Origin of the sequence: Arthrobacter ipis, from assembly GCF_014694315.1 — a bacterium.
Lineage (GTDB): Bacteria > Actinomycetota > Actinomycetes > Actinomycetales > Micrococcaceae > Arthrobacter > Arthrobacter ipis.
Genome location: NZ_JAAOXD010000007.1, coordinates 395,047 through 451,475, shown reverse-complemented (window position 1 = coordinate 451,475; position 56,429 = coordinate 395,047). Strand labels below are relative to the sequence as shown.

The 56,429-nt window shown below is 65.0% G+C and carries 54 protein-coding genes and 1 pseudogene (1 of these 55 running past the window's edge); 27 read left to right on the top strand and 28 right to left on the bottom strand.

Annotation, left to right across the window (positions count from 1 at the left end):
• Both G9E11_RS17060 and G9E11_RS17055 read left to right on the top strand, forming a co-directional pair.
• Window positions 1-1,028 carry the final stretch of a PD-(D/E)XK nuclease family protein gene (locus G9E11_RS17060; RefSeq protein ID WP_190607873.1) on the top strand. It extends 1,606 nt beyond the left edge of the window, so only the last 1,028 of its 2,634 coding nucleotides appear in the window; the start codon falls outside the window, past its left edge; it ends in the stop codon at window positions 1,026-1,028.
• The gene (locus G9E11_RS17055) at window positions 1,025-4,216 is read left to right on the top strand and encodes a UvrD-helicase domain-containing protein (RefSeq protein WP_190607871.1); all 3,192 of its coding nucleotides are present in this window, start codon (window positions 1,025-1,027) and stop codon (window positions 4,214-4,216) included. Before G9E11_RS17060 ends, G9E11_RS17055 begins: the two co-directional genes overlap by 4 nt.
• Before the next feature lie 209 nt (window positions 4,217-4,425).
• Here G9E11_RS17055 and G9E11_RS17050 read toward each other — a convergent pair whose 3' ends face one another.
• The gene (locus G9E11_RS17050) at window positions 4,426-4,893 is read right to left on the bottom strand and encodes a hypothetical protein (protein ID WP_190607869.1); all 468 of its coding nucleotides are present in this window, start codon (window positions 4,891-4,893) and stop codon (window positions 4,426-4,428) included.
• A 1,060-nt stretch (window positions 4,894-5,953) separates the two neighbouring features.
• Window positions 5,954-6,250: a hypothetical protein gene (locus G9E11_RS17045; protein WP_203219258.1), complete on the bottom strand. Its 297-nt coding sequence runs from the start codon at window positions 6,248-6,250 to the stop codon at window positions 5,954-5,956.
• Window positions 6,251-6,312: 62 nt separating this feature from the next.
• Here G9E11_RS17045 and G9E11_RS21245 point away from each other — a divergent pair, with 62 nt between their 5' ends.
• Window positions 6,313-6,750, top strand: coding sequence for an NAD(P)-binding domain-containing protein (locus G9E11_RS21245; RefSeq protein ID WP_311764399.1), 438 nt, complete (start codon window positions 6,313-6,315; stop codon window positions 6,748-6,750).
• A gap of 87 nt (window positions 6,751-6,837) precedes the next feature.
• Window positions 6,838-7,302, top strand: a complete 465-nt coding sequence (locus G9E11_RS21240; protein ID WP_246469002.1) for an NAD(P)/FAD-dependent oxidoreductase — start codon at window positions 6,838-6,840, stop codon at window positions 7,300-7,302.
• A 3-nt stretch (window positions 7,303-7,305) separates the two neighbouring features.
• On the opposite strand, the gene G9E11_RS17035 is transcribed toward G9E11_RS21240, so the two are convergent.
• The 5 genes from G9E11_RS17035 to G9E11_RS17015 form a co-directional block, all read right to left on the bottom strand.
• Entirely contained in the window at window positions 7,306-7,686 is a 381-nt protein-coding gene (locus G9E11_RS17035) for a VOC family protein (protein ID WP_190607867.1), read from the bottom strand.
• 52 nt (window positions 7,687-7,738) lie between these two features.
• Complete coding sequence (locus G9E11_RS17030) at window positions 7,739-8,059, bottom strand: GYD domain-containing protein (RefSeq protein WP_190607864.1); 321 nt, start codon at window positions 8,057-8,059, stop codon at window positions 7,739-7,741.
• Between the two features lie 223 nt (window positions 8,060-8,282).
• Window positions 8,283-9,797 (bottom strand): MFS transporter, encoded by a 1,515-nt coding sequence (locus tag G9E11_RS17025; protein ID WP_190607862.1) that lies wholly within the window; start codon window positions 9,795-9,797, stop codon window positions 8,283-8,285.
• Window positions 9,798-10,336: 539 nt separating this feature from the next.
• On the bottom strand, window positions 10,337-11,224 hold the full coding sequence (locus tag G9E11_RS17020; protein ID WP_190607860.1) for a hypothetical protein: 888 nt from the start codon (window positions 11,222-11,224) through the stop codon (window positions 10,337-10,339).
• Window positions 11,225-11,435: 211 nt separating this feature from the next.
• Window positions 11,436-12,266, bottom strand: a complete 831-nt coding sequence (locus G9E11_RS17015) for a protein NO VEIN domain-containing protein (RefSeq protein WP_246469001.1) — start codon at window positions 12,264-12,266, stop codon at window positions 11,436-11,438.
• A gap of 253 nt (window positions 12,267-12,519) precedes the next feature.
• Here G9E11_RS17015 and G9E11_RS17010 point away from each other — a divergent pair, with 253 nt between their 5' ends.
• Complete coding sequence (locus G9E11_RS17010) at window positions 12,520-12,843, top strand: hypothetical protein (protein WP_190607855.1); 324 nt, start codon at window positions 12,520-12,522, stop codon at window positions 12,841-12,843.
• Between the two features lie 43 nt (window positions 12,844-12,886).
• Here the strand turns inward: G9E11_RS17010 and G9E11_RS17005 are convergent, their stop codons facing one another.
• The 3 genes from G9E11_RS17005 to G9E11_RS16995 all read right to left on the bottom strand — a co-directional run bounded on the left by G9E11_RS17005 (window position 12,887) and on the right by G9E11_RS16995 (window position 16,265).
• Window positions 12,887-14,275 carry an MFS transporter gene (locus tag G9E11_RS17005; RefSeq protein WP_190607852.1) on the bottom strand — a complete coding sequence of 463 codons (1,389 nt, stop codon included), beginning with the start codon at window positions 14,273-14,275 and terminating at the stop codon, window positions 12,887-12,889.
• Between the two features lie 87 nt (window positions 14,276-14,362).
• Entirely contained in the window at window positions 14,363-14,728 is a 366-nt protein-coding gene (locus G9E11_RS17000; protein ID WP_190607850.1) for a hypothetical protein, read from the bottom strand.
• Between the two features lie 874 nt (window positions 14,729-15,602).
• On the bottom strand, window positions 15,603-16,265 hold the full coding sequence (locus G9E11_RS16995; protein ID WP_190607847.1) for a DUF4352 domain-containing protein: 663 nt from the start codon (window positions 16,263-16,265) through the stop codon (window positions 15,603-15,605).
• Window positions 16,266-17,085: 820 nt separating this feature from the next.
• On the opposite strand from G9E11_RS16995, the gene G9E11_RS16990 reads away from it, so the two are divergent.
• Window positions 17,086-17,310 carry a hypothetical protein gene (locus G9E11_RS16990; protein ID WP_190607845.1) on the top strand — a complete coding sequence of 75 codons (225 nt, stop codon included), beginning with the start codon at window positions 17,086-17,088 and terminating at the stop codon, window positions 17,308-17,310.
• A gap of 58 nt (window positions 17,311-17,368) precedes the next feature.
• On the opposite strand, the gene G9E11_RS16985 is transcribed toward G9E11_RS16990, so the two are convergent.
• Window positions 17,369-17,761: a hypothetical protein gene (locus G9E11_RS16985; RefSeq protein ID WP_190607842.1), complete on the bottom strand. Its 393-nt coding sequence runs from the start codon at window positions 17,759-17,761 to the stop codon at window positions 17,369-17,371.
• Between the two features lie 109 nt (window positions 17,762-17,870).
• Here G9E11_RS16985 and G9E11_RS16980 point away from each other — a divergent pair, with 109 nt between their 5' ends.
• Window positions 17,871-18,686 (top strand): slipin family protein, encoded by an 816-nt coding sequence (locus G9E11_RS16980; RefSeq protein WP_190607840.1) that lies wholly within the window; start codon window positions 17,871-17,873, stop codon window positions 18,684-18,686.
• Between the two features lie 12 nt (window positions 18,687-18,698).
• Here G9E11_RS16980 and G9E11_RS16975 read toward each other — a convergent pair whose 3' ends face one another.
• The 3 genes from G9E11_RS16975 to G9E11_RS16965 are packed head-to-tail and all read right to left on the bottom strand — an operon-like array spanning window position 18,699 to window position 21,774.
• Window positions 18,699-19,481, bottom strand: a complete 783-nt coding sequence (locus tag G9E11_RS16975) for a carbon-nitrogen hydrolase family protein (RefSeq protein ID WP_190607837.1) — start codon at window positions 19,479-19,481, stop codon at window positions 18,699-18,701.
• 54 nt (window positions 19,482-19,535) lie between these two features.
• Window positions 19,536-20,891, bottom strand: coding sequence for an APC family permease (locus G9E11_RS16970; RefSeq protein ID WP_190607836.1), 1,356 nt, complete (start codon window positions 20,889-20,891; stop codon window positions 19,536-19,538).
• Between the two features lie 4 nt (window positions 20,892-20,895).
• On the bottom strand, window positions 20,896-21,774 hold the full coding sequence (locus G9E11_RS16965) for a carbon-nitrogen hydrolase family protein (protein WP_190607833.1): 879 nt from the start codon (window positions 21,772-21,774) through the stop codon (window positions 20,896-20,898).
• Between the two features lie 96 nt (window positions 21,775-21,870).
• On the opposite strand from G9E11_RS16965, the gene G9E11_RS16960 reads away from it, so the two are divergent.
• Together G9E11_RS16960 and G9E11_RS16955 are read left to right on the top strand one after the other, a co-directional pair.
• A complete protein-coding gene (locus G9E11_RS16960) occupies window positions 21,871-22,668 on the top strand; it encodes a FadR/GntR family transcriptional regulator (RefSeq protein WP_190607831.1) in 798 nt (265 codons plus the stop codon).
• A gap of 164 nt (window positions 22,669-22,832) precedes the next feature.
• The gene (locus G9E11_RS16955) at window positions 22,833-23,306 is read left to right on the top strand and encodes a DUF4383 domain-containing protein (RefSeq protein ID WP_190607829.1); all 474 of its coding nucleotides are present in this window, start codon (window positions 22,833-22,835) and stop codon (window positions 23,304-23,306) included.
• A gap of 112 nt (window positions 23,307-23,418) precedes the next feature.
• Here G9E11_RS16955 and G9E11_RS16950 read toward each other — a convergent pair whose 3' ends face one another.
• On the bottom strand, window positions 23,419-23,739 hold the full coding sequence (locus tag G9E11_RS16950; protein WP_190607827.1) for a GYD domain-containing protein: 321 nt from the start codon (window positions 23,737-23,739) through the stop codon (window positions 23,419-23,421).
• 369 nt (window positions 23,740-24,108) lie between these two features.
• On the opposite strand from G9E11_RS16950, the gene G9E11_RS16945 reads away from it, so the two are divergent.
• Window positions 24,109-25,356, top strand: a complete 1,248-nt coding sequence (locus tag G9E11_RS16945; protein ID WP_190607825.1) for a S8 family serine peptidase — start codon at window positions 24,109-24,111, stop codon at window positions 25,354-25,356.
• A gap of 124 nt (window positions 25,357-25,480) precedes the next feature.
• On the top strand, window positions 25,481-26,563 hold the full coding sequence (locus tag G9E11_RS16940; protein ID WP_190607823.1) for a hypothetical protein: 1,083 nt from the start codon (window positions 25,481-25,483) through the stop codon (window positions 26,561-26,563).
• A 57-nt stretch (window positions 26,564-26,620) separates the two neighbouring features.
• Here G9E11_RS16940 and G9E11_RS16935 read toward each other — a convergent pair whose 3' ends face one another.
• Window positions 26,621-27,307 (bottom strand): GntR family transcriptional regulator, encoded by a 687-nt coding sequence (locus G9E11_RS16935; protein ID WP_190607821.1) that lies wholly within the window; start codon window positions 27,305-27,307, stop codon window positions 26,621-26,623.
• 147 nt (window positions 27,308-27,454) lie between these two features.
• On the opposite strand from G9E11_RS16935, the gene G9E11_RS16930 reads away from it, so the two are divergent.
• On the top strand, window positions 27,455-29,209 hold the full coding sequence (locus tag G9E11_RS16930) for an L-lactate permease (RefSeq protein WP_190607819.1): 1,755 nt from the start codon (window positions 27,455-27,457) through the stop codon (window positions 29,207-29,209).
• Window positions 29,209-32,076: an FAD-binding and (Fe-S)-binding domain-containing protein gene (locus G9E11_RS16925; protein ID WP_190607817.1), complete on the top strand. Its 2,868-nt coding sequence runs from the start codon at window positions 29,209-29,211 to the stop codon at window positions 32,074-32,076. The genes G9E11_RS16930 and G9E11_RS16925 overlap by 1 nt, the downstream gene beginning before the upstream one ends.
• Before the next feature lie 57 nt (window positions 32,077-32,133).
• On the opposite strand, the gene G9E11_RS16920 is transcribed toward G9E11_RS16925, so the two are convergent.
• The 3 genes from G9E11_RS16920 to G9E11_RS21235 form a co-directional block, all read right to left on the bottom strand.
• Complete coding sequence (locus G9E11_RS16920; RefSeq protein ID WP_311764398.1) at window positions 32,134-32,922, bottom strand: DUF2182 domain-containing protein; 789 nt, start codon at window positions 32,920-32,922, stop codon at window positions 32,134-32,136.
• Window positions 32,923-32,989: 67 nt separating this feature from the next.
• The gene (locus tag G9E11_RS16915; protein WP_246469031.1) at window positions 32,990-33,595 is read right to left on the bottom strand and encodes a DUF1326 domain-containing protein; all 606 of its coding nucleotides are present in this window, start codon (window positions 33,593-33,595) and stop codon (window positions 32,990-32,992) included.
• Between the two features lie 299 nt (window positions 33,596-33,894).
• Entirely contained in the window at window positions 33,895-34,032 is a 138-nt protein-coding gene (locus G9E11_RS21235; protein WP_246469000.1) for a hypothetical protein, read from the bottom strand.
• Between G9E11_RS21235 and G9E11_RS16910 the strand changes: the two genes are divergently transcribed.
• Window positions 34,031-34,705, top strand: coding sequence for a potassium channel family protein (locus G9E11_RS16910; RefSeq protein WP_246468999.1), 675 nt, complete (start codon window positions 34,031-34,033; stop codon window positions 34,703-34,705). The two genes, G9E11_RS21235 and G9E11_RS16910, sit on opposite strands and share 2 nt — an antisense overlap.
• Before the next feature lie 133 nt (window positions 34,706-34,838).
• Here G9E11_RS16910 and mmuM read toward each other — a convergent pair whose 3' ends face one another.
• On the bottom strand, window positions 34,839-35,798 hold the full coding sequence (mmuM, locus tag G9E11_RS16905; protein ID WP_190607811.1) for a homocysteine S-methyltransferase: 960 nt from the start codon (window positions 35,796-35,798) through the stop codon (window positions 34,839-34,841).
• 170 nt (window positions 35,799-35,968) lie between these two features.
• Here mmuM and G9E11_RS16900 point away from each other — a divergent pair, with 170 nt between their 5' ends.
• From G9E11_RS16900 to G9E11_RS16890, 3 genes are read left to right on the top strand one after another with little or no spacing between them, the layout of a single operon-like run.
• Entirely contained in the window at window positions 35,969-36,418 is a 450-nt protein-coding gene (locus G9E11_RS16900; RefSeq protein ID WP_190607809.1) for a hypothetical protein, read from the top strand.
• Entirely contained in the window at window positions 36,415-37,170 is a 756-nt protein-coding gene (locus tag G9E11_RS16895) for a cyclase family protein (RefSeq protein WP_190607806.1), read from the top strand. Before G9E11_RS16900 ends, G9E11_RS16895 begins: the two co-directional genes overlap by 4 nt.
• Before the next feature lie 32 nt (window positions 37,171-37,202).
• Complete coding sequence (locus G9E11_RS16890) at window positions 37,203-37,979, top strand: IclR family transcriptional regulator (protein ID WP_190607804.1); 777 nt, start codon at window positions 37,203-37,205, stop codon at window positions 37,977-37,979.
• Here G9E11_RS16890 and G9E11_RS16885 read toward each other — a convergent pair.
• Window positions 37,976-38,776 (bottom strand): IclR family transcriptional regulator, encoded by an 801-nt coding sequence (locus tag G9E11_RS16885; RefSeq protein WP_190607801.1) that lies wholly within the window; start codon window positions 38,774-38,776, stop codon window positions 37,976-37,978. The genes G9E11_RS16890 and G9E11_RS16885 overlap by 4 nt on opposite strands.
• A gap of 123 nt (window positions 38,777-38,899) precedes the next feature.
• Entirely contained in the window at window positions 38,900-40,339 is a 1,440-nt protein-coding gene (locus G9E11_RS16880; RefSeq protein ID WP_190607799.1) for an amino acid permease, read from the bottom strand.
• Between the two features lie 298 nt (window positions 40,340-40,637).
• Between G9E11_RS16880 and G9E11_RS16875 the strand changes: the two genes are divergently transcribed.
• Together G9E11_RS16875 and G9E11_RS16870 are read left to right on the top strand one after the other, a co-directional pair.
• Window positions 40,638-41,690: a homoserine dehydrogenase gene (locus tag G9E11_RS16875; RefSeq protein WP_190607797.1), complete on the top strand. Its 1,053-nt coding sequence runs from the start codon at window positions 40,638-40,640 to the stop codon at window positions 41,688-41,690.
• Window positions 41,683-43,095: an aldehyde dehydrogenase family protein gene (locus G9E11_RS16870; protein ID WP_190607794.1), complete on the top strand. Its 1,413-nt coding sequence runs from the start codon at window positions 41,683-41,685 to the stop codon at window positions 43,093-43,095. The genes G9E11_RS16875 and G9E11_RS16870 overlap by 8 nt, the downstream gene beginning before the upstream one ends.
• A gap of 41 nt (window positions 43,096-43,136) precedes the next feature.
• Here the strand turns inward: G9E11_RS16870 and G9E11_RS16865 are convergent, their stop codons facing one another.
• Window positions 43,137-43,604 carry an Lrp/AsnC family transcriptional regulator gene (locus tag G9E11_RS16865; RefSeq protein WP_190607792.1) on the bottom strand — a complete coding sequence of 156 codons (468 nt, stop codon included), beginning with the start codon at window positions 43,602-43,604 and terminating at the stop codon, window positions 43,137-43,139.
• A 67-nt stretch (window positions 43,605-43,671) separates the two neighbouring features.
• Here G9E11_RS16865 and G9E11_RS16860 point away from each other — a divergent pair, with 67 nt between their 5' ends.
• From G9E11_RS16860 to G9E11_RS16850, 3 genes are all read left to right on the top strand, one after another.
• The gene (locus G9E11_RS16860) at window positions 43,672-44,427 is read left to right on the top strand and encodes an HAD hydrolase-like protein (protein ID WP_190607790.1); all 756 of its coding nucleotides are present in this window, start codon (window positions 43,672-43,674) and stop codon (window positions 44,425-44,427) included.
• 160 nt (window positions 44,428-44,587) lie between these two features.
• Entirely contained in the window at window positions 44,588-44,740 is a 153-nt protein-coding gene (locus tag G9E11_RS16855; RefSeq protein ID WP_190607788.1) for a hypothetical protein, read from the top strand.
• Window positions 44,741-44,870: 130 nt separating this feature from the next.
• Window positions 44,871-45,815 (top strand): SAM-dependent methyltransferase, encoded by a 945-nt coding sequence (locus G9E11_RS16850; RefSeq protein ID WP_190607785.1) that lies wholly within the window; start codon window positions 44,871-44,873, stop codon window positions 45,813-45,815.
• 91 nt (window positions 45,816-45,906) lie between these two features.
• Here G9E11_RS16850 and G9E11_RS16845 read toward each other — a convergent pair whose 3' ends face one another.
• Window positions 45,907-47,184, bottom strand: a complete 1,278-nt coding sequence (locus tag G9E11_RS16845) for an aspartate aminotransferase family protein (protein ID WP_190607783.1) — start codon at window positions 47,182-47,184, stop codon at window positions 45,907-45,909.
• A gap of 230 nt (window positions 47,185-47,414) precedes the next feature.
• On the opposite strand from G9E11_RS16845, the gene G9E11_RS16840 reads away from it, so the two are divergent.
• Window positions 47,415-47,927, top strand: coding sequence for a DUF3830 family protein (locus tag G9E11_RS16840; protein WP_190607779.1), 513 nt, complete (start codon window positions 47,415-47,417; stop codon window positions 47,925-47,927).
• 192 nt (window positions 47,928-48,119) lie between these two features.
• On the opposite strand, the gene G9E11_RS16835 is transcribed toward G9E11_RS16840, so the two are convergent.
• The 4 genes from G9E11_RS16835 to G9E11_RS16820 form a co-directional block, all read right to left on the bottom strand.
• The gene (locus G9E11_RS16835) at window positions 48,120-49,346 is read right to left on the bottom strand and encodes a M20 family metallopeptidase (protein WP_190607777.1); all 1,227 of its coding nucleotides are present in this window, start codon (window positions 49,344-49,346) and stop codon (window positions 48,120-48,122) included.
• The gene (locus G9E11_RS16830; protein ID WP_190607775.1) at window positions 49,343-50,596 is read right to left on the bottom strand and encodes an aminotransferase-like domain-containing protein; all 1,254 of its coding nucleotides are present in this window, start codon (window positions 50,594-50,596) and stop codon (window positions 49,343-49,345) included. The genes G9E11_RS16835 and G9E11_RS16830 overlap by 4 nt, the downstream gene beginning before the upstream one ends.
• Window positions 50,597-50,599: 3 nt before the next feature.
• Window positions 50,600-51,781, bottom strand: a complete 1,182-nt coding sequence (locus G9E11_RS16825; RefSeq protein ID WP_190608408.1) for a M24 family metallopeptidase — start codon at window positions 51,779-51,781, stop codon at window positions 50,600-50,602.
• 78 nt (window positions 51,782-51,859) lie between these two features.
• Window positions 51,860-52,867, bottom strand: coding sequence for a D-2-hydroxyacid dehydrogenase (locus G9E11_RS16820; protein WP_311764397.1), 1,008 nt, complete (start codon window positions 52,865-52,867; stop codon window positions 51,860-51,862).
• A gap of 152 nt (window positions 52,868-53,019) precedes the next feature.
• Between G9E11_RS16820 and G9E11_RS16815 the strand changes: the two are divergent.
• The 4 genes and pseudogenes from G9E11_RS16815 to G9E11_RS16800 form a co-directional block, all read left to right on the top strand.
• Window positions 53,020-53,259, top strand: a pseudogene (locus tag G9E11_RS16815) (hypothetical protein); the annotation flags it as partial.
• Window positions 53,260-53,269: 10 nt separating this feature from the next.
• Window positions 53,270-54,403 carry a glycine cleavage system aminomethyltransferase GcvT gene (gene gcvT / locus G9E11_RS16810; protein WP_190607773.1) on the top strand — a complete coding sequence of 378 codons (1,134 nt, stop codon included), beginning with the start codon at window positions 53,270-53,272 and terminating at the stop codon, window positions 54,401-54,403.
• Window positions 54,404-54,432: 29 nt separating this feature from the next.
• Window positions 54,433-54,816, top strand: a complete 384-nt coding sequence (gene gcvH, locus G9E11_RS16805) for a glycine cleavage system protein GcvH (RefSeq protein ID WP_190607770.1) — start codon at window positions 54,433-54,435, stop codon at window positions 54,814-54,816.
• Between the two features lie 66 nt (window positions 54,817-54,882).
• Window positions 54,883-56,280 carry an L-serine ammonia-lyase gene (locus G9E11_RS16800; protein ID WP_190607766.1) on the top strand — a complete coding sequence of 466 codons (1,398 nt, stop codon included), beginning with the start codon at window positions 54,883-54,885 and terminating at the stop codon, window positions 56,278-56,280.
• Window positions 56,281-56,429 lie beyond the last annotated feature (149 nt).

Genomic DNA, 56,429 nt, shown 5'->3' with positions numbered 1-56,429 from the left:
TGGCTGACGCCACCGGCTACTGGTCCCTCGCAGGCCGCCAAATGCAGCTGGTTGCGGTCCCCCAACAGCGCCCGGTTGCTCCGCCCGCCGTCCATCAGGTGGGCCCGAACGCCGCTCTCGTCCCGGAACGTCTCTCCTTCACTCAGCTGTCCACGCTTCTCGGTTGCTCTCTGGCATGGGTGCTCAAGCACAAATCGCACCTCGCTGTTCCCGCTGCCGCCAGCGTCCCGTCGGACAACCAGATGCTCGGGCTCTTTGCCCACAAGGTGGTGGAAGTGCTGCAGGAGCAGCTTCGGGCGGAACACCGGGCGGTTCCCGAACAGGAAGAGGTAAGGGCCGGCGTCGAACGTCTGCTCCCTCAACTCGCCTCGGAGCTGCTCCTGCCCGGCCAGAAGAGCCGCCTTGCAGGCGTGCGCGCCACGATCGAAACAACCGTCATGACCTTCTTTGAGCAGCTGCAGCGCGGCGGCGTTGTGCTGCAGGAGATGGAGAAGGAGTTCGTGAAGGACCTGCACTTCACGGCCGGCGGAAACAGCTACGCGGTCGAAGTGAAGGGCCGCGCCGATGCTGTGGGCATCGACGCGGCCGGCCGTACCGCCGTCGTTGACCTCAAGTGGACCAACAGCGACAAGTACCGCCGCGAGGAAGTCGAACGTGGCGAGGCCCTGCAGCTCGCGCTGTACCAGTGGGCACTCAGCCCCAGTGAACTCCCGCCGGATGCTCCGACTGCCTATTACATGCTCAAGCAGGGCAGCTTCGCCTCAGCCCACCCGGAATTTGGTTCAGCAATCCAGACCAGCCAGGATCCGTCACAGCTGTGGCAGCAGGCCGTTCGGGCGGTTGAGTTCACCGTCGAGGAGGTGCTCGCCGGACGGATAACGGCGGCGGAGCCGGCAGCAAACGCCGTGGCCGAGGGCGAACCCGGCGCTGACGCAGTTGCGGAAGCCAGTGGCCGCCTGCACATGAAGCCGAACTGCAAGTACTGCGACTTCGGCACGCTCTGTGGACTCAAGGGGGACTACTCGTGAACCTGCTGGACAACGTCACCATGGTGTCGGCGAGCGCCGGCACCGGAAAGACTTTCACCCTTACGGGCAAGATTGTGGATCAGATTTCCGCCGGGCTGCCGGCCGGAGCCGTCATGGCCACCACCTTCACCAAGAAGGCCGCCGGCGAACTGCGCGAACGGATCGCAGCCCGTCTCCTTGAGCAGGCGGACCAGACCGACGACGCCGATTCCTCCGCCGCGCTGCGGCTCGCCTCGCAGCAGTTGCCCGCGAGCCTCATCGGAACGGTCAACAGTGTGTGCGGCCAGCTGCTGCAGGAGCACGCCATCGACGCGGGCCTCTCACCTGCGCTTGAGGTCATCGGCGAGGAACAGCTCGCCAGCATCTTCCACCTCGCCACGGATGAAGTGCTGGCCGAACACGCTCCCGGGATCCTTCCCGTCGCACGGCGCATGGGAACCGACGGAAACGGGGCCCGGGACGCGAAAACCTGGCAGGAAACTGTGCGAGCCATCGTGGACGCCGCCCGCACCAACCTGCTGGGAGCGGAGCAGCTGGCCGTCTGCGCCGACCGGTCCTGGTCCGGTTTGCGTGAGCTACTCGACGCGCCGGCGGCCGATGAACGGACCGAGTGGCTGCGGTGCCTCCGCACAACGGTGACCGATCTCGAGGCCATGGCTCGGGACGGCAAGACTCTGGCCGGAAAGAAGGTGACCACGACCACCGCCGCCTTTGCCGAACAGGTACCCAAGACCCTCCACAAGATTGGCACCATGGGCGCCGTGGAGGACATCCCATGGGAGACCTGGCGTGGTGTGGTGGGCTCCGCCGCACCGACCGCCGTCAAGACTCTCTTCGCTCCAGTCACGGGTGCCATCAGGGAAGGCCTCCTCTCCAATCCCGCCTTCCATGACGATCTCGAGCAGTACATCCGGCTCCTGTTCGCCTGCGCTCAGAAGTGCCTCAAGGCCTACTCCGATTTCAAGCGGCTGCACGCTCTCATGGACTTTGTGGACCAGGAGACCCTGGTCCTGGACCTCGCCCGGAATAACGAGGCCTTCCGCCGTTCCTTCCCGGGGCGGATCCGCTTTCTCGTCGTGGACGAGTTCCAGGACACCAGCCCTCTTCAGCTTGAACTCTTCCTGCAACTCAGCCGACTGGCGAAGGAGGCTGTGTGGGTGGGCGACCCCAAGCAGGCCATCTACGAGTTCCGGGGCACCGACCCCGAGCTCATGGAGGCTGTGGTGAACAAGGTGAGCCGCCGGGAGCAGCTCTCCCATACTTGGCGTTCACATCAGGCGGTCGTTGACCTGAGCAACGCCGTATTCGAGTCCGTCTTCGAGCAGCACGGGATGCCGGCCGATACCGTCCACCTCAAGCTTCCGGATGCGCATTCTGGTTGGTCCCCCGGCACGCTCGAAGCCTGGACCCGGCCGCAATCCAACGACGGAGAGCGGCTGAAGGCAACTGCGGCCGGTGTGGCCGCCCTGTTGGCCCGACGGCCAGAGCTCAATCCCGGCGACGTGGCGGTGCTGGCCCGGTCAAACGCCGACGTCGAATCGCTGTCCGCTGCCCTCCATACCCTGGGCATCCGTGCGAGCCGCAATCCACGCAAGCTCTCGGACGCCCGGGAGGTGCAACTGGCGCGCGCCGGAATGGCGTTCGTCGCGGATGGATACGACACTGTCGCACTAGCCGAGATCGTCGCCATGCACCCCGGCCACTCCTCTCACTCAACTTGGCAGCAGGAGCTGCTGTCAGCCGCCGACCCTGCCCCGGTACTCGAAAAGTGGAATTCGGACCCGATATTCAAAGCCCTAGATGCTCTTCGTGCCCGGACAGCGGCGGCTACGCCCACGGAGGTCTTCGAAGCCGTCGTCGGCGCGCTCGGGCTGCCCCGGCTGATTGCTGGCTGGTCCTCCCCCGCCACCCGGCTGAGGAACCTGGACGCCGTCCGCGGTGTCATCAAGACGTACTACGAGCGCTGCCTCGCGTTGCGTTCACCCGCAACCCTGCGCGGCTTCCTCACATTCTTCGGTTCGGAGGAGCAGCGATCCGCGGACAACGCCGGAACTGACGTAGTTAACGTCCTGACATACCACCAAGCAAAGGGACTCGAATGGCCGGCGGTGGTGCTGGAGGGGCTTGACAAGGACCTGCGCTTCGCTGCATTCGGCGCGGCAGTGGAACAGGACGGCCGCTTCGACCTGGCGCAACCCTTGGCGGGCCGCTGGATCCGTTTCTGGCCAAGTCCCTTCCCTTATGGCGGGTCCCAGCTGGATGTTCGGGGAACGACGAGCGACGTGGCACTCCGGGCCGAGGAACGCGAGCGCCGCAACATGGCCCGTCTCATGTACGTCGGCATGACCCGCGCCGTCGAAACAACCGTCCTGACAGGTAAGAAGCCTGCGCCGGAGCTTCTTAACAACCTTGGCATTCCCTTCCTGCTGGGATGGAAGCTGGGCGCCGACGACACCTCAGACGGTGCCATCCATGTTGCCGACGGACTGCAACTGCCAGCGCGAGTGGAAGAGTTGGAACCCGCAGACGCGGAACACGCGCCGGCGGACTGGACGCCCAGGTTCTCCGACGTGCCCTCCGCGCCGTCAGGCGGCGCGTTCGCTCCAGCACGGTTTGCTGCTTCGTCGCTAGAGTCTGCTGGACACGAAGCCGCTGTCGGGAAAGTGGCCGAGCTCGGTTCCCGGCTTGCAGAGCACGGATCCGACGATTGGGGTGCAGTCGGCAGTGCCGTGCACGCTTACCTCGGGACAGAGTTCTCGATGCTCGACGCCGCCCAACAGCGGGACCTCGCAGATCGGATAGTTGCACGATGGCAGGTGGAAGGCACGATCGACTCTTCCCTGCTCCTCGCCGCTGGGGAAAGATTCGAGTCCTATCTGGACGTGGAGTTCCCTGGCTGGGCGCGCCACCGGGAAGCAGCCATCGGCTGGCGACCGAACAACCAGGTCATGGAAGGCTGGATCGACCTATTGCTGGAGGGGCCCGACGGATTCGTACTTGTCGACCACAAGACCTACCCCGGCAATGATCCTGAAGGGCATCTGAAAGAGAAGTACCTGGGCCAGATGGCCGCGTACCGGAATGCTGTTCTCGCTGCTACCGGCAAGCCAGTGCTGCGGACGCTGATCCACTTCCCGGCGCTCGGACAGGTCTACGAGATTGAGCCTCTACCTGGAACGATGTCCTAGGGGCGAGGTCAGACTGCGTCATCACCTTTTGTCGGTCTTGCAGTCGTGGACCGGGGAAACAGCAGCGTGTCGCCAGGCTGTCCCCGGTCCACGAACGCCCCAGTGGCGATCCAGTCGAGGCTAGATGTGCAGGGCTTATCCTTCATCTCTTCGTGAAGCTTTCGCAAATCGCCCACGGTTACGTCACGGCTCCACATTCTCTCGCCGGCCTAGCCGTAAACGTGCAGGGCTGCACCATAGCCCAACGGCAGCCCGTGGCCGCTCAGCCAGGACACCATCACTTCCGAAGCTCCGGCCAGACTCAGATTCTGTGACGGGGCGACTCCCGCATGTGGCTCGTTCCCGTCTTCATCAGCGAGCGGTCCCAGTCCGATGCGCCAGTTGTTGGTGACTCCACCGCCGACCACCGCAACCTCTACGTGGTAACCGCTTCCCGTACTCATGGCCTGAGCGTACCTTCCGAAGTGCGTCACATCGAGGTGCCTGGTTTGCACAACCAGCGAGTCGCCGTCGTGGGAAACTCCTTGAATGAGGGCAACGAGATGGGACGCCGACTCCACGTCGTGCCAGCCGGTGTCCCACGTATCCACCTGAGCTTTCCACTCCAGAGCTTCGTCCGGCTGAAGATCGAGCATGAGCTCCAGTGCAGTCTCCGGATGGGCGATCGTATCCAACATGTCGGCTCCCTTTCGTCGCTGACCGATGCGCCCATTGTCAGCCGACCCACTGACATTATCTTCCGGCTGCGAGACATGCCGATAGGGTTGGCGCATGGCAGTACATGGGGGAATTCGTTGGTGCCGGGCTATCGCGCTGTTGCTGGTTTTGTCCAGTTCCGGAATCGCGCTAAGTGCCTGCGAGTACCAGGACGCCAGCCCGGCTCCGACTGACACGTCAACCGAGCTCTCCCCGCCAGCGCCAATCTCCCGGCCGGCGCCCCCGCCCGTGCCAAAGGCCGACCCCACACTTGCCCAAGTGCAGGTTAGAAACCAAACGCAACTCGACAGGCGACTGGGCCTCCCGCCTGATGGTCTTGTCTTGGGCGGATCAGGCGGACTGGGCAACGACGGATTCCGGTCGTCAGCCACTGGAATACCAAAGGGAAGCTACGCAGTTACCGCTGAATGCGTGGGAGTGCTCAAAGCATCGCTCACTGTCTTCCAGCCCGATCGACGGGGAGGAACGACGCACGAAGTGGCCCTCGACTGCGGAACCACAGCTCGCGCGAAACTGGATCTTGAAGTAGGACCGGTGTCCGTCCACATCACTCGTACGACCACCGAGCCCGGCCTCACTGGCGTCGCCGGATTCTGGATAGCCCCGGCGGCCTGATGGGAAACGCTCCGCCAGCGGTCACCACCAACGGTGCCGGCACTCCGAGTTCTGGCATGCCCACTTCGGTACCCCGGATTCAACCTTGCCCGTGGCGGGATAGATCCGTACTTCCTCGGTCAGGCAGCAGCCGGCAAACTCAGTTCTCGGGTGATCGGCCATGACCTCTGGCATCACCATACCGTAGGCGATCCGCCAGGCTTCATGGCCGCAAACGGGGCATCTGCGGACACTCTCACGTTTCTTTGCCGGCTTCACATCGTTGGCCATGGATGCAAATTTATCCCCAGCTAACGACAACTACGGCAGTTACAAAAACCTTAGCGGCTAAGCAATTTTTGTAACTGCTGCAGGCGGATGGGCCCTGGCGAATTTGGCGCCGCTTTGGACTTCAGCGCTTCAGCATCAGACTCGGCCGGCTCGGTCTCCAAGCTCTGAGATGATTGCTTTCTCGCGCGCGTTGACGGCACCATCCACAGTGGCCACGCAGTCTGCAACGTCGTGGATGTCGCTCAGATCCCCCGGCTCGGCATCCAGGCGTCGCCACACGTCCGCGGGGTCGATATCGACGAGGTGGGCGAGCTGCTCATCGACCACCTGATGCCTATCCCGGACCAGCCTCACCAAGTGACGCATCAACAGGGCCTCGTCGTCAGAGATCTTGCGGTCCGCCATGATGACGAGCCACGCGACCCACAGCATGAGCTGCGGGTGCTGACTCCGCTCGCTCAGTTTCTGGGTTATAGGACAAAACGTGTGTATGGGTGGGGCTTGCTTCCCAGTCGCGTCTGTTCACGCCCGCCAAGTACAACGGACTGCCCGGCCTGCCCTTCCCTGGCGACCGCCTCGCCTTCCCCACCAAGGACCAGCAGGCGGACTATCTGGAGGACTATGCCGCCCGGTTTCACCTGGCGGTCCGGCCCAGCACGGCCGTCACCCGGCTGACCCACGACGGGCAGCGGTTCCACGTCACGGCCGGTGCGCAGCGCTGGACGGCGGCGAACGTCGTCCTGGCCACCGGGGCCTGCCATCTGCCCAAGACGCCGGGCTTTGCGGCGGACCTGCCGTCCGACGTCGTCCAGCTCCACTCCCACACCTGCAGGAACCCGGCCCAGCTCAAGCCGGGTCCGGTCCTGCTGGTGGGGGCGGGCAACTCCGGGGCGGAGATCGCCCTGGAGACCAGCCGCTCGCATGACACCTGACTGGCCGGCAGGGCGACCGGCGAGATCCCGTTCCGGCACGGCCGGACCGCGGCCCGGTTCCTCATTCCGATGGTGCGCTTTGCCGGGATGCACCTGCTGAACACCAGCACGCCGGTAGGGCGCAAGGTGCTGCCCAAGCTGGCCGGCATGGGCAGGCCGCTGATCCGCACCAAGACCGCGGACCTCCGCGCGGCCGGCGTCCAGCTGGTGCCGCGGGTCGCCGGAGTGCGGCAGGGCGAAATAATGCTCGACGACGGCCGGAGCCTTCCGGTGGCAAACGTCATCTGGTGCACCGGCTTCGCCGAGGCCTACCCGTGGCTGGACATCCCGGCGCTGCCCCCGGACTGCCGGGGGCAGCAGCACCGCGGGATCGTGGATGCGCTGCCGGGCCTGTACCTGCTGGGCCAGGATCTCCTCTTCGCGGCAGCCTCCGAAACCCTCCCCGGCGTGTGCCGGGACGCCAAGTACCTGGCCAAGCGGCTGGCCGCCACGCGGGTTCCGCAGCCCGAATCGGAGGTCCAAAGCGGGCGCGTTGCCCGGCTGGGGAGTTAGCTGTTACGCGCGCTGGGAGAGGTTGAGAATGTTCCCTTCGCTGTCCAGGAACCAGGCGGCCTTTCCCCAGTCGCTGGTGGCAATGCCGTTCTCCGTCTTCAACCCGGGCTGGTCGTACTCTTCAAAGACGACGCCGCGGCCCCGCAGCTCCTCCACCTCGCGTTCCAGGTTGTCCGTGACCCACCCCATCTGGGTGTTCTTCGCGGTCCCCGCATTCTCTGTCTGGTAAATGAGGAAGCCCGTTCCGTGGCCGCCGCGGTACACCAGGCTGCCGTCCTCCGGGGACTCGGCAGGTTCCAGCCCCAGCTTGTCCCGGTAGAAGTCCTTCGCCCGGTTGATGTCCTTCGCGGGAAGAACACCCATGATGTCTGAATCGGTGAGCATGATGATTTCCTCCTGTGCTTTTGTTACCTGGTGAATGGCTCTCTCCCGCGCCCTACTGGCCGGGGGCGCGGTAGGACGGTGTCTTCTTGGCCGCCTCGTCGATGTCTTCCGGCGTCATGAGCGGCTTCAGGCGCAGATTCACGGCGCCCGTCGAATTGATCGTCAGCGAAAGTGCCGCGGCGTTGGCCTGATCCGGGATATCAAAGACGCCCAGGACGTCGGTGTCCCCGAAAGCGAAGTAGAAGCTCTCCAGCGATCCTCCAATGGATTTGAGGGCGTCCACCACCGTGTCACGCCGCTTGGAGCCGCCTTCCCGCATCAGCCCCTTGATTCCTTCACCGACATAATTGGCTTCAAACAGATACTTGGTCATGGTCTTTCCTGTTCCGTTATGGTCCAGGACGGGGGCACCCGAGGGCGTGCCTGACACCCGTGGCGGTGGGTCCTGGAGCGGTCCCCGGAGTGGGGCCGTGCGCACAGCGTAGGCCTACTTCCCCGCGCTAACAACGGCTCTCTGCTAACTCCGCGGACGGGAGTCCACCACAGCCGGAGGCACCGCCCGGGAGCTGTGTCCGACGTCGTTGCGACGTGCCTCGTCACATCACCGTCGGCTTGTTGGGACGGTCCCCATGCGCCGCCTGCGCGGCCTCGTAGCTGCTGTCGAACGGGAGCGTATCCATCTCCAGCAGCGGGTTCCGGTCCTGCGTCGCAACCAGCTCCTGGGCGGCTTCGTCCGAGTCCACGCTGGGCATGGAGCCCGGCAGGTGCCGCTTAGCAGATTCGGGCAGGAAGTAGATGGCAACCGCGGCGATTGCCGACGTCGCCATGAGGTAGAACGCCGGCATCAGGTCGTTGCCTGTTGCCTGGATGAGGGCTGCGATGATGAACGGGGCGGTGCCGCCGAAGATCGCCACGGCGAAGTTGTAGGCGATGCCCATGGCGGAGTAGCGGTGGGCCGTGGGGAACAGCGCCGGGAGCGCCGACGCGAGAATGGCCACGAAGAACGCCACCGGAAACGCGACCATGGCCAGGCCGGCGAGTGTAGCGGGGACGGTCCCGACCGAGATCAGCAGGAACGCGGGGAGAGCCAGAACCACCGTGCTGAGGGCCCCAATCCAGAGTACGGGGCGGCGGCCGATCCTGTCCGAGAGGCGGCCGGTCAAAGGGATGCACAGGGACATGACGACCAGCACCGGGACGGTCAGCAGCGTCCCGTGGATCTCGTCGTAGCCCTTGTTGGTGGTCAGGTAGGTGGGCATGTAGGAGGTGAGCGCGTAACCGACGGTGTTGCCGGCGGCCACGAGGATCATGGCCAGCACGATGTGGCGCCAGTGGTCCCTGAAGATCCCCACCGGGCCCACGGGTCGGAGCTCGTCCCCGGTCTCGTGGTGCTTCGCGGCCACGGCTTCTGCCTCCTGGGTGGCCTTGAAGGCGGGCGACTCCTCGATCTTCATCCGGAAGTAGATGGCGACGGCGCCGAGCGGACCAGCGACCAGGAACGGAATGCGCCAGCCCCAGGCCTCCATCTGGTCCTGGCCCAGGATCAGCTGGAGGGCGGACACCATCCCGGCCCCCAGCGCGAAGCCGAGGTAGCTGCCCATGTCCAGGAAACTGACAAAGAAGCCGCGCCGGTGGTCCGGCGCGTGCTCGCACACGAACGTGGTGGCGCCGGAGTACTCGCCGCCGGTGGAGAAGCCCTGGATCAGCTTGGTGACCACCAGCAGCACCGCGGCCCAGATGCCCAGCACCGCGTACCCGGGAAGGAGGCCGACGACGAAGGTGGCCCCGGCCATCAGCAGCAGGGTCATGGCCAGGACCTTCTGGCGGCCGATCTTGTCGCCGAGCCAGCCGAAGAAAATCCCGCCTAACGGCCGGGCGATGAACGTGGCGCCGAACGTTCCCAGCAGGAAGAGGTTCTGCACAGCCCGGTCCGCCTCGGGCAGGAACACCGGGCCCATGGTGGTGATCAGGTAGCCGAACACCCCGACGTCGTACCACTCCATGGTGTTGCCCACGATGGTGCCGCCCAGCGCTTTCCGCAGCGTCCGGTGGTCGACGACGTTGATGTCGGACAAACGCAGCCGCCGCTGCTGCAGATTGTGCTCTGTCATGGCTCGGTCACCGCCTGTTTCAGGTGGGCACGTGCCGCCAGTTCGTCGGCATCCCCGTACGGTGGAGGCCCAACTCTCCGATCATCTTCCCACCGGCGAACTGGTACAACAACGAAAACCGCAGCCTGCGCACACTGCCCGGGCTGCCGCCGTCGTCCGCTCACTGCGCCTGCGGACCTACATGTCACTGACCCGCGCCCGGTCCGACTGGGATAGGCTCGCATGCGGCCAAAACGGGGATCGGCACCAAGCGGAACGGCGGGGAATTCCTTGGATCTACTGGGCGGCATGAGCCGCGACGAACTCGGCATCTTTTCGAAAAATACCGTTCCACCGTTGACCAGCTCAAAGTTGAGCTTGAGCAGATCAAGCGGCAGATCTCGTCAGGGAACTCGGGCGGCATGGTCCTCCCGCCAGAGGACGAGACCGCTGATGTACAGCCCGGCCTGACGCCAAGACGATGATGCAGGTGGGGTTCCGGAGCTGCCGCTGATCCGCTGCAGCGGGCTAGCGGCAACTCCGGTCACACACACCCATAGCTACTTGGCAGGCACGGCACCGGCAGATGTCCCGGTGTCCGGCTGGGTCTGGCTGCCGGCTCCGCCCGCTCCGCTGGTGCCGTCCGATGTTCCGGTGGCGGGATCGAGCGTGCTTGACGGTGCCGGGGTGTCCGCACCGGCGGGCGGGGTCTGTTCCGCAGTCTGTACGGGGTCGCTGGTTTGGGTGGGTGTCGCCGTCGTCTGGTCCGCCGGGTCCGTGGCGCCGTCGGTGGCCGAATCCGTTGGCACGGCACTCGGCGCAACTGTAGGGGCGCTTGGCTGCGGGTTGGTGGCGGGACTGCCCTTGGTGTCCTTGGCGCTTGACACGACCTGCGTAATTCCTGACTGAAGGGCGCTGGTTCCACTCGACAGCGCGAGACCGGTGGCTGACTGGATGCCAAGAATCGACCCCACACCAATGAGGAAGATGATGGCCGTCCCGCCGATGGCCATCCCGGCCTTCCGTCCCCGGGGCAAGTTGCTGGGGGCGCGTGCATCCCCTTCCCTGTGCCTGGTCTGATCCAGCGGCAAGGCGGCAGCGGAAACTTTGCCGGACGTGGCCCGCGCGATGCTGGCGGTGTCCAGTCCAATCTGCGGGCGTGTTATCCGTGTCGCACCGGTGCCGCGTCTGGGCAAAACGCGCTTGATCTGCTCGTGGCTCTTTTCCAGGGAGGCCCGGAACAGCGGCAGGGCAACGGCCGAGATAACGCTGAGGATAAAGGCGCCGATCACGGTTCCTGCCAGCCCGAGGTGCCCGCCAATGACGGAAGCCACCGCGGCGGCGGCTCCGCCGGCGATAATCTGGATGGCGCTCAGGCCGAGGCCGGCCACGGCCGGAGCGGCCTTCTCGGCGGGAGCTTCAGTTTCGTTATTGCCAGTTTTGGTCATATTTCCAGCTCTGTCCGTGCAGCCAGGTCTGCGTCGAAGGTCATGTGATCCTCCGCATGGGTGTCCGACCCATCGGCGGTGCACCCTTAAGGGTGACACGGTTGCCCGGGAGTTTCCTGAACTTTGAAGGCAACGTAAGCAACGACACAGTGAAACGGCTCGCCTTAAGGGGTGCAGGGAAGGGAGCCTTACGGCAGCGGCGCCGCCGTCGTCATGTTGCGTCGGGAAGGGTCCAGTCGAAGTCGCGGGGGCGGAGGTGGCCTTTGTCTGGATCGAAGGGGAGAACTGTGAAGGCTCCCGCATCGGGGTCGACTATCCCGTCCTTTAACCGCATTCCGGACCATACCCCCATCCAGCAGCGTCCCGGATACTGTCGGGCATGGTCGACCTCATTCCGGGTCACGATGACGGACTCGCCCCTGCTCTGCGTACCCTTCGCCTCAAGATAGATCCGTTCCCCACCCCTGTCTGCTACGGCGTCGTAGGGACGATTGTGCCGGGCGTCTCTGACGGTCCAGCCGAGGTCTCGGTAGTAGTGCATCAGGCGGTCCTGTGCAGCGTCTTCAAGCGCTTTGCGCTTTTCGGAGTCCATCTGCAGTCCCTGCCCCTGCGCGTCGGGCTGATCCGGCGCTTTAGCTGAGTCCGCATCCACGATGCCGGCAGTCTCACGGTCCGAGCTGTACCAAATAGCGTTCCTGCTGCCGCGCGGGTATTCGACCCGCGTTCCGATCAGGGCCTCGTGGACGGGATGTCCGTCGGGCAGGACGTGGCCCCTGAGAGCCTTCTTTGTCCTCCCCGTACTGAGTGTCAGTACCTCGTGATTCGGATCGTGGAGTTCCGCGACCAGCACGACCTGGCCTTGATAGTTCAGTGCTGCCCAGCGGTGAAGGGCGATTCTCTCTGCGCTCAGGGAATAGTCGCCCCGGTTGTGTGCCCAGAGCTCCTCAGGCGTAGCATCCCGGTCGTAGCCGTACCAATCACGTCCAAGCGGATCATCGCTGTCCGCGATCGTTCGATTACTGAGCTTGATGTGGATAACCATGCTTGAGTATCGCCGAGTCATGCGACGCGCCGCGCACGGTAGCGGTTGTGTCGGCTTAGCTCACAGCAAACTCTGAGGTTTACCGGAGAGAGCGCTATGGGCGTCGGCCGACGTCGCCGGATTCCTAACATCGGCGGCGACACTCGGTTCTTGGTCCCCCTATGACGGCCGCTGCCCGCGGCTCCGTCAGGGAGCCGGGAGCCGTCGGTGCTGAACCGGTCCCCACGTGACCCAAGCGCGGGATAATGGAACCATGACCGACCGGGATCACGACGAGGACCTGTGGCAGGAGTTCGAACGGCTCCCCGCTGCCGGGCCCGACCGCGTCGAAGGACTGCCCGGCGGACAGCCTTGGGGCTTTGGCTTCCGCACCGGGGTGCGCAGCGCGAGGGTAGCCCTAGGGTTCGCCGTGTACGCGCTGGCTCTGGGAACCGTCCTGGTCCTTACCGGCGCCATCGTGTTCATCAGTCAGGGGAAGTGGCTGATGCTCGGGCTGATGGTGCTGATCGAGGTTGTCTTCGTCTTGGCGTTCAGCTGGCTGGTGCGGCTGGCCCGCATCCGGCGCGCCTCGCAGTAGACCGGCGACGTGCCCACGGGCGGCGATTGCCGCCGTCGTTAGCCTACGCTGGCTTCCGCTCCCGCCACAGCAGCGACACCACGAACGTCACCACGCAGAGGCCCAGCATCACCAGCACCATCCGGCCCCAGTTCTCCTGGGTGACGCCGGTGCCGTAGAAGATGCCGATCATCACCGTGGCGCTGATGGCGCCGACATACCGGCAGGTCTGGAAAATCCCGGCGGCCACCCCCCGCTCCTCTGGCGCGGCCGACAGGTACAGCCCCTGGTTGGAGGCGATGCTGACCGACCCGTACGGCACGCCCATCAGGGCGGTCAGCACCAGCACCAGCGGGACGAAGAACGACGCCGTCAGCAGCCACAGCGCCGCTGCCGCCACGGTCAGGAGGACGACGCCGGCAATCAGCACCCGCCGCACACCGAACCTGTCGATCGCGCGGACGGCGAGCGGCGTGACGACCACGGACATCGCCGCCAGCGGCAGCATCAGCACTCCCACCACGCCGGGATTGTAGCCGGCGGCTTCCTGCAGCAGCTGAGGCAGCCCGAAGAACGCGAAGTAGTAGACGCCGCTGAACACCGTGAAGCCCAGGTACACCAGCAGCAGCGGACGGTTCCTGCCGAGCAGCCGCAAGTCCAGAAACGGACGGTCGAAGCGCAGCTCGCGCCAGGCGAACAGCACCGCCAGCAGCATGGCTCCGCCCAGCAGCCACCAGCGGAAACCGGGCAGTGCATTCAGCAGGCCCATGAGCAGCAGCACCATGCCCCCCGTGAACGCGAGGATGCCGGGGATGTCGGAATCGCGCAGCAGGGTGGCGATTTTTCCCTGTTCCCTGCGCTCGTCCGGTGGTGCGGCCTTCCGCACGATGAGCAGCGCGGCCAGCGCCAGCGGCACGTTGATCAGGAACAGCGCCTGCCAGCCGACCAGGCTCACCAGCAGCCCGCCGACCACCGGTCCCACGGCAGCCCCGGAGGTGTTGGCCATCTGGATGCGCCCGAGGGGTCTGGTTGACGTCGTGTCGGCCATCCTGGCCAGGGTGCCGACCATGACGACGGCGCTCGGGTACGCCGTCGCCGTCCCCAGCGCCATGAGCGCGCGGGCGACGCAGACGAACACAAAGTTGGGCGAGAAGGGCGCCAGCGCGCAGGACACCGCCACCAGCGCCATGCCGAGCATGAAAAGTTTCCGTGGCCCGAAGCGGTCGGCAAGCCTGCCCATCAGCGGCTGCCCCGCAGCCGAGGTGATGTAGAAGGCCGTGATCACCCAGGTGACCGTGGCGACGTCGAGCCGGAAGTCCTCGCGCAGCACCACCAGGGCCACAGCGATCATCGACGAGTTCAGCGGGTTCAACGACGTGCCCAGGCTGAGGCCGGCCACGGCGAGACCGGTGCGCCGGCTGGTTTGCTGGCCGGTGCGGGGAGAGTTGCTCACGGCAACAGTCTTCCGCAAAAAGCGCCTCCCCAGCGACTCGACTCCGCATCAAACGCGGCCTCGACGAGGTGCACCTCTATCTAATCTCTACTTGACGGCCGCAATTTTCTCCACGTGAAAAGACGGGACTGTTGTTCGGCCACCAATCTGGGTGTCGTAACTTATCGACCCTAGAGATGTTGCAGTAATTTGAACTACATCACCATCTACAAATCCGCCGAGATCCGGGCAATCTGAAACTCCATCGCCGCCCGTGAACACGGAGTTGTCGTCGTAGTCCCATCTCTCCTTCTGTTTGGCGTGGGCGATGTCGGCTCGGAAGGTGCATGGTCCTGTAGCGGAATCGAATTGTGTAATTGTGGCGTACAAGACGATGATTTTTCCCTTGTAGCTATAGGGATTCTTGACAAGTAGGGCCAGTTCTCGCTGTGTCATTTCCTTAGCGGCCTCCACTTTCTCCTTCGAAGCAGGAGAACCGCCTGCCGAAGAAGGGCCCGAGGACGAAGTCGAATTGAAAACAAGCGCCGTACACCCTACGAAAAATACAATCACGAACACCAGCAGGACCAACCACACGGGGCGCATTCGCCTTCTTCGCAGAGCGGCAGGCGGCGCCCCGGCAAATTGCGTTACCGGAATCGGCCTGTGACCGGGGTTGTTATTTTCATATCGAGTCTCCTCGATCCAGAACTGCCACCCTTTTGGTGCTGGGCCCCACGAAGGGTCCGGCTGCCAACCGGCGGGCGGAGTCCAGCCCAGTGGCGGTACTGGCCAGTTAGGCGGAGGATTAAATCGCTTTGTCATTTTCGTGCTCCCGTTATCAGCTGATATTCCTCTGCACCTATCTTCACAAAAGCTGGGATTGCTAGGCGTCACGCACTCTAGTTTCTCCTTCACCTCCTCGCCGCCGTCCAGAGCTCGGAAACCGTATCAATAGGAACGGTCGCGCGAGGGAAGAGCAATTCTGAACTTCAATTAGCCCCACTAACCGGCAAACGCGTACGGCTCCACGACTTCCCTTCGCTGCCAGTGGTAGGTGGAGGCGGAGCCCCCGCGCAGTACCAAGGCGAGGGCCACCACCGAGGAGTTCGGCGAGATGTCCTACAGAGGCCTGACATGCGGCCGCTGTGTGTGCCGGGTCTATTTTTCGCTGCGGGGAAAGCTGCTCGCGGCAACGGTCTCCCGCGCGTACGCATGTGAAAAGACTGTGAGGAAGCAGCGGGGCTGCTGCAAGTAAGGGACCTAAAAGGCCTTACCTTCAGCCGCTGGCAAGCGAATGAGGACTGCCGCCATCCGGAAGGGTGACGGCAGTCCTCACAGTGGGTTCCTACTTGGCTGGGTAGCTCCACTCCCACCCCGCGGACATAAACCCCTGCTTATGAACGACGACCCCCGTGGTCGTCGGGACATCCAGCACAATCTTCCCGGTAGCCTTTTCAGCAGGACCCAGTGTCGATGGGAACCGCTCCGCGTCGTTCATGCACATGACTGCTTCAAACGTTCCCAGGTCTCCGTTGAACGTTGTTCCATTGGCCGCAATGGCTTTCCAGGCGTACGAGGAGGAGATGCCGAACTCCGGGTTGACTGACTTGGCCAGTGCGGGCGTCGTTTCCATTGCCACGTCCAAGACCAGAAAATGCCCATTCTTGGGTTTCATGGCCGAGGATGAGGTGCACTTTGGGTCAAGCTTTATCGACTTAACGACGAAACTAGCGACAGTCTCACCGTTGTCAGTCACGGAAGCTGCCTGCCCCGGCACCTTGATCAAATTGCCCCGCGGCGACTTGGCATCAGTCGGCGAGGGAGTTGCAGTCGGTGTGGCAGTGGCAGTTGCCGGCTCGACCGAAGGAGCGGTCGGCGAACTCTGCGGAGCCCCGGCGCAACCGCTAAGCAAGAGTGTCAGCAGCGCGGCAGCGCCGATGAGATTGGCTTTCAATGAATCCCCATTCGAATAAATCTTGAGTGATTTGAACAGGATATATGCATCCAAGAGGCAAGAATGCCGCGAAGCCTTCTGTCCCGCTCGCCCTCCTGAACCGGGCAAACTGCACGCTCAGTTTCGCCCCTCCAATCCACTGCCCAACGCGGCGCCCAGCGAACCTAGCGCAAAGCCAGAGAAGAAGCTGGCAAGAAGGAGTCGCCCTACCCCAGCCGCCGCTGCCGGAACATAGGAAGCCGCACCCGCGCCACCGTTGACATAGAAACCTCCACCGCCCGCACCCCGGGCTCCAACCCAAGGTCGGCCTCGACGTACCCCATCGGATCCACCAGCAGGCTCCGCCCCACCGAGACCGGCGGGGCCTGGCACGTACCGGCCACTTACACGCGGTTCTCGATCGCCAGCGCCGCGTTCAGCGCAAGCCACTGCTCCGTCTTGTGCGTACCCGGCACCCATGACGAGCAGACCAGCAGAACCTGCGCACCGGCGTCAGCCAGGACCGGGCCAGCTCCGGGAACCGCAGGTCGTAGCAGGTCATCAGCCCGAGCCGCGCTCCCCGGCCTCGAACACCACAGGCTCTGTGAACGGTCCCGGCTTGATGTACGTCGACTCCCCCGAACCCTGCGCGTTGAACGCGTTCGGCTGATGACCTCACAGCCATCGCCATCCGCAGAAGGCTTTAGTGAAGACGGACCTCGTGGGAAAGCTTAAGAGCGGTTCTATCGCCCTTCGCTCCACTGCACCGCGCCCGCATGAAAATCTGAACAAATCCTGCACAAAACTGGCCCGTTGCTTGACCGGTTCTTGAGCCCTGCCCGGCATAGTCGCTTATATCAAAGCTAAAGCTCAGGGCACGGGGAAGGACAGGGCCATGAATGCTAAGACGGTACTCACCAGTCAGCATACCGGCAGCCATTGGACTGCTGATGAGGTTAGGGACAACCTCGGGCGGGAGTTGGAATCCGATCCGGGCCTGGCCGAATTCCTTGCCGCAGCCCCCAACATGGCACGCGCCCTCAAAGCCGTCCTGAACCTGGACCTTGGCCAAATGGCCGAGCGGCTGGTCAGGGCAGAGATCAGCGCCATTCTGCATTAGTGAGTTTGCGTTAGTGAGGATGTGAGCGGCGGAGAAGCCTGCTTCAACCGGACATTCCCTACTCCGCAGGGCTCACCGACGATCGGTGCTGGTGCAGGGTCTCCTGATAGTACTCGTCAGACCTTTCGTCCCGGGGTTCATCGTAAGGATAGCCACCGGGAAGCGCCCCCTTGGCAAGACCGCGCAGGACCAAGTGATGCAGCGAGGTTTGACCATCAGCCACAACGGCGGACACGGTGGCCGATGTCGGACTATGAATTTTGGCGTTTGCCATCTGGTCAATGCCGGACGCGCTGGCCCCGCTCAGGAAAATGACTGCCAAAGCTGCTATTCCGGGCGCAACGGCCCTTCTCCAAAGCCCCATTGATTGATCGTTGCCCACGAACATGAAGGCAACGACAAAAAGCCCTTTGAAGAGGCTGTGCACGAGCCGGCGATCGTCAGCCGGCACCCAAGAGCCTCTTTTTCACCATTTGATGGGAAAATAGGGCAGGGACACCTGTCACGGCGCCGGACCCGGCACCGGCACGTCCCGCTCAGAAGACCAGGAGGGGATCCTGATGGACCCCACCACCACTATCGTTGTCATCGTCCTCGTCGTACTGCTGCTCATCGTTGCGAAAATGTCGATCCGCATCGTGCGCCAATATGAGAAGGGCGTGCTGTTCCGGCTCGGCAGGGTCATCGGAGTCAGGGACCCCGGCCTGCGGCTGATCATCCCGGTCGTCGACCGGCTGCCGCTGGTGAGCCTGCGGATCGTGACCATGCCCATCCAGTCCCAGGGCATCATCACCCAGGACAACGTGAGCGTCGACGTCTCAGCGGTCGCCTACTACCGGGTGGTCGACGCGGTGAAGTCCGTCGTCGCGATCGAAAACGTGGCCGCGGCCATCGACCAGATCGCCCAGACGACCCTGCGGAAAGTTGTCGGCCGGCACACCCTTGACCAGACCCTGTCCGAGACCGAACGGATCAACGTGGACATCCGCGAAATCCTCGACGTGCTCACCGTCGAATGGGGCGTCGAGGTCACCTTGGTGGAGCTCAAGGACATCCAACTGCCCGAAAGCATGAAGCGTGCCATGGCCCGCCAGGCTGAAGCCGAACGCGAAAAGAGGGCGAAGATCATCGCCGCCGAAGGCGAAGCCATCGCCGCAGCGGCCCTCGGAGACGCCTCCGACACCATGATGGCCCACCCGCTGGCCCTGCAGCTAAGGAACCTGCAGTCCCTGGTGGAAATCGGCGTCGACAAGAACACCACAGTCGTCTTCCCCGCCCCGCTGATGAGCACCATCGGTGAACTCTCGGCGTTCCTGGCCCGCGAAAACCAGGCCGCGGCATCATCCAGCGGCAAGACACCCGTGAAAGCGGCATAACTGCCGTCCGCGCTACCCCAGCCGCCGCTGCCGGAACATCGGGAACTGCTCCTTCACCCGCGCCACGGTAGACAGAGAAAGCTCCACCGCCCGGACGCCCGGTTCCAGACCAAGGTCCGCCTCGACGTACCCCATCGGATCCACCAGGATGCTGCGGCCAACAGACACCGGCGGGGCCTGGCAGACGCCTGCCACGTAGACGCTGTTCTCGATGGCCCGAGCCGCATTGAGCGCCAGCCATTGCTCCGTCTTGTGGCTCCCCGGCACCCAGGACGAGCAGACCAGCAGCACCTGCGCGCCGGCGTCGGCCAGCGACCTGGCCAGTTCCGGGAACCGTAGATCGTAACAGGTCATCAGGCCGAACGCCGCTCCCCCGGACTCGAACACCACAGGCTCCGTGGACGGGCCCGGCTTGATGTACGTCGATTCCCCGAAGCCCTGCGCGTCGAACAGGTGGATCTTCCGGTACACGGCCAGCCGTGCACCAGAAGGCCCGAACGCCACCAGGGTGTTGTATGCCCGGCCCTCCTCATCGGACGCTTCCACCACGCCCGCCACCAGCGTGATGCCGTGGCGGGCCGCGGTGGCCGCAAGTTCCCGGCAGACGGGGCCGTCCAGCGGCTCGGCCACCGCCGGGAACGAGGCGTCCACGATCTTCTTCTCGTACGTGGCGTACTCGGGGAAGGCCACCAGCGTGGCGCCGTCGGCCGCGGCCGCCGCGGCGAACCGGTCGATGGCGGCCAGGTTCGCCCCGATGTCCGTACCGGACTCCAGCTGCCCCAGGGCAATCCTCACGCCAGTTCCTTCCATCGCAGGAGCATCCAGTACAGAACCCGAAGCACCTCCGCCCTAGGCGGCGGCCTCCACGGTGGCCTTCTCCGTCGTCGTCATTTCCGGCGGTGCAGCCCGGAAGCCCCGGGTGATCAGCGCCAGGACCACGATGCCGAGCGCCAGCCACGACAGTCCCAGCGTAATGGCGTTGCTGTCCAGCTGGGAGAGCAGGTAGGCGCAAACGATGGCGCCCACCGCCGGAACCGCCACGTAGGAGACGGCATTTAGCTGCTCCCCCGCACGGCGCCGGCGCACATAGTGGAAAACCACGGACACGTTCACCAGGGTGAAGGCGGTGAAGGCACCGAAGTTGATGAACGACGTCGACGTCGCCACGTCCAGGAAGATCGCGATCAGCCCGACGATGCCGGTGATCACCAGGTTCACCACCGGCGTGTGGTACTTCGCGCTGAGCCGGCCGAAGATGGCCTTCGGCAGGACCGAGTCGCGGCCCATGGCGTAGATCAGGCGGGAGGCGCTGGCCTGCGCGGCGAGCCCGGAGGCGAACTGCGCCACCACCAACCCGGCGAGGAACACCGCTCCGAACACCTGCCCGCCGATCTGCAGCGCGATGGCGCTGGCCGCGGACGCGGAGTCCTCGAACACGCCGCCCGGGTGCACCAGCTGCGTGATGTAGGAGACGGCCACGAAGATGCCGCCGCCGATCAGCGCGATGAGCATGATGGCGCGCGGCACGTTCCGGCGCGGGTCCACGGTTTCCTCGGTGAGGGTGGTGACGGCGTCGAACCCCAGGAACGAGTATGCCGCGATGGCCGCGCCGGCGGAGATGGTGGCGAAGCTGGAGGTTCCGTTGAAGAACGGCTCCGTGCTGGCCAGGCCGCCGGGGCCGGAGGCGGACACCACGTTGCCGATGGCCAGCACCACGAAGAACACGATCACCAGCAGCTGGAACGCCATCAGCACGTAGTTGGCCTTGTCCGCCACCTTGATGCCCAGGATGTTCAGGACCGTGGTGATGAGGATGAACCCGACAATCCACAGCCACATGGGGACTCCCGGGAACTGCGCGCTCAGGTAGGAGGCGCCGATCAGCCAGATCACCATGGGCAGGAACAGGTAGTCCAGCAGGATGGCCCAGCCCACCAGGAAGCCCACGCGGGGATCGATGGACCGGCGCACGTACGTGTACGCGGAGCCGGCCACCGGGTAGGCCACCGCCATCCGGCCGTAGCTGTGGGCCGTGAACAGCATGGCCACCATCGCCACGAGGTACGCCGACGGCGCCGCCCCGCCCGTGGTCTCGGCGATCAGGCCGAAGATGGCCAGGACAATCAGCGGGGTCAGGTACGCCAGGCCGAACAGCACCAGCGACGGCAGCTTCAGCGTGCGGGTCAGGGTTGTTGTCACGTGCATTTCCTTAAGCATTGAAGGACGGAGGTGTCCAGGTCAGCGGATTGATCCGGCCCTGGTAAACGGGCAGTTCGACGGCGGCCTCGCCGTCCCGGAACTGGGACCAGGGCCGGTTGAGGTTCTCCGTCCCGTGGGTGCGGACGTGCCCGACGGCGGCCAGGTCCAGGTCCGCTGCCAGCAGCACCGGTGCCTCGTCCCCGGCTTCGGTGATGGTGTTGCCCTCGGGGTCGACGATGATGCTTTTTCCCTGGCCGGTGGGGCCGGCGCAGTTGACGCTAACCACGAACACCTGGTTCACGATGGCGTTTGCCTTGGCCAGCACCAGCTCCTGCCGCCGGTCCGGGGTGGTGGTCTTGACGACGTTGAGGATCACCTCGGCCCCCATCCACGCGAGCTGGCGGGAGACCTCCGGATACCAGGCGTCGTAGCAGATGTTCAGGCCCACCCTGCCGATCCCGGCCAGATCCACGGTGGTGAACCGGTCGCCGGGATCGTAGGGCTCGAACGGGCGCCACGGGAAGATCTTCCGGTAGTAGCCGGCCAGCTCCCCTTGCGGCGAAAGGACCAGCTGTGTGTTGAACAGCTGGCCTTCCGGGCCGCGCTCGCAGACGCTGCCCGGAACCAGCCAGATGCCTAGGTCCGCGGCGAGCTCTTTGAGCTCTTTGATTCTCGGCCCGTCGAGCGGTTCGGCGGACTCCTGCAGCGCTTCGGTGCGCTGCCGGTCCGGGGTGCCGTCGCCGAACAGGTGGAGTTCCGGGAAGACCACGACCGTGCTGTCCGGCTTGGTCCTGAGGGCAGCCGCGACCTCGTCCGCGAAGGCCGAGACGGGTTCACCGATGAGCCGTGGCCGGGCCTGGGCTGCGACGAGGGGAAGGATGCGTGGCATGAGATTGTCTCCGGGTTGGGGTGTGATCCGGATAATATTAGATCAGAATGATCCAATATTGGGAAGGGGCAGTCGATGGGCCGTAAAGTAGCCGATATGACCCGTCAGTTGGAGGACAGTGCCTCCCCCATCGGTTCCGGCAGCGCCTCGCCTCCGGGAGCCGCGCGCACTGATGCTTCCCGCATCGGCGCCGGGGCGCTTGCCGGCATCGACCGCCGGAGCGCCATCGACGCCGTGCGGCTGCGCATCGGCATGGCCATTTCCCTGGGGCTGCTGAAACCCGGCGAGCGCCTGCCGGATCAGGAGGACGTAGCGCTGGGCCTGTCGGTCAGCCCCATCACCGCCCGCCGCGCCCTCGCAAGCCTCGCGGACCAGGGCGTGGTGGTGCGCCGCCGCGGACGGGCCGGCGGAACCTTTGTGGCGGACGAGCCGCCCCGCGAGGTGCTCGCCGAACTGACGGCTTCACCGGCCGAGTCGCAGGCCGTGAACCGGCTGGTGGACCGGCGGCTGCTCTTTGAATGCGCGGTGACCCACTACGCGGCCGTCAACGCAACGGGCGAACAGCTCGACGAGCTGGAACAGCTCACACGGGAGATGGCCGAGTCCAGCGACTGGTCCGCCTACCACCAGGCGGACGAGCAGTTCCACCAGTTGGTGGGCACAGCGTCCTGCCTGGGGACCGCCGTCGGGGTTTATCACGAGACGCTGGCCGAGCTCTACGCCTACTTCATCCCCTACCCCATCGAACTGTTGCACAAGTCCAACGGCGACCACGTGGCGCTGGTGGCGGCGCTGCGCGCCGGAGACGGGGACACCGCCGTCGAGATCTCCCGGAAGCACGTGGACATCCTGCACCGGAGCATGTTCATGGGCTTGGCGGAGGACACCGCGTAACGGTCCTCGCCGGGCCCTACCCGGAATGCTCGGGCAAGCGCTTATCCCCTGCACGAACGCGGTTTTCAGGAGTAGGCTTTGGGCGTCGGCAGGAATCCTGCGACTCCTGCCGCGCGGCCGGTTCTCCATCTGAAGAGCCGGAAACCCGCGTGAAAGGGAGACTAATGACTACCGCTTCACACCCCGCACACCACCACGCGATGGGGTTGTCCCTTCACAACACCGCCATGGGTCTTGGTGCGGTTTTCCTGCTGGTCGGCGTCCTCGGGTTTATCCCCGGAATAACCACCAACTACGGCGCCATGACCTTTGCCGGACATGACTCCGGCGCCATGCTGCTGGGCGTGTTCCAAGTGTCCATTCTGCACAACATCGTCCATCTGCTGTTCGGCGCCGCCGGCATTGCTATGGCCCGGACAGACCGGATGGCGCGCTTGTTCCTGCTTGGCGGCGGCATTGTGTACATAGTTCTGTGGCTCTACGGCCTGGTCATCGACATGAACACGGGAGCCAACTTTGTCCCGTTCAACACTGCCGACAACTGGCTGCACCTGATCCTCGGCCTCGCCATGGTCGGTCTGGGCCTCTGGCTCGGCAGGGATGCGATGGACCGGACGAGGGGAAGCGCCACCCCATAGCGCGACCCACCGTACACGGAAAAACCAAGGACGGCGGCCGTCCCCCGGGCGGGAAATCTGCTCCGGGGACGGCCTCCGTCATGACTCCAGCAAATTGCGGGCGGGTCGGGCCCTACTGGCCGGGAGCCCGGTACGACGGCGTCTTCTTGGACGCTTCATCAAGCTCTTCCGGCGTCAGGAGTGGCTTCAGGCGCACGTTCACGTTGCCCGACGCATTGATCATCAGCGATAGGGCTGCGGCGCCGGCAGGGTCCGGGACGTCGAAGACACCCAGGACGTCGGTGTCCCCGAAGGCGTAGTAGAAACTCTCGAGCGATCCGTCCACGGACTTGAGCGCCTCCTCCAGCGCGGCACGCCGCTTGGTGCCGCCTTCGCGCATGAGCCCCTTGATTCCGTCGCCCACGTAATTGGCTTCAAACAAGTACTTGGTCATGGTCTTTCCTGTTCATTGCTATCCAGGACGCGGGCACCCGAGGCGTGCCTGACACCCATGGCGGAGGGTCCTGGAGCGGTCCCCCAAATGGGGCTGTGCGCACAGCGTAGGCCCTCCTCCCTGCACTGACAACGGCCCGCGCAAACCCGGGGAAGGAGTGTTGCCTGACCCTCACGGATGGCCGAGCCAGCGGTAGCCGAAAAGGCAAAGACGGGCTGCGGCTTTGGCGGCTGGAGCAGCAGCACCGCAGATGGTGGATGCACTGCCTGGCCTGTACCTGTAATGGCAGCGCGAGCGGACACTTGAGGCCCCTCGTCCTCATTGCGGACAGGTCTACCCAGCCGGTGCAGGCTGGCGCAAAATAACCCCATGAAAAAAATGATGATCGCCAGCATTACAGCGGCAGTTATGGGGCTCGGCGCCATCAGCGTGGCATCCACGGGCTACGCCGCGGCCCCCGAGCCGTCGCAATTCACGGGGCAAATCATCGTAAAGTTCCGCGACAACGGCGCGGCGGCCGGCCTGCTGCGCCAGCAGGGCCTCAGCGAGGGATCCGACGTCGGAAGCACGGGCGCTCACCTGATCAAGGTTCCTGCGGGCAAAGAATCCCAGCTCATTGAAGCCTTTAACCGGAACTTGGCGGTCGAGTACGCCGAGGCGGACGAGCTTGTTACTGCCACGACAGCCGACACGTATTTTCCGCGCCAGTACGCCCTGCAGAACACCGGCCAGTCGTTTACCAACACCGCCGGCACCATCTCTGTGCCCGCCGGCGAACCCGACGCCGACGTGGACGCGGTCGAAGCGTGGAAGGTCACCACCGGCAACGGCATCAAGGTAGCTGTCCTCGACTCGGGGGTCGCAACCGACAACACGGACATCAACCCGAAGGTCGTCCTGCGCGCCAACTTCAGCGGTGCCACAAGCAATGAAGACATTTATGGCCACGGGACCCACGTGGCGGGCATTGTCGCCGCCACCCACAACACCTCCGGTGTGGCCGGCGTGTGCCCGGGATGCACAATCCTGGCCGGCAAGGTCCTCAACGACAGCGGGGTTGGATCCAGCTCCGGCCTTGCGAACGGAATCAACTGGGCCGTCAGCAATGGCGCGAAGGTGATCAACATGAGCATCGGCGTGCGGGCATCACGGACCCTCGAGACCGCCGTCAACAACGCCTGGAGCAAGGGCGTGGTGCTTGTTGCCGCAGCAGGCAACGGCGGTAATCAGACCAGGATCTACCCGGGCGCATATCCCAACGTCATCGCCGTCGCCGCCACTGACAACAGGGACGCCAAAGCAGACTTCTCAACCTACGGGGCCAGCTGGGTGGACATCGCGGCACCCGGGGTCAACGTCTACTCGACGTTCCCGAACCACAAGTTTGTGATCGGGACACAGAACAACCGCTCCTTCGGTTACGACGTGGGCAACGGGACCTCGATGTCCTCACCCATCGTCGCCGCAACTGCCGCCCTCGCCTGGAGCTCACACCCGGGCGCCACGAATGCCTCAGTCCGCGCAAACGTGGAATCCAGCGCCGAAGATGTTGCTGGCACGGGCACCTACTGGGCGCATGGCCGGGTGGACACATTAGAGGCCGTCACCGCCCCGTAGCGCTCTCCGCCCCGGCGGGGCAGTTGTCCTGGGACGCTCTTCCCTGTGAGTCCCCGGGCGCGGCAGTACCATCCCCTCACCTGACGGCTTCCTGTCAGCTGAGGCTCCGTGGAGGTGGGCACCGGTGCTCGAGACTGCGCGCAACACCCGAACCGACAGCCGCCGCGACCTCGTCACCGAACTTCTCGGCCTGTGGCTGCTGCTGGCCGTCTTTCTGGATGGCTGGGCGCACATTAATCTGCCCAGCCTCGAGACGTTCTTCACGCCCTGGCACGCGGCCCTGTACTCGGGCATGCTGGCGACGGCGGCGTGGACCGCCGTCGTGATCTGGCGGAACCGGACGCCCGGGCAGCCTCTGCTGCAGGCCGCACCGCCCGGCTACCGCGGGACCGCGGTGGGCGTGGTCCTCTTCGGCCTTGCCGGCGGCCTGGACCTGCTGTGGCACGAGCTGCTGGGCATCGAGGTCTCGCTGGATGCCCTGGTCAGCCCCACCCACCTGCTGCTCGGCTTCAGCCTCTTCCTCATCCTGGGCACCGCCGTGCGGAGCGCCCGGGCGGACGGCCACAGCGCAGCAAGCCACCCCGGGGACCTGACGTGGACCCCGGCGGCGATGTTCGCCGTCGTCCTCATGACCGGGCTGGGAGCGTTCTTCCTCGTCTACGCTTCCATCTTCGTCCGGCCGGGGCCAACGGCCGTGTTCACCCCGCTGCCGGTGGGCACGCCCGGCCGCATCCAGGCGGAGATGCCGGTGATCATTACCCTGATGAGCTACCTGCTGACCACCGCGCTGATCATCGCGCCCTTCCTCTTCACGCTCTCCGCCAGCCGGCGCCCCGCCCGCGGAATCGTCACCCTGCTGGTGGCGGCCTGGCTGCCCGTGGTGATGATCGGCCTGCGCCCGTACTCGATCGCCGGAGCAGCCGGAGCCACGGTGGCCGCCGTCGTCGCTGACCTGCTGCTGACCCGTGTGCCGGACCTGTGGCTAGGCCGGCGCCTGCCGGCGGTCACGGCCGGAATCGCGGCGCTGCTGTGGACGGGCCAGCTCGTGGCGTTCGTGGTGACGGACGCGATCCGCTGGCCGGTCTCGCTCTGGCTGGGGGCGGTGGTGCTCAGCGCCGCGGTAGCCGCGGGCCTCGCCCTGCTCAGTTCGTGGGGACAAGGACGGCGGGCCGCTGACGCCACCGGTCCCGCCGTCGAAAGATCCTGACGGCGAGACATCCTGATGGCGAGACATCCGGCGGCGAGCGCCGCCCAGTCCGTCAGCTCAGTCCGTGAGTTTGGATGTCAGGTCCGCTTCGGGACCCGCTTCCCCGCCCATGGCTGCGACCAGCCGTTCCCTCGCCCGCCCCAGGTGTTCATCCAGGAGCTGCGCCGCGTCATCGCCCCTCCCGGCCTCAATCAGTTCGAGGAGCCTCTGGTGCTCGGCTTGGATGAGGTTTGTGTCCAGCAGGTGCAGCGACTGGACCCGGGACATGCAGAGGCGCACCTCCCCCACCAGCGACAGGTACATCTTGCTGATGCGCTCGTTGCCCAGGGCGTCCACCAGGCTCGTGTGGAACCGCATATCCGGCTCCACCACATCAAGGGGCGCGCCGGTCTTCAGGGCGGCGATGTCATTGTTGGCCCGCACCGCTTCCTCGGGCACGGCCTTGCCCGACGCCAGCCGCCGGAGCACCTCGCTCTCGAGATAGGCGCGCGCCTGGTAGATGTCGCGGACCGATTCCGGGCCAAGGTCGGCCACGCGGGCGGTCTTGTGGACGCCCCTGACCAGCAAACCCTCGGCCACTAGCTTCTCGATTGCTGCCTTGGCCGTGGGCCGGGCAACGTCATAGGAGGAAGCGACCTCGGTCTCGGTCAGCGCATGCAGCGCCGGGAGCTCACCCGAAAAGACCCGGGACCTGATGTCCGAGGCGATCGCTTCCACGATCGATACAGCTGAAACACGGCTCACGGCTCTCCGCTTCTACACGTCGCTCTACGGGTGGCTTCATCCATCTTGCCAGACAAGCAATGAAAGTAGTCTTGACCGACTTGTGTACTTGTTAGACAATCGAAGGGCGCCACGGAGTAGTGACGCCTCACACATTCTGGAGATCTCATGTTTCAGCAGATCCTCGACCCCCTTGGCGGGTCACTCTTGCTCTCGGCCCTTTGCGCCGCGCTTCCGCTCGTCCTGCTCTTTGTTCTTCTGGGCGTCTTCCGGGTCAAGGCACCCAAGGCGGCCATCGCCAGCCTGCTGGTGTCACTCCTTCTGGCGGTGATCGGCTGGCAGATGCCTCTCGGCCAGGCGTTGAGCGCCACTGCCGCCGGAATTTTCTACGGACTCTTCCCGATCCTCTGGATCCTGGCCAACGCCCTGTGGATCTACAAACTGACCGTCGCCACCCCGTGGTTTGAGGCCCTGGGCCGCACCATCCGCTCTATCTCCGACGACCTGCGGATCCTCTCGATCCTGATTGCGTTCTGCTTTGGCGCCCTGCTGGAATCCCTGGCGGGCTTCGGCGCTCCGGTGGCAATTTCCGCGGCCATGCTGATGGCCGCCGGCATGAAACCGCTGAAATCCGCGGTCGTGTCACTGCTGGCCAACACCGCGCCGGTCGCCTTCGGCGCCATGGCCGCCCCCATCATTGCCCTCAACGGTGTCACCGGCCTGCCGCTGCACGACCTCTCCTCCATGGCCGGGCGGCAGACGCCCTTCATCGCACTGATCGTTCCGCTCCTCCTCGTGTTCATCGTGGACGGACGCCGCGGCGTGAAGCAGGCGTGGCCCGTGGCCTTGGTGGCCGGCACCGCCTTCGCCGTGTCCCAGTTCGTCACCTCCAACTACCTCGCCGTCGAGCTCACCGCTGTGGTGGCCGCCGTCGTCACGGTGGCCGCGGTCCTGGTGATGCTGCGCTTCTGGAAGCCGAAGGAAACCATCGGCATGGCGGGCGGCGTGCAGTCCGGTTCCGAGGAAGCAGTTCCAGCGAATGTTCGCCAAGGCGCCGTAGCCGCCCGGAAAAGCACGACGGCGTTCTCCCGCACTTCCGGTCCTGCCGTCGCCTCCGGTCCCGCCGCCGTCGGCAACGCGAGTGACGGCAGCACCGCGCCGACCGACAACACCCGGCCGGAACCGCGCCACATCTGGATGGCCATTGCCCCGTACTTGATCATCATCACGGTGTTCTCCATCGCCCAGATCCCGGCGGTCAAGTCCTGGCTGAACCAGGTGGGCACCGTGACGTTCCACTGGCCGGGCCTCGACATCACCGATTCTGCCGGCAAGCCTGTGGCGGCCACCAAGTTCAAGCTCGACCACCTCAAGGCCACCGGCACATTGCTGCTGCTCTCCGGCCTGATCACCATGGTCCTCTACCGGATCAAGGCCGGCCAGGGCTGGCGGATCTACCGAGAGACGCTCGTCCAGCTCCGCTGGACCATCGTCACCGTGACCTCCGTGCTGGCGCTGTCCTTCGTGATGAACCTGTCCGGCCAGACCACCACCCTGGGATTTGCGCTGGCATCCGCCGGCGGCTTCTTCGCGTTGCTTTCCCCGCTGATCGGCTGGATCGGCGTGGCGCTGACGGGTTCCGACACATCCTCCAACTCCCTGTTCGGCCAGATGCAGGCCACCGCGGCCCAGCAGACCGGCCTCTCCCCTGTCCTGATGGCGGCCTCCAACTCCTCCGCCGGCGTCATGGGCAAGATGCTCTCGCTGCAGAACCTCGCGGTGGCCTCCGCCGCCGTCGGACTGGACGGCTCCGAAGGGACCCTGTTCCGTAAACTGGTCGGATGGAGCGTTGGTCTGCTGGCCCTCATCACCGTCCTGATCCTCCTGCAGTCCACCCCCGTACTCGGCTGGATGGTTCCCTGATGACAACACTGCAACTTGCCGGACTCCGCGACGCCGTGGCCGATCCCGCCCGGGTGAAAACCCGGCCGATCGACCTCCACGCCAATGCCCATGACGCCTCCCATTTCCTGCTCATTCCGCAGGCCGTGGTGACGGCGGGGAACGCGAACGAGGTGGGCCGCCTGCTCCAAGCCAGCGCCGCCCAGGGCGTTCCGCTGACGTTCCGCTCCGGCGGCACCAGCCTCAGCGGGCAGGCCGTGTCCGACGGCGTCCTGGTGGACGTGCGCCGCAACTTCCGGGACGTTGAGGTGCTCGACGGCGGCGCCCGGGTCCGCGTCCAGCCCGGCGTCACGGTACGCGCGCTAAACGCCCGGCTGGCACCCTACGGACGGAAGTTCGGACCTGACCCTGCCAGTGAATCCGCCTGCACAGTGGGCGGTGTGGTGGCCAACAACTCGTCCGGCATGAACTGCGGCACAGTGGACAATGCCTACCGTACGCTCGAGTCCCTCACCGTGGTGCTGCCCTCAGGCACCGTGATCGATACGGGTGCGCCGGATGCGGACCAGAAACTCCGCACCCTGGAACCGGAGCTGCACGCGGGCCTGGCGGACCTGGCCAAGCGGGTGCGCGGCAACAAAGAGTCGGTCAGGAGGATCCGGCAGCAGTTCTCGATGAAGAACACCATGGGTTACGGCCTGAACTCCCTGCTGGACTACGACTCCCTCGCGGAGATGATGGCCCACCTGATTGTCGGCAGCGAGGGCACGCTGGGCTTCGTGGCCGAGGCGGTGTTCCGGACCATCCCGCGCCTGACCCACGCGTCCACCGGACTCCTGGTGTTCCCGGACCTGAAGGCAGCCAACGAAGCCCTGCCCGCGCTGGTGGAATCCGGGGCTGCCACGGTGGAGCTCATGGATGCCCTCTCACTCAAGGTGGGCCAGACGCTCAAGGGGACTCCCGCCGTCGTACAGGACCTTGCGGTCCGGGACCACGCGGCTTTGCTGGTGGAATACTCGGCCGAACAGGCCGAGGAGCTGGCTGCGCTGCAGCAACGCGGCGAGCGCACGCTCACTGGCCTGGGCTTGGCCGTCCCCGCGCAGTTCACCGGCGACGCCTCCGCCCGCGCCCAGCTGTGGCACCTGCGCAAGGGCCTCTACGCCTCGGTGGCCGGAGCCCGCCCGCAGGGAACCACCGCCCTGCTGGAGGACATCGTGGTTCCGGTCCCCGTGTTGGGCCGTACCTGCCGCGAACTGGTGGGGCTGTTCGACAAGTACAGCTACTCGAACAGCGTCATTTTCGGCCACGCGAAGGACGGCAACGTCCACTTCATGCTCACGGACGGCTTCACCACGCAGCAGGAGCTGGACCGCTACAGCTCGTTCACCGAGGACATGGTGGACCTGGTCCTGGGTGAAGGCGGCTCGCTCAAGGCCGAACATGGCACGGGCCGGGTCATGGCTCCGTATGTACGGCGGCAGTACGGCGATGAACTGTATGGGGTGATGCGCCGGATCAAGCAGCTGTTCGACCCTTCGGGAATGCTCAATCCCGGCGTGCTGATGGACGACGACCCGCAAGCGCACCTCCGGCATATCAAGACGGCGCCGCCGGTGGCCGAGGAAGTGGACCGCTGCGTCTCCTGCGGCTACTGCGAACCGGTGTGCCCCAGCAAGGACCTGACCCTGACACCGCGCCAGCGCATTGTCACGCTGCGGGCCATCGAGTCGGCACGGCTGGCGGGAGACTCCTCGCTAGTGAGGCAGCTCGAGAAGGACTACGACTACGAATCGGTGCAGACCTGCGCGGTGGACGGCATGTGCCAGACAGCGTGTCCGGTGGGGATCAACACCGGCCTGCTGGTGAAGCGCATCCGGCGTTCGGAGGCCGGCCCCGTGGAAAACGGTGTGTGGAACGCCGCGGCGAAGCACTGGGGCGGAGTCACGCTCGGGGCATCCCTGGCGCTAACGGTGGTGAACAAGCTTCCGGCGGCGGCGGTTGTTCCGCCCAACAAGGCAGCCCGCGCGGTCCTCGGGACCGACACCGTTCCGCTGTACTCGGCTGAGCTGCCGGGCGGCGGTTCCACGCGGAAGCGGCCGACGCCGGACGGCGCACCGGACGCTGTCTACTTCCCGGCGTGCGTGGGGACGATGTTCGGGCCGGCCGGGCCTGATTCCTCCGGCGGCGGTGCCGGTGCCGGCGGCGCTGATGGCGGCGCGGACGCGGGTCGCGGCGTCCAGTACGGCTTCGAACAGCTCTGCGAGCGCGCAGGGGTGACGCTCCTGGTGCCGGACGGCATCGACGGGCTGTGCTGCGGCACTCCCTGGTCCTCCAAGGGCATGGTCTCCGGTCAGGCCACCATGCGGGAGAAAACCTTGGCGGCACTGCGGCAGGCCACCGGCGACGGCGAACTCCCGATCATCTGCGACGCTTCCTCGTGCACGGAAGGCCTGCGTCAGGCGGTGGAAACCGACACTCCCCGGCCCGGGCAGCGTGAGCTGCGGATCGTGGATGCCGTGGACTTCGCCGCCGAGCACATCCTTCCCAAGCTCCCGGACCACGTGAAGCTCGATTCCCTGGCGTTACACCCGACGTGTTCCTCCACCCGCATGGACATCAACAGTTCGCTGAACGCCGTTGCCCAGGCTGTGGCCGAGCGGGTGGAGGTTCCGGACAACTGGGGCTGCTGCGCTTTCGCCGGGGACCGCGGCATGCTGCATCCCGAGCTCACGGCCTCCGCCACCGCGAAGCAAGGCAGGGAAGTCGCGGAGATGGGGGCATCTGCGCACGCCTCGTGCAACCGAACCTGCGAGCTGGGCATGACGCGGGCCACCGGCAAGGACTACAGGCACGTCCTGGAACTGCTGGAGGAGGTGACCCGGAGCTGACGTCCCGTGCGGGGACTGGTGCCGGCTCCGTGCGGCGCCGTCCGTCAGGGGCAGGCCTTACATGGTCATGCCCGGCGCCGCGGGTGCCAGCATAATCCCCACCGCGATCAGCGCCAGCGCCGCCGACACCGACCGGTTGGCCAGCCGCTTCCACGGCAGCATCTTCTCCACAGCGATGAGGGCGCCCACCAGCGCCATCCACCCGACGCTCATCACGCCCAGCGCAAACAGCGCCACCATCAGCGCCCAGCAGCATCCGACGCACCAGGAGCCGTGCTCCATTCCCATGCGCAGTGCCCCGCCGAGCCCCGGCCGCATCCTGTGCAGTAAGAAGTCCAGCGGCGTTCGGCACTTGGTCAGGCAGACGTTCTTGGCCGGTGTCAGCTGGTACACCGCTGCCGCCAGGATCACGCCGGCCGCGGCGTACCGCCCGCCGGCCTCCGCTGCGAACGCCGCGGGGACGAGCTGCATGACACCTTGGTAGAGCGCGTACGCAACCAGTCCGAACAGCGTCCAGGAGATGAGGTACCCGGCCACGAACAGCGTGGTGGAACCGCGCGGTGCGTACCGCCCGGTTTCCCGGCGGCGGCGGCTGATCTTCGTGTACGCCGTCACCATGGGCGCCACGGAGGGAAACATCATGGCGGCCAGCATCACCACCCAGGTGCTGAGGAAGAAGTCCAGCGGTCCGGGGTCCGTCCAGCCTCCCATGTCCATCCCGCCCATCCGGCCGGCGGTGAACACCCAACCCGCCGCCGCCAGGATGAGCAGGACGGCAATCAGCCCGGCATCCCGCGCATCGATCCTGCGGAGTCCAAGTCCAGGCAGACCTGTCCCGGGACTCACGGCGCGGGCTCCAGCCTGCGCGCCCGGTCCCGGGATCAGGGGCCTCCGAGGTCTTTGCGGCCGGGGCTCAGGCGCGACCCTTGGGTCCACCTTCGGCCATCTCACTGGCGAAGGTGAAGTCCGCCGTCTCGCCGTATACCGCTTGATAATCGATGCCGAAGAGGTCTGAGCCGCCCGAGCCCTTGCCGATCCGGAACTCTGGTGCGAAGCCGAACATCGCGTTCTTCACGGTGGTGGCTCCCCCGCCTGGACCGGGAAGAGGCTCGAACCCCAGATTGATATGGCCCGCCACGGAGGCTGACGGCGTCTCCCCGTCAGAGAAGCTGATGCTCCCGCGTTCGACGCCGAGCCACTCGCCGTAGAGGGCGGCGAAGTCGGCGAACGGGCCGCCCTCGTCGCCGTGGAGGATGCGTTCCACGGCCTGGGCCTGGCCGTCTGAGACGCCCTCATCCAGAACGACGCCGACCTTCCAGTTTCCCGAGGTCAGGTTGGACGGAAAGAAGTTGCAGAAGGCGAAGTCGACGCCCGAAAGATCGGTGTCATCGAGCCGCCCGCTGGCAATATGGAAGACCGCCGAGCCGCGGCATTCCCCGTTCGGCCCCGTGGGCGTGCTGTCCACCGGGCAGGGACAAATCAGCTGGCAGTTGCAGTTTGCAACATATGTACCGGACATTTCCCACGACATTGAAGACTCTCCTTGGTGGCGCCAGTGCCAGGCAGAAGCCGCGAAGGCACGGCGCCGAAACTACTGGGGGATCAGGGCGAAAAGGTCCTGTTATCGCTGACACTACTCGGGGCCGGTGGCCTGTCAATAAGGAATCCCTACGCCTGAAGCCACTGGTCGTTTGGCGGTTCAGAATGCCGTGGTGGCGGCATCCTACGATGAGGCATGGACTTCTGGGACGTCTTGTGGACTGTGTTGGGAGCTGGGCTGATTCTGCTGATGCTCGTCGACGTCTTTTACACACTCCTTTACCCGCTCGGATCCGGTCCGGTGTGCAGGACAATCATGCGCGGTTGCTGGCAGCTCACCAGGCTGTCCAGGGGAGGGGCCTCTTCGATCGCGGCTCCTGTGGCAATGGCTGCGGTCATCTTCGCTTGGGCAGCCATGGCTGTCCTGGGATGGGCGCTGCTCTACCTGCCGCACCTGCCGGAGGGCTTCATTTACGGTGACGGGATCCCCCGACAGGCAGATTTCCTCGAGGCTGTCTACCTCTCCATGGTCACGCTGTCCACAGTCGGGTTCGGGGAAGTCGTGGCAGGCCATCCCCTGCTCCGGCTGGTGTCCGCCTCCGAGGCGGTAACAGGCTTCGGTCTGCTGACAGCCACGGTCTCCTGGATTCTTCAGATGTACCCTGCCCTGAACCGCCGTCGTGCCCTTGCCCACCAACTGAACTTGTTCAGGGAGGCGGCAAGTCCCGGCGACCATTTCTCCATGGGTCCCAGCCACGCCGCTGGCCTGCTCGAGGCGTTGGCCGGCAGCGTCGCCGCCGTCAGCATCGACTTGCTTGCCTTCCACGAAACGTACTATTTCCACGAAGTCGAACCGAGAGGCTCCCTGCCGGCAATTGTCACCTACGCGGAAGAACTTGCCTCCGAAGCCCAGGACAGCGGCCACCCCGATCTTCAGTTTGCCGGCCGGATGCTTGAGGCAGCACTGGACGATCTCGCCAAGGTTCTCCGCGGCAGGTTCGGGCATGCAGGGACGACGTCCTCGGAGGTGTTCGAACACTATTCCACGCACCACAGGCACCGCCGGTCCGGTGGAGCAACTACTGATTAGCGGACCTGGGGTCTTTAAAACGGGGAGCCCCTTACGACAACGTGGCCGAGCTCGACGACACGCTTGTCGCCTCCACCTTGCGCAACACGGTGGGGACCCTCCTCGCCTGACAACTGCGGCGCACCGCGGTCCGTTAGGGATTTCCGGTCAGGCTGGCCACGGCGGCAATGTCCTCCGGGGTGGTTCGGCAGCATCCGCCAACGAGCCGGGCGCCAAGTTCACGCCAGACGGCGGTTCCTTCCGCAAGACTTGCGGCCTGTTTACAGCCCAGTTCTGCAACGGCCGCGGCCGGTCCCCACGTTTTGGTGATGGCGTCATAGCTTTCGCCGGAATTTGGATACGCGATCAGGGGCGTGTCCGTGGCTTTGCCCAGAGCGCTCAGGCCCGGGGCGACCAGCTCCAGCGGCACACAGTTCACGCCAATGGCCACAACGAGCGGCTGCGCCCCGCTGAGCTTTGCCACCTGCTCCAGCGGCGTACCGTCGCTGATGTGCCGGCCGTCCCGCAGCGTGAAGGAGAGCCAGCCTTCGACGTCGAACTCTTCCATGAGCGCCACCAGCGCCTCGGCCTCCTGCAAGGACGGCAGCGTCTCACAGGCAAGCAGGTCCGCTCCGGCCTCCACCAGGGCTGCAATTCGCGGCCGGTGGAACTCCAAAAACTCGCTTCGGCTGAGGACGTAATCCCCCCGGTATTCCGATCCATCAGCCAGGTAGGCGCCGTAGGGGCCGACGGATCCCGCTATCAGCAGGGGGCCTGCACCCGGGTTTTCGGCCAGGTGCTCGCGGCGCGCCTCGTCGGCCAGGCGAACACTTAAGGCCACCCGCTCCAGGGCCTCTTCCTCACCGATGCCGCGCCGCGCAAAGCCAAGAGGTGTTGCCTGATAGCTGGCCGTGGTGGCGACCGCGGCTCCGGCGCGGAAGTAGTCGCGGTGGACGCGCTTGACGAGCTGCGGCTGCTCCAGGAGGACTTTCGCCGACCACAGGGGGTCGTCCAGGCTGCAGCCGTGCGCTTCAAGCTCGGTGGCAAGTGCGCCGTCCAGGGTCAGGTTTGCTCCGGCATCAAGCATGCGGGAGAGCGTGGTGTTACTGGGCATTCTTTGGGCTCCAAGCGGTTCGGTTCGTCGTTGCCGGCCGGGAAGACGAGGCGCCGGGACGCATCATCCACTGTTGCTATGTTCATAATAAGCATTTTTTGATGCTTGTAATGAACACCAGCCCGTGTCACCATGGCATTCAAATACCCGTTGTGATCAGGAGGCTCCCCTTGAAGATTGAAATGAAACCAGTACGCAAGCTGCGGGTGCACTGGCCCATAGCAACGCACACCTTCTCGCGGCTCGCCAACGGCAATGCAGAAGCCTTCAAGGAGGAGGCGGGCATCGTGGCCCTCCTCCAGGCCCTGGCGGAATCCCCGGACCTCGGGGACTTCGGCAACTACAGGCATGTCTTCGAATCCGGCCTAGGATTTGAAGGCTTCACCTGCACCGAAGGTGCCAAACCCACGTTGGGGCAGGTGGGCCAGCAGACGATTTCGCCCACCCTTGTCCTCACGACGTATTTCGATGCAGCGCTCGACGACGCTGCCGTGGAACGCTTCCTCCAGCACATCGTGGATATCCACCCTTGGGAGGTGCCCGTCATCGAACTGACAGGGCCTATCGGCGTCTCCAACACCGTCCTTCCGGCGCTCGCTGAAAGCCCCGAGGCATCATGACTGAAGTCACCGCAACCGCCACGCTGTGGGACGGCCTGCAGACGCTGCTTGCCGGCAGGTCATTCACTGACCTGACGCACGCCTTCCATCCCGGCCAGCCGCGCTTCCCGGCATTCCCCGACGAAGTCAGGGAGGCCGTATTTGATCTGGCGAAGGGTGACGGTTTCACCGCTCACCGCTACTCGATCATCGGACAATGGGGAACACACGTTGATCCTCCCTCGCATTTCACCCCCGGGGGACGGACCCTGGACCAGATTCCCGTGGAGGAGATGGTCCTTCCACTGGCTGTCCTCGACATCTCCGAACGCGTCATGGCAAATGCGGACGCCACTCCCACGATGGAGGACGTCCAAGCCTGGGAACACCGCAACGGGGCCATCCCAGCCGGGGCCTTCGTGGCATTGCGGACAGGGTGGAGCAGCCGCTGGCCCGACGCTGGCGCCATGGCAAACAGGGACGATGACGGCGTCAGCCACACACCCGGCTGGTCGCAGGAAGTCCTCTCCTTCCTGGTTGAGGAACGGTCGGTGACCGCTATCGGCCATGAGCAGACGGACACAGACCCCGGGTTGGCCACATCCCGCCAGGACTTCGCCCTGGAGTCCTACATCCTGGCGCAGAACCGGTGGCAGATCGAGCTGATGGCGAACCTGGACGGACTTCCAGAAGCGGGCGCAGCCCTCATCGCCAGCTGGCCCAAGCCACTGGGCGGCAGCGGTTTTCCTGCCCGGGTCTTCGCCATCCACTAGGACGCGTTCGTCCAGTGACTACAATCGGAGCCATGTCTAAGACATCCAGCATGGGCCGGGGAATCATGGCTGTCCTAGCGGTCGGCTCCCGCAACGCAGAAGGCCTGCCCGGCGGAACGGTCGCGGACATAGCAACCGATCTGGGCAAAGACCGCAGCCAGGTTGCGCGCAGCCTGCGGACGGGCCAGCAGGAGGGGTTTCTGGCGCGCAGGGACCAGCGGACCTACACCCTGGACTGGTCGCTCCTGACGGACGCCCAGGTGTTGACGGAACAACGGTTGCAGACTGACGGCGCGACTGCCTTGGAAGGCCTGGCCGGTGAAACAGATGAAGGATGCTTCCTCGGAGTTCTGAGCGGAGACAGCACGGTCACCGTCGGCGAGCGTGTTCCGGCAAGCAGCAACATGATCGGTTCCTGGCTGGGCCGGCCCTACCCGGCCTACTGCAGCGACGCCGGCCAGGCACTGCTGTGGGAAGCGTCGGACGACGAGGTCCGCACCCTTTTCTCCGGCGTCGCGTTCGTGCGCCATGGCCCCAACACACCCCACGACGTCGAGGACTTCCTGTCACGGCTACGCGCGGCCCGGGCACGGGGATACTCCGTCGTGGACGAGGAAGCCGAGCCGGGGCTGTATTCCCTGGCCGTTCCAGTTCGGGACTTCAAGGGTGAGGTAGTGGCAGCGCTGCAGGTGGTGGGCAACAAGACACGCCTGCAGCCGAAAATGGAGTCCTGCGCCACCGCTCTCGTGTCCTGGGGCAAGTGGCTTGAGTCCACGCTGGGTCAGGTCCTGCCGCAAAACGCGCCCTAGCTGGCAAGACCCTTCCGGCCGGCGTCGTGCCGTGCGCGGCCCTCACTGGAGCCCAGGCGTTCGGCCGCCGCCATGAGGGCCTTTGCAATGTCATCGGTGCTGGACATAATCTCGGCCCGACTCCCCAGGACGCTGAGCGCGGCAAGAACGGAGCCGTCAGCGCTCCGGACCGGAACGGCCAGCTCGTAGACACCATGCTCGAATTCTTCCTCCGCGACAACGAAGCCCCGCGCCCTGTCCCGGTCCATCAATTCGGCGACTTCCTGCGGTGAATGGGCCGCCCCCGGACCGCCGACACCAATGAAGTTGACGTCCTCAAGGAGGGCCGCAACGGCTGGCTGCGGCTCGTCCCACAGCAGGGCCCGGCCGGACCCGGTGCACCACACGGGTGTCACCATGCCGGGTTTGACGAAGCTGCCGGGAACCGCGTCCTGGCCGGAGGTGCGCAGGAGAATGACGCGGACGCCCTCGCGGACGGAAATCCGGGTTCTAAGCCCGAGCGAGACCACCAATGACTCAAGTTCAGTTTTTGATTGGCGGACCCAGCCGGTATTCAACGCTGCGGCCAGGCCGAAAAAACGTGGGCCCGTCCGGAAGGGCCCGCGTTCCACGCGTTCCAGCAGTCCCAGCTCACACAGCTCCTGCGTCAACCGGGAGACACGGCTTTGTTCCATCTCCAGCTCGGATGCGATCTGCGAAACGCCGAGCAGGCGTCTTCCCCGCTTCTCCCGATCGGCAACCAGCCGAACGATTCGAAGTCCTTGGGCCATGGATGACGCTTCCGAGGAGGAATCCACGATCCATGCTCCTTCCGCCCGATGACTACGCCTATTCTCACACGTGGAGCAGATCTCCGAGCTTGGTGGCGGGGGACGGAACTCCCCTGCCACCAAGCATCTGGAAGTTGGTGGATGACGGTGTCAGAACGGCTGGTCTGCCCGCGCCTTGCGTCCGTACTTGAAGTAGAAGAAGGCATAGCAGGCGCCAACAAAGGAGAATCCAAAATACAGGGCCGCAACCTGGTTCGGGTCAAAGGCGATGCCGATGAGCGAGATGAGGCAGAGCGAGAAGGCCAGGATCGGCACCAGTGGGAACAGCGGAGCCTTGTAGGGAAGGGCCGCAACATCGCCGCCGTTCTTGACGAAGGACCTCCTGTGGAAGAAATGCGAGGCGGTGATGGACATCCAGACTCCGACAACGGCGAACCCTGCCACCGAGACGAGGGCCAAGTAGACAGTTTCCGGGGCAACGACGCTGCTGATGAGTGATGCCAGGCCACCGAGCATGCTGACCGAAAGCGCAGTCATGGGGATGCCGCGGCGGGTCAGCTTCTTCAGCGCCCGGGGGGCATGCCCCTCGTCGGCCAAGGAGTAAAGCATCCGTGCGCAGGAGAAGAGTCCACTGTTTCCGGCCGAAAGGAGTGCGGTGATGATGACGAAGTTCATGATGTCGGCGGCATACGGAATGCCGATGGCTGAGAAGACCGTCACGAACGGGCTTTCATCCAGTCCGACCTGATCGAATGGAATGGTAGCGGCGATGACAGCGATTGCCCCGACGAAGAAGATCAGCAGACGGATGACGGTGCTGCGCATCGCTTTGGGGATGCTGGTGGCGGGGTCAGCGGTTTCGCCGGCTGCAACGCCAATGAGTTCGGAGCCGGAGAAGGCGTAGAACACAGCAAGTGCTGTGACGAGAACGCCGGTGAAGCCGTTAGGAAAGAGGCCGCCGGCGGTGCTGAAGTTCTCAAACATGGCAGGATGGTTGGCCCCCTCGCTGAGCGGGTGGAGGCCGAACAGGGCCGCGCCGCCGAGAACGATGAGGACCACGATGGCGCTGACCTTGACGATGGCAAACCAGAACTCGGATTCACCGAAGAACTTCGAAGAATCTGCGTTGAGGCCGAAGAGGACCGAGGCGAAGATGACGCACCAGACCCAGACGTCAACACCCGGGAACCAGCGCTGCATCAGGAGCCCTGAGGCGGTGAACTCCGATCCGATGGCCACTGCCCAGCAGAGCCAGTAGAGCCAGGCCGTGGTGAACCCGGTGGCCGGCCCTATGGACCTCGCCGCGTAGATATGGAAGGCGCCGGAGACCGGGTAAGCGATGGCGAGTTCGCCGAGGCAGGCCATCACCAGGTACACAACAAAGGCGCCGATGAGATAGGCGATGACAGCCCCGAGTGGCCCGGCCTGGGAAATGGTGTAGCCCGAGCTCAGGAAAAGCCCGGAGCCGATCACCCCACCCATGGCGATCATGACCAAATGCCGTGCCCCCATGGACCGCCGGAGACCGGAATCGGTCGACGGCGGAACTGTGGGCTGTGGTTCTAGCTGGACCGGTGATACGGGTTCCATGGTTTCTCCCAGGTGAGTGGCAGGTCTGATGCGAAGAGTGCGCACGTTGCCCGGGCTTATCGGTCAAGCCAACGCGGGCCGTGCAGTAGCGGTCGTGACGAAAGTAACACAAAAACGGCGTTTTGGTCATTAAGAACATTTCAACATGTCCATGTTGACCGAAAGTTACGGCGAGCCCCACTGCCGAATCGGCAGCCCGATGGTCAATTTGCCCTGCTTTTCGGTCACAATCACATGCACCGACAGACATGGAATGCGGTCAGCATTGGAGGACCCATGTAACTGATGAAGGAGCACCATGACCACCTATGACATTGCGCTGATCGGCTTCGGCGGCGTCAACAGGACGCTGGCCGAACTGATTGCAAAACGAGGAGAGGCCCTCCATTCAGAGCTCGGCTTCGGTCTCCGGGTCGTGGCCATCACCGACCTGCGCCTCGGATCCCTGGTCCAGCCCGAAGGAATCGACCTCTCCATCGCCCTTAACCTTGGTGCCGGCAGCGAAGCGTTCGCCGCGAACGGAGGGTCCGCGGACACAAACAACGAAGCAGTGATCCGCAACTGCAGCGCAGACATCATCTGCGAGGCCACCTTCACGAACCCGCAGGACGGCGAGCCGGCAGTTTCACACGTGCGCTGGGCACTTGAATCAGGCAAGAGCGTCTGCACAACGAACAAGGGACCCGTTGCCCTCCGCGGCGCCGGGCTGACTTCCTTGGCCGAACAGAACGGCGTGCACTTCGAATTCGAGGGCGCCGTCATGAGCGGCACTCCCGTCATCCGCCTGGCCAAGAGGATGTTCGCGGGGCTCGAGCTGAACGGCTTCGAAGGCATTCTCAACGGCACCAGCAACTACGTTCTGGGGCGGATGGAGGACGGCCTGGACTTCGAAACGGCCATCAGGGAGGCACAGGAACGCGGCTACGCCGAAGCAAACCCCGCAGCAGACATCGAGGGTTACGACGTTCAGCTCAAGGTCCTCATTCTGGCCAACGAGCTGCTCGATGCAGGCATCGAGCTCAAGGACATTCAGCGGCAGGGTATTTCGACCGTGACGCCGGAGAATATTCAAAAGGCAGCCCGCGAGGGACGCCGCTGGAAGCTCGTCGGTGCGGCACGGCGGAACCTGGACGGGACCGTGACTGCAGGTGTTTCCCCTGTAGCGCTCCCACTCGATCATGGTCTGGCCGGCGTTTCCGGTGCGACCAACGCCGTGTCCTTCGAGACCGATCTTCTGGGGGCAGTCACCGTCTCAGGGCCGGGGGCCGGCCGCGTGGAGACCGCCTATGCCCTGCTCTCTGACATCATCGCCATCCACGCAGCCAGGACGGAAGTATCTGCAAATGCCTGAATCCACACTGTGTTCGACGGAAACGGCGCTGCCGCAGTTCCGTGACGTGACGAGTCCGTACGACGGAAGGGTGGTCGGCACGGTTTCGCTGACCGGAGCCAGCGCCGGAAAAGCCGTGATCGAAACGGCCCGCATCGGCGCCCGGAAGGCAAAGGCACTGTCCCGGAACGCACGCGGGAAGATACTGGACGCCGCGGCAACGGAGATCGAGCAGCGCACCGAAGAGTTCGCGCAAACAATCGTGTCCGAAGCCGGGAAAACGATTCGCCAGGCCCGGAAGGAAGTACTGCGCGCGGTCAACACGCTCCGCCTCTCCGCTGCCGAAGCGCGCCGGAACGCAGGCGAAGTCATCCCCTTCGACTCCTATGAAGGCTCAGAGGACCGCACCGGCTGGTACTCGCGGGAGCCACTGGGCATCATTGCCGCGATCACCCCGTTCAATGACCCCCTCAATCTGGTGGCACACAAGATCGGCCCGGCACTCGCCGGAGGAAACGCCGTGATCCTCAAACCCTCCGCACTGACTCCGCTGTCAGCCCAGTTGCTCACGGACGTTCTCGTGAACTGCGGGCTCCCGCCGGAGGCACTCACCGTTGTTCATGGCGGCCGGGAGGTAGCCGAAACAATCGTTCGGTCCCGGGACGTACGAATGGTGTCCTTCACCGGAGGGTTCTCCACTGGTGAGAGTATCGCCCGCACCGCAGGCCTGAAGAAGCTATCCATGGATCTCGGCGGAAACGCACCCGTGATCGTCCTGGATGATGCCGACATCGAAAGCGCTGTGGATTCATGCGTCTCCGGAGCGTTTTGGGCCGCCGGCCAGAACTGCGTGGGCGTTCAGCGGATCCTCGTAGCCGCCCCGGTGTACGGCGAGTTCCGCCGTCGATTCCTGGAGGCAACGGCAAGGTTGGTTTCCGGAGATCCATCGGATGAACAGACGGATGTCGGGCCCATGGTCAGCGCCACGGCATTGAAGGCGCTACAAATCAAGCTGGACGGGGCCCTCGGCGCCGGCGCTGAACTCCTCACAGGCAATGTCAGTGACGGTAATGTGCTGCAGCCGACCGTCCTGGAAGCCGTCCCGGAGGACAGCAGCCTGTGGCGCGAGGAAGTTTTCGGGCCCGTAGTCATGCTTCGTAAGTTCAATACCTTCGAGGAGGCCATCGACGTTGCGAATGCCATCGAGTTCAGTCTCCATGCGGGCATATTCACCGACTCGCTAGCGAGGGCGATGGCGGCAGCCCAACAGCTCGAAGCTGGCGGCGTCATGATCAACGACTCCTCTGACTACCGCTTCGACGGCATGCCGTTCGGCGGGGCGAAGTACGGAAGCATGGGCAGGGAGGGCGTCCATTTCGCTTATGAGGAGATGACCCAGCCGAAGGTCATCTGCATCAAGAACTGATCCCGCTCCTGAAGAGCCGACATGCCCGGAGTCTGTCCCCTTCACTCGGCGGCGCGGGCACCTCCGGCACCCCGCCGGATGTAACTGGACAGCGTCATCGCCGTCACCGTGTCCGTGACGCCGGGAATGGCCGCGATCTGCTCCCAGATCTCCTGAACCCTCTCCAGCGAGCGGGCCTCGACCCTCACCAGCAGGTCAAAGTCACCGCTCACGACGTCACACAGGACAACTTCCGGAATCGACCGCAATACGTTGACGACGTCCGCACCACGCACCCGGTCCTTCCTGTAAACCATGAGGAAGGCGGACACCGGCCCCTGACCCGGCGGGCCGGCAACAATGGTGTACCCCTGGATATACCCTTGCCGTTCCATCCGTTCGACCCGCTGGCGCACAGCGTTCCTCGACAGGAGGACTTTGGTGGCCAGCTCTGCGTGGCTTATGCGGGCGTTCTTCGTGAGCTCCGCAAGAATCCTCTGATCTATCTGATCAAGACTCACTCGATCCATGCCTACCCTTCACCGCAACAATCTGCCGGACAACCGGAACCCACTCCAAGATTGAAAGCCTCGAAAATTGACACTTCTGCACCAAATCAGGCCCGCTCTTACTGGCATTAGCTGCATTCTGTTCGACATGGACGGAACCCTGCTGGATTCGGCCCCCGGCGTTACCGCAAGCGCCGCCCAGGCCCTGGCAGCTGTTGGCGCAACAGTGCCGTCGATGGACGAACTGCGCCGATTCGTGGGGCCGCCGATGATCGAGTCCTTCAGAACAGTCTCACAACTGGACGGAAAAACCGCCCAAAAAGCTCTCCAACACTACCGCAAAGAGTACGCGGAGCACGGCGCCGAACAGTGCCTCCCATACGACGGGATCGTAGAACTTCTTGACCACCTACGCTCAGCCGGTATCCCAATTGCTGTCGCCACTTCCAAGGTGGAGGATCAAGCGATAAGACTCGCCCGAAGGTTTGGAATTGACGGCTACTTCGTCAACATCTGCGGCGCGTCAGACCACGACGGAAGAGCGAGCAAGTCAGAGGTCATCGCCGAATTGCTGGTGCGGCTCCAATCCGAAGGCGTAGACATCTCCAGCCCCGCGATGGTGGGAGACCGAAGCTACGACATCGCCGGAGCCGCCCAACATGGAGTCCCGACAATATACGCACGCTGGGGCTACGGGGACGCCGGGGAAGCGTCGGAGGCGGCCGCCGTCGTCACCTCCCCCGCAGCCCTGCTGCCACTGATCCTGGCCAGCCGCCGCCCGTTGGATGACCAGCAACCGCTGATCGAGCCTGTCGAGATCAAGCCTCGGGCAGACACGCTCTAGGTGCTCCTCGCCTGACAGTTCCGGGATCCGGTCCTGCGATGCCATGTGAGCAGACCGATACAAGAACGAAACGTTGGGTCGACGCCATGAAACATGCCGTGGCTACGCTAATTCCTACCTGAAAGAGAGTCATCCGCAGGTCAATTGAAAGGAAATAGCCATGCTCTGGAATACCTTGAACCTGTTTTTCAATTCCTCGCGCAATGACGGGAACTCCGCATTCGGCGATGCCGGATCGAACACCGATTTCCCCCAGGGCCAGCTCACGTCCTCCGCCTGGGAAGGCTGGTGGGACAACCCCGCGCAGGCATGACGCGCATGGGGATCGCCGGCCGTTGAACCGGGAGTCCCCGCCGGGTCTGCCCCCGGAAAGCCGTTGGAAATCTGGCATGGCCATCACGGTAGGCTCGCCAATAGGGATCCACGACGGCGGGAGGCCAGGCATGACTGAACCTACAGGCAGTACCGAACTCGAGGACCAGGGGCTGCCGTTGACGGCCCTTGCGGTGGCGGCGGGGCGTGCCGTCGAGACGTCCCGGGCCGACCCCTTGGTGGCGGATCCGTTCGCCTCCGCCCTGGTGGTGGCCGCCCGTTCCCACCTGGACCTGCCGACGGTGTGGCCGGCGGAACCGACGGAGGCCCCTCCCCTGCAGCAGCCTCTTCTGCTGGCGTCCATCTACATCGGCATGCGGACCCGGTTCATCGACGATTTCCTGCAGTCCGATACACCCACCGCACAGACCGTGGTTCTCGGGGCGGGCCTCGACACCCGGGCGTTCCGGCTTGACTGGCCCGCTGGCGCCAGGGTCATCGAGGTCGACAGCGCCAACGTCCTGAAGTTCAAGGCCCACGTAATGAGCCGGCTTGCCGCGGAGCCCGGCTGCGAACTGATTTCCCTGCCCGCGGACCTGTCCATGCCGTGGCGGGAGCAACTCCTTGCCGCAGGCTTTGACCCTGCACAGCCCACCACCTGGGTCCTCGAAGGCCTCCTGCCGTACTTGGATGCCGCTTCCCAGCGTGCCGTGCTGGGGGAAGTGGCGGCGTTGTCGGCGCCGGGATCGCGGGCGGCGATTGAGCGGGCCGTGGCCCTGCCGAAGACGGACGACATCGAAGCCAAGCTGCGCGAGTTCAGTGAGCAGACGGGCCTTCCCATGAGCGAACTGCTGGCGCGGGCCGACCCGCCGGACCCGGTGGAGCTGCTCGAACCCGCAGGCTGGCGCTGCAGCACTCACACAGTTGAGGAGCTGTGCTCGATGTACGGCCGGGTGCTGTCGCTGGACGCTTCGGACGAACCGGCAGAACGCGGGTCCAGTCCGGGCGAAACAGCACCTGACCAGCCAAACCAGGACCAGTCCCGGGGCGGCTTCGTGACAGCTTGGCTCACGTGAAACAGCTTCATAGTGCTGGCTTCAGGACGCGGCTCTGCCCTGCAAGCACCTCCAGTCATGGAGGCCCGCGCAGGGCACAGCCGTTGCGTTTCTAGGCTCCTGTGGTGGCGGGGATGGCTCCGGTGACGGCGCCGACGGCGGTTTCGAAGCGTTCGAGGCCGAGGGTGATTTCCTCGGCGGTGACGACGAGGGCGGGGATGAGGCGCACGACGTTGCCGGCCGGGCCGCAGGTCAGGGTCAGCAGGCCCTGGTCGGTGGTGGCCTGCTGCACGGCGGCGGCGGTTGCCGCGTCGGGGGTGCCGTCCTCGGCGGTGAATTCGATGCCCTGCATCAGGCCGCGTCCGCGCACGTCGCCAATCACGGGGAAGCGGGCCTGGATTTCCTTCAGGCCGGCCTGCAGTTGCTCGCCGCGGATACGGGAGTTCTCCACCAGCCCTTCTTCCTTGACCACGTCCAGGGTCGCGACGCCGGCCGCGGCGGAGACGGCGTTCCCGCCGTAGGTTCCGCCCTGGGATCCGGGCCAGGCCTTGGACATGGTCTCGGTGGATGCTGCGATCGCCGAGATCGGGAAGCCTGAGGCGATGCCCTTGGCCGTGATGATGATGTCGGGGGTGGAGGTGGAGTACTGGTGGCCCCAGAACCTGCCGGTGCGCCCGACCCCGGCCTGGACCTCGTCGAAGATCAGCTGGATGCCGTACTTATCTGCACGTTCGCGCAGTCCTTCCATGAACGCCGGCGGGGTGGGCAGGTAGCCGCCGTCGCCCAGCGCCGGTTCGATCAGGAACGCGGCGGTGTCATTGGGGGCGGTGCGGGTCTGGAACAGGTAGTCCAGTTCCTGCAGCGCGAACGCCACCGCGGCCGCCTCGTCCCACCCGTAACGGTACGCGTAGGGGAACGCGGACATGTGCACCCCCGACATCAGCGGCGAGAACCCGGCCGAAAACTTCGTCCCCGCCGTCGTCAGCGACGCCGCGGCGACCGTGCGGCCGTGGAAACCGCCCTGGAACACCACAATGTTCGGCCGGCCCGTGGCCATCCGCGCCAGACGGATCGCAGCCTCCACCGCCTCAGAGCCGGAGTTGGCATAGAACACCGAATCCAGCCCGGCCGGAAGGACCTCGCCCAGCTTCCGGGTCAGCGCCAGCAGCGGCTGATGCATCACCGTGGTGTACTGCGCGTGGATGATCTTGCCCACCTGCTCCCGCGCCGCCTCCACCACCCTGGGATGGCAATGACCGGTGCTCGTCACACCAATACCGGTCGTGAAATCCAGATACTCCATCCCGTCGGTCCCGTAAATCCAGCTGCCAAGGGCATGATCCACGACAACAGGCGTTGCTTGCTTCAATGCAGGGCTAAGAGAAGTCATGCAGATAATTGTCCCTCAAATTGCCCGATTGTCAACAATAGTCATTTACTTCCTGTCCCGAAAAGTGCTTCCGATGACATCGAAGTGCGCGGGGGGAATGCCTCGAGCTGCCGCTGTTTGCCATGGGTAGGATTGTTGACAATCGTGATTCGAGCCACATAGCCTGAGAGCACGGAACAGCAACGCACTGTTATCAATATCCAGTTATCAACCCAGGAAGTAAGGCAAACATGGCGCGGTACATCAACATCACCCTCGAGAAGCGCGGGGTCACCTGCAAAGCACTCCTTCACGACGACGTGGCACCCCGCACAAGCAAGGCGGTCTGGGATGCCCTGCCGTTGAGCGGCCAGGTGTTCCACGGAAAGTACGCCCGCAATGAGATTTACAACCTCGTCCCGGCCTTCGCCCCGCAGGAACCAGGTGCGGAAAACACCACTGTCACTCCCATCCCGGGGGACGTCTGCTACTTCACGTTCACTTCCAACGACCTGAAGACGCCCTCTCACGGTTACGAGCAGGATTCCGACACCGACGCCGTCCAGACCATCGTGGACCTGGCCGTGTTCTACGGTCGCAACAACCTGCTGCTGAACGGTGACACGGGCTGGGTTCCCGGGAATGTCTTCGCCACCATCGTGGAGGGCCTCGACGAGATGGCGGCAGCCTGCCAGGACATATGGATGGGCGGCGCCCGCGACGAGACGCTGACGTATTCCCGCGCCGTAGACTCCACCCCGTAGGCACGCACCCACGATTACCAGCAGCCGGGCCACTTGCAGCGGCCCGGCTACTCTGTTTTCCGGCGGAAGCGCCAGCAAGCCAGCGGAAGCAGAAGTACGTCCGGCTGCACGAAAGGTGCAGCCGGACGTACTGGGTTGTCGTTCTTCGTTGTCAGGCTAGGGCCTACGGGCGCGGTTTGATGGAAGAAGCTGTCAGCTCCGGCCGTGCCGCAGGCACATCAGGGCGTAGGCGCGGGCTGCCGCAACCAGTTCTACGATGCTCAAGGATTCGTTCACCTGATGCGCCTGGTCGTTTAGGCCACCGGGGCCCACGACAATGGCCGGGACCCCGAGGTCGCGGGCTATGAAGCCGCCGTCGCAGGCTGCCGTCCAGCCGGTGATGGCGCTGTCCACGCCGGCGTCGGCTAGCGCGGACACGGAATTTGCCACCAGCGTATGGTCCACCGGAGTGCGGAATCCGGGCATTTCCATGGTGACCTCTGCCGCCACTGAGATGCCGTCCGAGTCGATGCCGGCTTCGCTGATCTGATCTCGGAGCCTGTCCAGGATCAGTTGCGCGTCGTCGTCGGGCATGAGCCGCCGGTCCAAGGACACGGTGCATTCGGCCGCCACCATGGAGGTGCCAGTGCCGCCGCTGATGAGCCCGATGTTCCAGCTCCCCGCGCCGAGCAGGGGGTCCTGCTCTGCCTGCAGCCGGGCGTGATCGTCGCGGACCAGGCTCAGGATCTTCGCCGCCGCATCAATCGCGTTCCGGCCGTCCGCCGGCCTGCCCGAGTGCGCCGCCTTGCCGGTGACATTCAGCTCGATATAGCTGTCCCCGCGGCAGCCGATCACCGTTTCAAGGTCGGTGGGCTCGGCCACAACGCACGCCGAGTACGAAAAGGTCGGATCCGCCAGCGCGGCAGCGGTGTATGCCTGGATGCCGATGCCGAGATCCTCCTCGTCCACCGTGCATGCCAGCGCAGCGTTGAAGGGCAGCTCCGCGCCAGCGTCCTTGAGTGCCTTCAGCGCGATGACGACGGCGGCCAGGCCGCCTTTCATGTCGGTGGACCCACGCCCAAAGAGCCGGCCGTCACGGACGTAGGGCTCAAACGGAGGCCGCTCCCAGCCGGTGCCGGCGGGAACGACGTCGGAGTGGCCCAGGAAGAGGATGCCGGGCCGGTCGCCGCCGGGCAGGACGGCCGTGAAGTTCGGCCGTCCCGGGGCGACGGTTTCCGTCGATACTTCCAGTCCCGCGGCGAGGCAGAAGCCCTGCAGGACTTCCACGGTGGCCGCTTCGGTGCCGCCGGGGTTTTCGCCCCCGGCGGCCACCAGGTCCTTGGTGAGCGCAACGAGTTCCGGCTCGCTGATCAGGCCGAGAACCTTTTGTTCCAGCAGTTCTTGATAGCCCAGCACCCGCGCGTGAGGGATGGAAGTCATACAGGTGCCCCGGCTTTCAGGGCCGCCAGCTCCCGGTCCATGGCGTTGCGGAGGCGGATGATGCCTTCCTCGGCCCGTTCGGGAGTGGTGGATGCGAAACAGAGCCGGAGGGCGTCGTCGAACTTTCCGCTGGGGGACAGTGCAGGTCCGGGAATGAAGGCGACGCCTTCTGCAAGGGCCGTCTCGAAGAGCTTCCGGGTGGAGATCCGGGCGTCCTCGCCCTGGAGCGTGAGCCACAGGAAGAAGCCGCCTTCAGGATCGGTGGTGGTGACCCGGCTGCCCAGGTTGCGGCGCAGGCTTTCCTGCATGGCGTCTTTGCGGCGTCTGTACTCGGTGCGCAGCCCTGCCAGGTGGTGGTCCAGCCCGCCCCGGCGAATGAACTCGGCAACGATGTGCTGCCCAGGAACGTTGGTGCACGTGTCCATCGCCTGCTTGGCGTTGATCACCAGCTGGCGCAGCGCCGGATCCGTGTCCACCCAGCCAACTCGCAGGCCCGGGGCCAGGATCTTGGAGAACGTGCGGACGGAGAAGAGCAGCGGGTCGCCCGGGCTGAGGGCCTGCAGGGAGGGCAAGTCCTCGCCCTGGAAGCGGAGCAGGCCGTAGGGGTCGTCATCGATGATTACGGAGTTCCACTCGTGGGCGAGTTCCAGCAGCTGGTGGCGGCGCGGCAGGGAGAGGGTGACGCCCGCCGGGTTCTGGAAGTTGGGAATGGTGTAGATGGCCTTGGGTGTGCGGCCGGCGGCAGCAACCAGCTCCGGGAGGGCCTCGACGATGAGCCCGTTCTGGTCCGTGGGTGCTTCGAGCAGTTCGGCGCCATAGCTGAGGGCGGTGGCGCTGCCGTTGGTATAAGTCGGGCTCTCTACGATCACCAGGTCGCCGGGGTTGATGAAGAGCTTGCAAGCGATATCCAGGCCCTGCATGCCGCCGGCGGTGATGGTGACGCGATCCGCCGACGTGGGGTCCGGGGTTTCCGCGAGGTAGTCGACCAGGGCCTTGAGGAGCACGGGTTCACCCTCCGTGGCGCCGTAGGTCATGGAGCTGTGGTCCAGGACCTGGCGGGCGATGTCGCGGAATTCCTCCAGCGGCACAGCCTCGTCCGCGGGCGAGCCCATGGCGAAGCGGACAATGTCGTGGGTCTGGGAGGCAAGCAGCGAAGTGCTGGAGTCGATGACGGAACCGACGAGGTCGGCGGCGCGGTCGGCCAGGGGCAACACTCCGCGGGAGCGGGTGGCGAAGTGGTCAACGGTCACGGACTAGCCGCCTTTCTGGATGAGTTCACGGGGGAAGCTGGTGAAGGTTTCCACGCCGTCGGCCGTGACGCGGATTGATTCGGAGAGTTCGTAGCCGTAGTTGTCCATCCACATGCCGCCGATGATGTGGAAGGTCATGTTCTCGGCGAGGACGGACTCATCCTCCGAGCGGATAGAGATGGTGCGCTCGCCCCAGTCGGGCGGATAACCGACGCCGATCGAGTAACCGATGCGGGACGGCTTTTCCAGGCCGTACTTGGCCAGCGTCCAGTTCCAGGCCCTTGCCAGTTCCCGGACGGGGACTCCGGGCTGCACTTCGGTCAGCACTGCGTTGAGTCCGTCGGCGACGGCGTCTGCCAGCTTGGCGAGGCGGTCCGGCTTTTTGCCCAGCGTCAGCGTTCGGGCCAGAGGCGTGTGGTACCGCTGGTGCGCGCCGGCGAGTTCGATGACCACGGCCTGTCCTGCCTCGAAGCAGTCCTCGCTCCAGGTGAGGTGCGGGGTGTCCGCAGCTTCACCGGTGGGCAGCATCGGGACGATCGCCGGATAGTCCCCGCCGATACCGCCGGCTCCCTTGATCTGCGCCTGGCTGATGGCGGCAGCGGCATCACACTGGCGGACGCCGACGTCGATGGTTTCTACTGCCGCTTCCATGGCCGCCATGCAGACCTGGGCCGCGCCGCGCATCAGCTGGATCTCGGCCGGGGACTTGATGGAGCGGACCCAGTTGACCAGTTCGAAGCTGTCCACGAGCGTCCATTCGGGAATGGCGTTGACAAGGGACCGGTAGGCCTTGGGGGAGAAGAAGTGCGAGTCCATTTCCAGGCCCACGCATCCCTTGGCGGCCGGGGCAATGAGGTAGCGCTCACGAAGGGCGAAGGCCACCCAGTCGAAGGGATGCACGTGCGGGCGGTGGACGTACTGTTCGGGGTAGCCCACGATGCAGTCCTCGGGCAGCCAGGTGGTGCGGGAGGCACCGCCGGCGTCCATGGCCCGGGTAAAGAGGAGCATGGGTCCGTCAGCGGGCACGAAAACCAACTGCGGAGTGTAGAAGGACCAGGCGTTGTAGCCGGTCAGGTAGTAAATATTGGCGGGGTCGGTGACCAGCAGGGCGGAGAGGCCCTGCTTGGCCATCCGCACGCGTACTCCGGCGAGCCGGGCGTCGTACTCCTCGTGGCTGAACAGCAAAAAAGACACCTCCAGATAGAAGTAGTAGATTGTTTACAATGTAGTCTTTGTGGGCCGTGTCACACAATCGCGGCACGATCAGCTCGTGCTGACGTAGCCGCGCTCCTTGTCCACCACGTTGGTGAGATCCTGGCCCGAGGACCAGCGCTCAAGGTTGGCCAGGAACTGGTCCGCCAGGGCGTCGCGCCAGCCGAGGACGTCGCCGCACATGTGGGCGGACATGTGGACGTTGTCCATTTTCCAGAAGGGATGCACGGCGGGAAGCGGCTCTTCCGTGAAGACGTCCAGGGAGGCTGCGGCAATCCGGTCCTCGCGGAGGACCTTGATCAGCGCTTCTTCGTCCACAAGTGCCCCGCGGCCCACGTTGACGACGTGCGCCGTCGGCTTCATGGCGGAAAGGACGTCCGCGTTCACCATCTTGCGCGTCTGGTCGGTGAGCGGCGCGATGAGCACCAGGTGGTCAGCCCAGGCTGCGTGCCTGGCCAGCTCCGCACTTGCGTGGATGATGCCGAAGTCGGGATCATCCTCGCGCGGGGTGCGTCCGATTCCCTGGACCTCCAGTCCCACTGCGCGGAGCAGTCGGGCGGTGGCCCGCCCGATTCCCCCGGTTCCAACGACGAGCACACGGGAACCCTCTGTTCGGGTCAGTTCACGGTGCTGCCAGAGGCCCTGCTGCTGCATGGACTTGCTGAGATGAAGCTGTTTGTCGTGGGCGAGGATGGAGGCCAGCACGAACTCGGCAATCGGCCTGTCAAAAGTGCCATGGGCGTTGGTTACCAGCACATCCGAGCTGCGTAGCTCGTCAAACATCATGGCATCCACCCCGGCAGCCGCCACATGGACCCATTGGAGGGAATTCGCGTGCGGCCAGGCGTCCTTCAATGCGGACGAGAAGAAATCCCAGAGGAACAGGACGTCCGCTCCCCGCGAGGCTTCCGGGAGGCCGGCTGCATCCGTCAGGACAACGTCGGCGCGGGATTCAATGTCGGCGAGGTTGTAGGGGCGGGCCTGGCCTTCCGCGACGAGGATGACCACGCGGGGGGTTGGCCGGGCGCCGGCAGGGCTCTGGTTGTTAGTGTTACTCACGCTACAACCCTACGGGATCGCAGGATTGTTGACAATAGGCGTATGTGACCTGCACCATGGGTGCATGACTTCTCTTAGCCCTGCATTGAAGCAAGCAACGCCTGTTGTCGTGGATCATGCCCTTGGCAGCTGGATTTACGGGACCGACGGGATGGACCGTGGAGAACAGCCCGCTGCGCAACGCACCGCACACCGCGGCCGCGGCCATCAGCTCCAACTGGGACCGCGCCTACCCCCGCGAGCAGGCCGCCTTCCCCGTTCACACGCTCAAGCAGGACAAGTACTTCCCGCCGGTAGGCCGCATCGACGGTGCCGCAGGCGACCGGAACCTGGTCTGCTCCTGCCCACCTCTCGAAGCCTTCGAGGACAACACAGCAGCTTTCGAGAACTAAGGATTCCGCAATGACCGAGAACTACACCGCGCTCTACGACCAGCACAAGAAGGCCGGCGCCTCGTTCACCGATTTCGGTGGCTGGCAGATGCCGCTCAAGTACACCTCCGAGCTTGCCGAGCACCACGCCGTTCGCAACGCAGCCGGCCTGTTCGACCTCTCCCATATGGGGGAAGTCTGGGTCACCGGCCCGGACGCCGGCGCCTTCCTGGACTACGCCCTGGCCGGCAAGCTGTCCGCTATCGCCGTCGGCAAGGCCAAGTACTCACTGATTTGCGACGCCGACGGCGGCATCATCGACGACCTGATCTCGTACCGGCGTGGCGAGGAAAAGTACCTGGTGGTCCCCAATGCCGGCAATGCAACGAAGGTGGCCGCCGCCCTCGTCGAGCGTGCCGCGAACTTCGACGTCGCCGTCGAGGACGTCTCGGCGGAGACCTCGCTGATCGCCGTGCAGGGGCCCAACGCGGAGGCCATCCTGCTCCAGCTCGTCCCGGCTGAACAGCACTCCCTGGTGACCGAGCTGAAGTACTACGCGGCTGTTGAGGTAGGGATTGCCGTCAACGGCAAGGTTCAGACCCTGCTGCTGGCGCGCACCGGCTACACGGGCGAGGACGGCTTCGAAATCTACGTGCCCAACGACGACGCTGCCCGGTTGTGGGAGGCGCTTCTGGACGCGGGCGCCGCGCACGGGCTCATCCCGGCGGGCCTGGCCTGCCGAGACTCGCTGCGCCTCGAAGCCGGCATGCCGCTCTACGGCAACGAGCTCTCACTCCGCGTCAATGCCTACGCCGCAGGACTGGGGCCGGTGGTGTCGCTGGCCAAGGAAAGCGACTTCGTGGGCAAGGAGGCGCTGGCCGCCATCAAGGCAGCCGGCGTCGGTTCGACCATGGGCCAGAAGCTGGTGGGCCTCAAGGGCATGGGCCGGCGCGCCGCCCGCGGCCACTATCCGGTCCTCAAGGACGGCACGCTGGTTGGCGAGGTCACCTCCGGCCAGCCCTCCCCCACCCTCGGCTACCCCGTGGCGATGGCGTATGTCGACGTTGAACATTCCGAAGTCGGCACGGTCCTGGACGTCGACCTGCGCGGCAAGGCCGAGCGGTTCGAAGTGGTGGCACTGCCGTTCTACAAGCGCTCCAAGTAACCAGCCCCTAGATCTCAAAGGACAATCACATGAGCAAAGTTGTTTCTGAACTGAAGTACTCCGCCGAACACGAATGGGTTGCCGCGGACGGGGGTGGGCCTGTGGGGATCGGGATTTCGGCTGTCGCGGCCGACGCCCTGGGCGACATCGTGTACGTTGACCTGCCCGAGGTCGGTTCCACTGTCACGGCCGGAGAAACCTGCGGCGAGGTGGAATCCACCAAGTCCGTCTCCGACCTGTACGCACCGGTGACCGGCGAAGTGACCGAGATCAACGACGGCGTGGTCGCTGACCCGGCACTGATCAACAGCGACCCCTACGGCGCCGGCTGGCTGTTCAAAGTGGCCGTCACCGAAGAGGGCCCGCTGATGTCTGCCGAAGAATACGCGGCGACAAACGGCGGCGAACTCTAGCTCCCCTCCGCACCGCAAACCCTCCCCAGCCCGAACCGACCACAACTATCCAGTTAGGAACCGACCATGGCTGTTGGCGTCTTTGACCTCTTCTCGATCGGCATTGGCCCTTCGTCGTCGCACACCGTTGGACCCATGCGGGCTGCGGCGGTGTTTGCGGAGGAGCTGACGTCCTCCGGCGTACTGGAGCAGGTGGCGTCACTTCGGGTGGACCTGTACGGCTCGCTCGCGGCAACCGGGCACGGGCACGGAACCATGACGGCGATCCTGCTGGGCCTGGAGGGGTACCACCCGGAGCTGATCCTTCCCGATGAGGTCGAGGAACGGCTGGCCTCGATCGCGGAGACCGGGACCCTGCAGTTGGCCGGGTCGGTTCCGCTGCCGTATGGGGTGGCGGACATGGTGCTGCGGCCGCTGACCGTGCTGCCCCGGCACACCAACGGCATGACCTTTACCGTCTCGGACGCCGCCGGCTCCGAGCTCCGGAAAGCGACGTTCTTCTCTGTGGGCGGCGGGTTCATTGTCCGCGAGGGCGAGGAGGACGCGGCGCAGCAGGAACTGGACGAGTCCAAGAAGGAACTGCCGCTGCCGTTCCGCACGGCGGCAGAGCTGCTCAAGCACTGCCAAAACACGTCGTTGAGCATCAGCGACGTGATGCGGGTCAATGAGGAAGACAGCCGCACCGAAGACGAAATCCGCGCCGGCCTGCTCCACATCTACTCGGTGATGGAGGGCTGCGTGGAGGTCAGCCTGAAGCGCGAGGGGCTGCTGCCCGGCGGGCTGAAGGTCCGCCGTCGTGCGCCCGACTGGCACGAACGCCTCCTCAAGGAGGACAAGGACCGGGACCCCAAGTATTGGCAGGAGTGGGTGAACCTGATTGCCCTGGCGGTGAACGAGGAGAACGCCTCCGGTGGGCGCGTGGTCACCGCCCCGACGAACGGCGCCGCCGGGATCATCCCGGCCGTTCTCTACTACGCGCTGCACTTCGCTCCCGGGATGGACCAGGCCACCCAGGAAGACCGCGACGACGTCGTGGTGAAGTTCCTGCTGACGGCCGGTGCCATCGGGGTGCTGTACAAGGAGCAGGCCTCGATTTCCGGCGCGGAAGTGGGGTGCCAGGGTGAGGTGGGGTCGGCGTCGTCGATGGCCGCCGCCGGGCTGGCCGAGGTCATGGGCGGCACGCCCGCGCAGGTGGAGAACGCGGCCGAAATCGCGATGGAGCACAACCTGGGGCTGACGTGCGATCCGATCGGCGGACTCGTCCAGGTGCCCTGCATCGAACGCAACGCCATCGCCGCAGCGAAGGCCATCAACGCGGCCAAGATGGCGTTGTGGGGTGACGGCTCGCACCGTGTCTCGCTGGACGAGGTCATCGTCACCATGCGCGAGACCGGCAAAGACATGAGCTCCAAATACAAGGAAACCGCGATGGGCGGCCTCGCCGTCAACGTCGTGGCCTGCTGATTTAGCACTCCTGCAGATTTAGTACTAGGGAAAGAGAACCATGACACTGGCACCAGAAGGCCGGAAAATGCTGCGGATCGAGCAGCGCAATGCGGCCACCCCGGTGGAACGCAAACCGGACTGGATCAAGGCCAAGGTCCAGATGGGCC

Excerpts from the sequence above, each read along its gene's own strand:
- G9E11_RS16915 (WP_246469031.1), bottom strand. The coding sequence starts at position 33,595 with ATGTCCGGTACATATGTTGCAAACTGCAACTGCCAGCTGATTTGTCCC.
- G9E11_RS17010 (WP_190607855.1), top strand. The coding sequence starts at position 12,520 with ATGACCGACCGGGATCACGACGAGGACCTGTGGCAGGAGTTCGAACGG.
- gcvH (WP_190607770.1), top strand. The coding sequence starts at position 54,433 with ATGAGCAAAGTTGTTTCTGAACTGAAGTACTCCGCCGAACACGAATGG.
- G9E11_RS16955 (WP_190607829.1), top strand. The coding sequence starts at position 22,833 with ATGACTACCGCTTCACACCCCGCACACCACCACGCGATGGGGTTGTCC.
- G9E11_RS16890 (WP_190607804.1), top strand. The coding sequence starts at position 37,203 with ATGTCTAAGACATCCAGCATGGGCCGGGGAATCATGGCTGTCCTAGCG.
- G9E11_RS21240 (WP_246469002.1), top strand. The coding sequence starts at position 6,838 with ATGCACCTGCTGAACACCAGCACGCCGGTAGGGCGCAAGGTGCTGCCC.
- G9E11_RS17045 (WP_203219258.1), bottom strand. The coding sequence starts at position 6,250 with ATGCTGTGGGTCGCGTGGCTCGTCATCATGGCGGACCGCAAGATCTCT.
- G9E11_RS16800 (WP_190607766.1), top strand. The coding sequence starts at position 54,883 with ATGGCTGTTGGCGTCTTTGACCTCTTCTCGATCGGCATTGGCCCTTCG.
- G9E11_RS17035 (WP_190607867.1), bottom strand. The coding sequence starts at position 7,686 with ATGCTCACCGATTCAGACATCATGGGTGTTCTTCCCGCGAAGGACATC.
- G9E11_RS16880 (WP_190607799.1), bottom strand. The coding sequence starts at position 40,339 with ATGGAACCCGTATCACCGGTCCAGCTAGAACCACAGCCCACAGTTCCG.
- G9E11_RS16870 (WP_190607794.1), top strand. The coding sequence starts at position 41,683 with ATGCCTGAATCCACACTGTGTTCGACGGAAACGGCGCTGCCGCAGTTC.
- G9E11_RS16865 (WP_190607792.1), bottom strand. The coding sequence starts at position 43,604 with ATGGATCGAGTGAGTCTTGATCAGATAGATCAGAGGATTCTTGCGGAG.
- G9E11_RS17030 (WP_190607864.1), bottom strand. The coding sequence starts at position 8,059 with ATGACCAAGTATCTGTTTGAAGCCAATTATGTCGGTGAAGGAATCAAG.
- G9E11_RS16990 (WP_190607845.1), top strand. The coding sequence starts at position 17,086 with ATGAATGCTAAGACGGTACTCACCAGTCAGCATACCGGCAGCCATTGG.
- G9E11_RS16850 (WP_190607785.1), top strand. The coding sequence starts at position 44,871 with ATGACTGAACCTACAGGCAGTACCGAACTCGAGGACCAGGGGCTGCCG.
- G9E11_RS16875 (WP_190607797.1), top strand. The coding sequence starts at position 40,638 with ATGACCACCTATGACATTGCGCTGATCGGCTTCGGCGGCGTCAACAGG.
- G9E11_RS16965 (WP_190607833.1), bottom strand. The coding sequence starts at position 21,774 with ATGCCACGCATCCTTCCCCTCGTCGCAGCCCAGGCCCGGCCACGGCTC.
- G9E11_RS16895 (WP_190607806.1), top strand. The coding sequence starts at position 36,415 with ATGACTGAAGTCACCGCAACCGCCACGCTGTGGGACGGCCTGCAGACG.
- G9E11_RS16855 (WP_190607788.1), top strand. The coding sequence starts at position 44,588 with ATGCTCTGGAATACCTTGAACCTGTTTTTCAATTCCTCGCGCAATGAC.
- G9E11_RS16950 (WP_190607827.1), bottom strand. The coding sequence starts at position 23,739 with ATGACCAAGTACTTGTTTGAAGCCAATTACGTGGGCGACGGAATCAAG.
- G9E11_RS16845 (WP_190607783.1), bottom strand. The coding sequence starts at position 47,184 with ATGACTTCTCTTAGCCCTGCATTGAAGCAAGCAACGCCTGTTGTCGTG.
- G9E11_RS17050 (WP_190607869.1), bottom strand. The coding sequence starts at position 4,893 with ATGTTGGATACGATCGCCCATCCGGAGACTGCACTGGAGCTCATGCTC.
- G9E11_RS16945 (WP_190607825.1), top strand. The coding sequence starts at position 24,109 with ATGAAAAAAATGATGATCGCCAGCATTACAGCGGCAGTTATGGGGCTC.
- gcvT (WP_190607773.1), top strand. The coding sequence starts at position 53,270 with ATGACCGAGAACTACACCGCGCTCTACGACCAGCACAAGAAGGCCGGC.
- G9E11_RS16980 (WP_190607840.1), top strand. The coding sequence starts at position 17,871 with ATGGACCCCACCACCACTATCGTTGTCATCGTCCTCGTCGTACTGCTG.
- G9E11_RS16840 (WP_190607779.1), top strand. The coding sequence starts at position 47,415 with ATGGCGCGGTACATCAACATCACCCTCGAGAAGCGCGGGGTCACCTGC.
- G9E11_RS17025 (WP_190607862.1), bottom strand. The coding sequence starts at position 9,797 with ATGACAGAGCACAATCTGCAGCAGCGGCGGCTGCGTTTGTCCGACATC.
- G9E11_RS16910 (WP_246468999.1), top strand. The coding sequence starts at position 34,031 with ATGGCTGTCCTGGGATGGGCGCTGCTCTACCTGCCGCACCTGCCGGAG.
- G9E11_RS16835 (WP_190607777.1), bottom strand. The coding sequence starts at position 49,346 with ATGACTTCCATCCCTCACGCGCGGGTGCTGGGCTATCAAGAACTGCTG.
- mmuM (WP_190607811.1), bottom strand. The coding sequence starts at position 35,798 with ATGCCCAGTAACACCACGCTCTCCCGCATGCTTGATGCCGGAGCAAAC.
- G9E11_RS17015 (WP_246469001.1), bottom strand. The coding sequence starts at position 12,266 with ATGGTTATCCACATCAAGCTCAGTAATCGAACGATCGCGGACAGCGAT.
- G9E11_RS16925 (WP_190607817.1), top strand. The coding sequence starts at position 29,209 with ATGACAACACTGCAACTTGCCGGACTCCGCGACGCCGTGGCCGATCCC.
- G9E11_RS16930 (WP_190607819.1), top strand. The coding sequence starts at position 27,455 with ATGTTTCAGCAGATCCTCGACCCCCTTGGCGGGTCACTCTTGCTCTCG.
- G9E11_RS16960 (WP_190607831.1), top strand. The coding sequence starts at position 21,871 with ATGACCCGTCAGTTGGAGGACAGTGCCTCCCCCATCGGTTCCGGCAGC.
- G9E11_RS21235 (WP_246469000.1), bottom strand. The coding sequence starts at position 34,032 with ATGGCTGCCCAAGCGAAGATGACCGCAGCCATTGCCACAGGAGCCGCG.
- G9E11_RS16970 (WP_190607836.1), bottom strand. The coding sequence starts at position 20,891 with ATGCACGTGACAACAACCCTGACCCGCACGCTGAAGCTGCCGTCGCTG.
- G9E11_RS17020 (WP_190607860.1), bottom strand. The coding sequence starts at position 11,224 with ATGACCAAAACTGGCAATAACGAAACTGAAGCTCCCGCCGAGAAGGCC.